This is a genomic window from Arthrobacter sp. C152, from assembly GCF_054890965.1.
The window spans coordinates 1-56,939 of sequence record NZ_JBTZSU010000025.1 but is presented as its reverse complement, the minus strand read 5'-3'; the positions used below and the strand labels follow the sequence as shown (position 1 = coordinate 56,939).

48 protein-coding genes and 1 pseudogene (1 of these 49 running past the window's edge) are annotated in these 56,939 nt (G+C 65.2%); 26 read left to right on the top strand and 23 right to left on the bottom strand.

The window, feature by feature from the left end:
- The 8 genes from ACYSM9_RS15765 to ACYSM9_RS15730 all read left to right on the top strand — a co-directional run.
- On the top strand, window positions 1–314 hold the 3' portion of the coding sequence (locus ACYSM9_RS15765) for a PadR family transcriptional regulator (protein WP_461857900.1). Its footprint begins 301 nt before the window's first position; 314 of the gene's 615 nt are visible here — the last part of the coding sequence; its start codon lies beyond the left edge, outside the window; it ends in the stop codon at window positions 312–314.
- Between the two features lie 108 nt (window positions 315–422).
- Window positions 423–2,192 (top strand): sulfatase, encoded by a 1,770-nt coding sequence (locus ACYSM9_RS15760; RefSeq protein WP_461857899.1) that lies wholly within the window; start codon window positions 423–425, stop codon window positions 2,190–2,192.
- Between the two features lie 49 nt (window positions 2,193–2,241).
- Complete coding sequence (locus ACYSM9_RS15755) at window positions 2,242–3,615, top strand: MFS transporter (protein ID WP_461857898.1); 1,374 nt, start codon at window positions 2,242–2,244, stop codon at window positions 3,613–3,615.
- 49 nt (window positions 3,616–3,664) lie between these two features.
- Window positions 3,665–6,148, top strand: coding sequence for a beta-glucosidase family protein (locus ACYSM9_RS15750; protein ID WP_461857897.1), 2,484 nt, complete (start codon window positions 3,665–3,667; stop codon window positions 6,146–6,148).
- 1,078 nt (window positions 6,149–7,226) lie between these two features.
- On the top strand, window positions 7,227–7,682 hold the full coding sequence (locus ACYSM9_RS15745; RefSeq protein ID WP_461857896.1) for a prevent-host-death protein: 456 nt from the start codon (window positions 7,227–7,229) through the stop codon (window positions 7,680–7,682).
- A 3-nt stretch (window positions 7,683–7,685) separates the two neighbouring features.
- The gene (locus ACYSM9_RS15740) at window positions 7,686–8,030 is read left to right on the top strand and encodes a hypothetical protein (RefSeq protein ID WP_461857895.1); all 345 of its coding nucleotides are present in this window, start codon (window positions 7,686–7,688) and stop codon (window positions 8,028–8,030) included.
- 286 nt (window positions 8,031–8,316) lie between these two features.
- Window positions 8,317–10,590, top strand: coding sequence for a TOTE conflict system archaeo-eukaryotic primase domain-containing protein (locus tag ACYSM9_RS15735; RefSeq protein ID WP_461857894.1), 2,274 nt, complete (start codon window positions 8,317–8,319; stop codon window positions 10,588–10,590).
- A gap of 2,190 nt (window positions 10,591–12,780) precedes the next feature.
- Window positions 12,781–14,151 (top strand): MFS transporter, encoded by a 1,371-nt coding sequence (locus tag ACYSM9_RS15730; RefSeq protein ID WP_461857893.1) that lies wholly within the window; start codon window positions 12,781–12,783, stop codon window positions 14,149–14,151.
- A 26-nt stretch (window positions 14,152–14,177) separates the two neighbouring features.
- Here ACYSM9_RS15730 and ACYSM9_RS15725 read toward each other — a convergent pair whose 3' ends face one another.
- Window positions 14,178–14,810 carry a TetR/AcrR family transcriptional regulator gene (locus ACYSM9_RS15725; protein ID WP_461857892.1) on the bottom strand — a complete coding sequence of 211 codons (633 nt, stop codon included), beginning with the start codon at window positions 14,808–14,810 and terminating at the stop codon, window positions 14,178–14,180.
- 92 nt (window positions 14,811–14,902) lie between these two features.
- Between ACYSM9_RS15725 and ACYSM9_RS15720 the strand changes: the two genes are divergently transcribed.
- Complete coding sequence (locus ACYSM9_RS15720; RefSeq protein WP_461857891.1) at window positions 14,903–15,736, top strand: oxidoreductase; 834 nt, start codon at window positions 14,903–14,905, stop codon at window positions 15,734–15,736.
- A 45-nt stretch (window positions 15,737–15,781) separates the two neighbouring features.
- Here ACYSM9_RS15720 and ACYSM9_RS15715 read toward each other — a convergent pair whose 3' ends face one another.
- From ACYSM9_RS15715 to ACYSM9_RS15705, 3 genes and pseudogenes are all read right to left on the bottom strand, one after another.
- Complete coding sequence (locus ACYSM9_RS15715) at window positions 15,782–16,078, bottom strand: helix-turn-helix domain-containing protein (protein WP_461857890.1); 297 nt, start codon at window positions 16,076–16,078, stop codon at window positions 15,782–15,784.
- A pseudogene (locus tag ACYSM9_RS15710) lies at window positions 15,973–17,502 on the bottom strand (GAF domain-containing protein); the annotation flags it as partial. The gene ACYSM9_RS15715 and the pseudogene ACYSM9_RS15710, both read right to left, overlap by 106 nt.
- Before the next feature lie 178 nt (window positions 17,503–17,680).
- Window positions 17,681–18,739: an alcohol dehydrogenase gene (locus ACYSM9_RS15705; protein WP_461857889.1), complete on the bottom strand. Its 1,059-nt coding sequence runs from the start codon at window positions 18,737–18,739 to the stop codon at window positions 17,681–17,683.
- 242 nt (window positions 18,740–18,981) lie between these two features.
- Here ACYSM9_RS15705 and ACYSM9_RS15700 point away from each other — a divergent pair, with 242 nt between their 5' ends.
- The 3 genes from ACYSM9_RS15700 to ACYSM9_RS15690 are packed head-to-tail and all read left to right on the top strand — an operon-like array spanning window position 18,982 to window position 23,052.
- Entirely contained in the window at window positions 18,982–19,914 is a 933-nt protein-coding gene (locus ACYSM9_RS15700) for an alpha/beta hydrolase (protein ID WP_461857888.1), read from the top strand.
- 52 nt (window positions 19,915–19,966) lie between these two features.
- Window positions 19,967–21,628 (top strand): flavin-containing monooxygenase, encoded by a 1,662-nt coding sequence (locus tag ACYSM9_RS15695; RefSeq protein ID WP_461857887.1) that lies wholly within the window; start codon window positions 19,967–19,969, stop codon window positions 21,626–21,628.
- A 44-nt stretch (window positions 21,629–21,672) separates the two neighbouring features.
- Window positions 21,673–23,052, top strand: coding sequence for an NAD-dependent succinate-semialdehyde dehydrogenase (locus tag ACYSM9_RS15690; protein WP_461857886.1), 1,380 nt, complete (start codon window positions 21,673–21,675; stop codon window positions 23,050–23,052).
- 79 nt (window positions 23,053–23,131) lie between these two features.
- Here ACYSM9_RS15690 and ACYSM9_RS15685 read toward each other — a convergent pair whose 3' ends face one another.
- A complete protein-coding gene (locus ACYSM9_RS15685) occupies window positions 23,132–23,764 on the bottom strand; it encodes a TetR/AcrR family transcriptional regulator (protein ID WP_461857885.1) in 633 nt (210 codons plus the stop codon).
- A gap of 112 nt (window positions 23,765–23,876) precedes the next feature.
- Between ACYSM9_RS15685 and ACYSM9_RS15680 the strand changes: the two genes are divergently transcribed.
- A complete protein-coding gene (locus tag ACYSM9_RS15680; RefSeq protein ID WP_461857884.1) occupies window positions 23,877–24,290 on the top strand; it encodes a carboxymuconolactone decarboxylase family protein in 414 nt (137 codons plus the stop codon).
- An 18-nt stretch (window positions 24,291–24,308) separates the two neighbouring features.
- Window positions 24,309–25,139, top strand: a complete 831-nt coding sequence (locus ACYSM9_RS15675) for an NAD(P)-dependent oxidoreductase (protein WP_461857883.1) — start codon at window positions 24,309–24,311, stop codon at window positions 25,137–25,139.
- Between the two features lie 78 nt (window positions 25,140–25,217).
- On the opposite strand, the gene ACYSM9_RS15670 is transcribed toward ACYSM9_RS15675, so the two are convergent.
- From ACYSM9_RS15670 to ACYSM9_RS15650, 5 genes are read right to left on the bottom strand one after another with little or no spacing between them, the layout of a single operon-like run.
- A complete protein-coding gene (locus ACYSM9_RS15670) occupies window positions 25,218–26,120 on the bottom strand; it encodes a 3-hydroxyacyl-CoA dehydrogenase family protein (protein ID WP_461857882.1) in 903 nt (300 codons plus the stop codon).
- Window positions 26,121–26,927: an enoyl-CoA hydratase/isomerase family protein gene (locus tag ACYSM9_RS15665; RefSeq protein WP_461857881.1), complete on the bottom strand. Its 807-nt coding sequence runs from the start codon at window positions 26,925–26,927 to the stop codon at window positions 26,121–26,123.
- Window positions 26,927–28,153 (bottom strand): acetyl-CoA C-acyltransferase, encoded by a 1,227-nt coding sequence (locus tag ACYSM9_RS15660; RefSeq protein ID WP_461857880.1) that lies wholly within the window; start codon window positions 28,151–28,153, stop codon window positions 26,927–26,929. The genes ACYSM9_RS15665 and ACYSM9_RS15660 overlap by 1 nt, the downstream gene beginning before the upstream one ends.
- A gap of 54 nt (window positions 28,154–28,207) precedes the next feature.
- Window positions 28,208–29,413, bottom strand: a complete 1,206-nt coding sequence (locus ACYSM9_RS15655) for an acyl-CoA dehydrogenase family protein (protein ID WP_461857879.1) — start codon at window positions 29,411–29,413, stop codon at window positions 28,208–28,210.
- Between the two features lie 24 nt (window positions 29,414–29,437).
- Window positions 29,438–30,694, bottom strand: a complete 1,257-nt coding sequence (locus tag ACYSM9_RS15650; RefSeq protein ID WP_461857878.1) for a CaiB/BaiF CoA transferase family protein — start codon at window positions 30,692–30,694, stop codon at window positions 29,438–29,440.
- Window positions 30,695–30,800: 106 nt separating this feature from the next.
- On the opposite strand from ACYSM9_RS15650, the gene ACYSM9_RS15645 reads away from it, so the two are divergent.
- On the top strand, window positions 30,801–31,700 hold the full coding sequence (locus ACYSM9_RS15645; RefSeq protein WP_461857877.1) for a LysR substrate-binding domain-containing protein: 900 nt from the start codon (window positions 30,801–30,803) through the stop codon (window positions 31,698–31,700).
- Between the two features lie 133 nt (window positions 31,701–31,833).
- Here the strand turns inward: ACYSM9_RS15645 and ACYSM9_RS15640 are convergent, their stop codons facing one another.
- The 4 genes from ACYSM9_RS15640 to ACYSM9_RS15625 all read right to left on the bottom strand — a co-directional run bounded on the left by ACYSM9_RS15640 (window position 31,834) and on the right by ACYSM9_RS15625 (window position 36,545).
- Window positions 31,834–32,460 (bottom strand): DedA family protein, encoded by a 627-nt coding sequence (locus ACYSM9_RS15640; protein WP_461857876.1) that lies wholly within the window; start codon window positions 32,458–32,460, stop codon window positions 31,834–31,836.
- 169 nt (window positions 32,461–32,629) lie between these two features.
- Window positions 32,630–33,970 (bottom strand): polysaccharide deacetylase family protein, encoded by a 1,341-nt coding sequence (locus tag ACYSM9_RS15635; protein ID WP_461857875.1) that lies wholly within the window; start codon window positions 33,968–33,970, stop codon window positions 32,630–32,632.
- A 560-nt stretch (window positions 33,971–34,530) separates the two neighbouring features.
- Complete coding sequence (locus ACYSM9_RS15630; protein ID WP_461857874.1) at window positions 34,531–35,097, bottom strand: MBL fold metallo-hydrolase; 567 nt, start codon at window positions 35,095–35,097, stop codon at window positions 34,531–34,533.
- Window positions 35,098–35,603: 506 nt separating this feature from the next.
- Complete coding sequence (locus ACYSM9_RS15625) at window positions 35,604–36,545, bottom strand: 2-hydroxyacid dehydrogenase (protein WP_461857873.1); 942 nt, start codon at window positions 36,543–36,545, stop codon at window positions 35,604–35,606.
- A 157-nt stretch (window positions 36,546–36,702) separates the two neighbouring features.
- Here ACYSM9_RS15625 and ACYSM9_RS15620 point away from each other — a divergent pair, with 157 nt between their 5' ends.
- The gene (locus tag ACYSM9_RS15620) at window positions 36,703–37,251 is read left to right on the top strand and encodes a gluconokinase (protein WP_461857872.1); all 549 of its coding nucleotides are present in this window, start codon (window positions 36,703–36,705) and stop codon (window positions 37,249–37,251) included.
- An 89-nt stretch (window positions 37,252–37,340) separates the two neighbouring features.
- Here the strand turns inward: ACYSM9_RS15620 and ACYSM9_RS15615 are convergent, their stop codons facing one another.
- Genes ACYSM9_RS15615 through ACYSM9_RS15600 form a run of 4 tightly spaced genes read right to left on the bottom strand, consistent with a single transcriptional unit; the run spans window position 37,341 to window position 42,568 of the window.
- Window positions 37,341–38,162 (bottom strand): ABC transporter ATP-binding protein, encoded by an 822-nt coding sequence (locus tag ACYSM9_RS15615; RefSeq protein ID WP_461857871.1) that lies wholly within the window; start codon window positions 38,160–38,162, stop codon window positions 37,341–37,343.
- Between the two features lie 5 nt (window positions 38,163–38,167).
- On the bottom strand, window positions 38,168–39,928 hold the full coding sequence (locus tag ACYSM9_RS15610; RefSeq protein WP_461857870.1) for a dipeptide/oligopeptide/nickel ABC transporter permease/ATP-binding protein: 1,761 nt from the start codon (window positions 39,926–39,928) through the stop codon (window positions 38,168–38,170).
- Window positions 39,921–40,973: an ABC transporter permease gene (locus ACYSM9_RS15605; RefSeq protein WP_461857869.1), complete on the bottom strand. Its 1,053-nt coding sequence runs from the start codon at window positions 40,971–40,973 to the stop codon at window positions 39,921–39,923. The genes ACYSM9_RS15610 and ACYSM9_RS15605 overlap by 8 nt, the downstream gene beginning before the upstream one ends.
- A 17-nt stretch (window positions 40,974–40,990) precedes the next feature.
- Window positions 40,991–42,568 carry an ABC transporter substrate-binding protein gene (locus ACYSM9_RS15600; RefSeq protein ID WP_461857868.1) on the bottom strand — a complete coding sequence of 526 codons (1,578 nt, stop codon included), beginning with the start codon at window positions 42,566–42,568 and terminating at the stop codon, window positions 40,991–40,993.
- A 293-nt stretch (window positions 42,569–42,861) separates the two neighbouring features.
- Between ACYSM9_RS15600 and ACYSM9_RS15595 the strand changes: the two genes are divergently transcribed.
- From ACYSM9_RS15595 to ACYSM9_RS15555, 9 genes are all read left to right on the top strand, one after another.
- The gene (locus tag ACYSM9_RS15595) at window positions 42,862–43,494 is read left to right on the top strand and encodes an RraA family protein (protein ID WP_461857867.1); all 633 of its coding nucleotides are present in this window, start codon (window positions 42,862–42,864) and stop codon (window positions 43,492–43,494) included.
- Between the two features lie 48 nt (window positions 43,495–43,542).
- Window positions 43,543–44,892 carry an MFS transporter gene (locus tag ACYSM9_RS15590; RefSeq protein ID WP_461857866.1) on the top strand — a complete coding sequence of 450 codons (1,350 nt, stop codon included), beginning with the start codon at window positions 43,543–43,545 and terminating at the stop codon, window positions 44,890–44,892.
- A gap of 91 nt (window positions 44,893–44,983) precedes the next feature.
- A complete protein-coding gene (locus tag ACYSM9_RS15585) occupies window positions 44,984–45,787 on the top strand; it encodes a LamB/YcsF family protein (RefSeq protein WP_461857865.1) in 804 nt (267 codons plus the stop codon).
- Window positions 45,788–45,847: 60 nt separating this feature from the next.
- Window positions 45,848–46,627 (top strand): carboxyltransferase domain-containing protein, encoded by a 780-nt coding sequence (locus ACYSM9_RS15580; protein ID WP_461857864.1) that lies wholly within the window; start codon window positions 45,848–45,850, stop codon window positions 46,625–46,627.
- Complete coding sequence (locus tag ACYSM9_RS15575; RefSeq protein WP_461857863.1) at window positions 46,611–47,651, top strand: 5-oxoprolinase subunit C family protein; 1,041 nt, start codon at window positions 46,611–46,613, stop codon at window positions 47,649–47,651. Before ACYSM9_RS15580 ends, ACYSM9_RS15575 begins: the two co-directional genes overlap by 17 nt.
- Before the next feature lie 131 nt (window positions 47,652–47,782).
- Window positions 47,783–48,586 (top strand): SDR family oxidoreductase, encoded by an 804-nt coding sequence (locus tag ACYSM9_RS15570; protein WP_461857862.1) that lies wholly within the window; start codon window positions 47,783–47,785, stop codon window positions 48,584–48,586.
- Window positions 48,587–48,656: 70 nt separating this feature from the next.
- On the top strand, window positions 48,657–49,826 hold the full coding sequence (locus ACYSM9_RS15565; protein ID WP_461857861.1) for a pyridoxal phosphate-dependent aminotransferase: 1,170 nt from the start codon (window positions 48,657–48,659) through the stop codon (window positions 49,824–49,826).
- A gap of 7 nt (window positions 49,827–49,833) precedes the next feature.
- Complete coding sequence (locus tag ACYSM9_RS15560; RefSeq protein WP_461857860.1) at window positions 49,834–50,448, top strand: TetR/AcrR family transcriptional regulator; 615 nt, start codon at window positions 49,834–49,836, stop codon at window positions 50,446–50,448.
- Window positions 50,449–50,478: 30 nt separating this feature from the next.
- Window positions 50,479–51,078 (top strand): TetR/AcrR family transcriptional regulator, encoded by a 600-nt coding sequence (locus ACYSM9_RS15555; protein ID WP_461857859.1) that lies wholly within the window; start codon window positions 50,479–50,481, stop codon window positions 51,076–51,078.
- A 63-nt stretch (window positions 51,079–51,141) separates the two neighbouring features.
- Here the strand turns inward: ACYSM9_RS15555 and ACYSM9_RS15550 are convergent, their stop codons facing one another.
- The 5 genes from ACYSM9_RS15550 to ACYSM9_RS15530 all read right to left on the bottom strand — a co-directional run bounded on the left by ACYSM9_RS15550 (window position 51,142) and on the right by ACYSM9_RS15530 (window position 56,022).
- The gene (locus ACYSM9_RS15550) at window positions 51,142–51,645 is read right to left on the bottom strand and encodes a hypothetical protein (protein WP_461857858.1); all 504 of its coding nucleotides are present in this window, start codon (window positions 51,643–51,645) and stop codon (window positions 51,142–51,144) included.
- 1 nt (window position 51,646) lies between these two features.
- Window positions 51,647–51,856, bottom strand: coding sequence for a hypothetical protein (locus ACYSM9_RS15545; protein WP_461857857.1), 210 nt, complete (start codon window positions 51,854–51,856; stop codon window positions 51,647–51,649).
- 19 nt (window positions 51,857–51,875) lie between these two features.
- Window positions 51,876–52,934, bottom strand: coding sequence for an L-idonate 5-dehydrogenase (locus ACYSM9_RS15540; protein ID WP_461857856.1), 1,059 nt, complete (start codon window positions 52,932–52,934; stop codon window positions 51,876–51,878).
- Window position 52,935: 1 nt separating this feature from the next.
- Window positions 52,936–53,712 carry an SDR family oxidoreductase gene (locus ACYSM9_RS15535; RefSeq protein ID WP_461857855.1) on the bottom strand — a complete coding sequence of 259 codons (777 nt, stop codon included), beginning with the start codon at window positions 53,710–53,712 and terminating at the stop codon, window positions 52,936–52,938.
- A gap of 123 nt (window positions 53,713–53,835) precedes the next feature.
- Window positions 53,836–56,022 carry an amylo-alpha-1,6-glucosidase gene (locus tag ACYSM9_RS15530; protein ID WP_461857854.1) on the bottom strand — a complete coding sequence of 729 codons (2,187 nt, stop codon included), beginning with the start codon at window positions 56,020–56,022 and terminating at the stop codon, window positions 53,836–53,838.
- Between the two features lie 504 nt (window positions 56,023–56,526).
- Between ACYSM9_RS15530 and ACYSM9_RS15525 the strand changes: the two genes are divergently transcribed.
- A complete protein-coding gene (locus tag ACYSM9_RS15525) occupies window positions 56,527–56,856 on the top strand; it encodes a YegP family protein (protein WP_461857853.1) in 330 nt (109 codons plus the stop codon).
- The last annotated feature ends 83 nt before the right edge of the window (window positions 56,857–56,939 follow it).

Sequence of the window (56,939 nt, the reverse complement as noted above, 5' to 3'; positions counted from 1 at the left end):
TACGTTTGACGTTCTCGGGGTTCATGAGTGCCGAACAGCTGCTCCGCATCCTTGATACGGAAATCGAAACCCGTCAGTCCGAGATCGCCCGGTACCGCAACCGCGACCGGAGGCAGATCTGGGCGCCAACTATCCCGTTTGACGCCGAACTTGCCGATTCCGTGGGGGAGCGCATGCACCTGATGGGTGCTGCGGCCATCGACGCGCACGTCGCCGCCATGATCGAGCTGCGCCGCGATCTGCTTGACGGAAAGCTGTCTTCCCGATCCCTGACAGCACTGCCTGGGGATGAACTCCCAGCAGAACCCCACTGACACCACGCGCGGGTCTTTCCACAGCACCCGGTTCCCTCAACCTAACCGCGGCTTGTTCGCCCGCCTCCTTCACACACGCCTGACTTTTTGTCTTTGAAAGGATTCCCCATGCGGGCCATCATCCTGATGTTCGACAGCCTCAACCGGCACATGCTTTCCCCCTACGCAGCCGACACCATCGTGCAGGCACCCAACTTCGCCCGGCTCGCGGCCAAGGCGACGACCTTCGACAACTTCTACGCCGGGTCCATGCCGTGCATGCCCGCTCGACGGGAAATGCACACGGGCCGGTACAACTTCCTGCACCGCTCCTGGGGACCGCTCGAGCCTTTTGACGACTCCATGCCCGAGCTTCTGAAGCAGGCCGGCGTCCACACCCACCTGGTGTCCGACCATCCGCACTACTGGGAGGACGGCGGCGCCACCTACCACCCCCGCTACAGCACGTGGGAATTCTTCCGCGGCCAGGAAGGCGATCCCTGGAAGGGCGTCGTTGAGCCGGCAATCGAGGGCGGGGACTGGCGGTCGCAGATGAAGCGGCAGGACCTGATCAACCGTTCCTACATGGCAATGGAAGAGGAACACTCACAGACCAGGACCGTTGACGCCGGGCTTCACTTTCTCGACGTGAACAAGGACGCGGATAAGTGGATGCTCCAGATTGAGCTGTTCGACCCCCATGAGCCGTTCTTCACCCACGAGGCCTACAAGGCGATGTACCCGCACCAGTACGACGGACCGGAGTTCGACTGGCCCGGCTACCAGAAGGTCAGCGAATCACAGGACCAGGTGGAGCACGCCCGCTACGAGTACGCGGCGCTGGTGTCCATGTGCGACAAGTCCCTCGGCCGGGTCCTCGACGCCATGGACAAGCACAACCTCTGGGAGGATACCCTCCTGCTCGTCAACACCGACCACGGTTTCCTGCTGGGTGAACACGGCTGGTGGGCCAAATCCGTCCAGCCCTGGTTCAACGAACTGGTGCACCTGCCGATGTTCCTTTGGGACCCCCGCACCGGCGGCCGCGACACCCGCAGGGCGGCCCTGGCGCAGACGATTGACATCGCACCCACCATGCTCCGCTACTTCGGCCTCGAACCCACCCCGGACATGCAGGGCCAGGACCTAGCCCTGGTTATGGAAGACGATTCCGCTGAAGTCCGCGACGCTGCGCTGTTCGGGATCCATGGTGGCCACGTCAACGTCACCGACGGCCGGTACGTCTACATGCGCGCTGCAGCCGACCCCGGCAACGCCCCGCTGGAGGACTACACCCTGATGCCCACCCACATGCGCAGCCGCTTCGCCGTCCCGGAACTGACCGATTGGCAACCCGCCAAACCGTTCGGTTTCACCAAGGGCTTGAGGACCATGTGCGTGCAGGCCCGGTCCTTCATGAACCCATGGACCCACGGAACGCTGCTGTTTGATCTCGAAAACGATCCCCAGCAGAAGAACCCGCTCACAGACGATGAGACCGAACTGCGCATGCTGCGGCTGCTCGTGGAACTCATGCACGCCAACGACGCTCCTGCAAGCCAGTTCGAACGCCTCGGACTGCCCGCCGTCGGCGAACCCGCAGGGGAGCACCTGCTGGTCCGGAAGCAGGCCGATCGCGCACGCCTGGCCCTGGAACCGCTGCCCGCGCTGGAATCCCTTCCCGGCGGCGGAGCGGCACTGACAGTCCCGGTCCTGGAACTCCTCCAGGATCCCAAGGGGCGTGAGGTGCTGCAAACGCACCTGCCGGACCTCGTCAGCACCGAGCTGGTCAACCTTCCGGCACAGCTCACCCTCCACCAGCTCGCAGCAGTCGCCGCTGTCCCGGCAGCCGTCCTCGGTCCCATTGCCGAAGCACTCACCGCCGTACCCACGGCCTGACACCACTCAAACCAGTCCATCACCTGGCAACGAAGACAGGATCCCTTCAATGAGCACCCACCACAGCCCCACAACCCCCGTCCAAAACACGAGCTCAGCCACCCCGGTGGAAGGCTCAGCCCAGGCCCGCCACGTCCCGCACCGGTGGCGCAACCTTGCCGTCCTGACCGGTGTCACCGTCGTCGACAACACCGAAGCAGGCCTGAGCACCACCCTGTTCCCGACCATCGCAGCGGCGCTTAAGCTGCAAAGCAGCCACCTCGGGCTGCTGGCAGCCCTGGGCAAACTCGTCGCTGTCCCCGCCGGTCCCGCCTGGGCCTGGCTGGCAGGAAGAATCGGACGCCGCAAAGCCCTGGTCGCCACAACCTTTGTCGGCGGCGCCTTCGGAATCGCCGCCGGCTTCTCCCAGGACTTCGTCCAGCTGCTGGTCTTCAACACCCTGATGTCCGCAGCCATCATCGGCGGCAGCCCGATCGCGAACGCCATCATCGCCGACTCCTTTGATGACAGCCAGCGCGGCAAGGCCGCAGGCTACTTCTACGGCTTCATCAGCCTCATCAGCTCATTCATCGGCCCCCTCATCGCGCTCTTCACCGGACTGACCGATGGCTGGCGGTACGGCATGTGGGCCATCGGCGCCATCTGCATCGCGGCCGGCCTGCTCGTCATGTTCTTCCTCAAGGACCCCGGAGTTGGCGCCTCCGAACAGCAACTCGCCGACCTGACAGGACGCGAAACGCTGGCCCCGAAAGTCACCCTCGGCACCGTGCTCTCCCTGTTCCGCATCCCCACCTTCTCCGTCATGATGCTCTCCCGGCTGCTGTCCGGCCACCTGCTGATCGTGATCTTCGGCATCCAGTTCCTCGTCGCCGAACGCCACTTCACCAACGCCGTTGCCGCCATCGTGCTCCTGCCCTTCGGGCTGGGCTACTTCGCCGGCACCGCAGGCGGCGGCTGGCTCATGGCACTACTCGACCGCGTCCTGCCGGACCGCGGCCGCGTCGCCTACCTGCAAGGTGCGCAGGTCCTCTTCGCCGTCGTCGCGTTCTTCGCCACCCAGTTCAACTACGACAACATCGGCATCTACGGCATCTTCTGGGCACTGATGGGCTTCGCCCAGGGCGCCAACCCGCCCGCGAACCGCCCCATCGTCGCCGCCGTCGTCCTGCCCGAACTCCGCAACCAGGCGTTCGCGATCTTCCTGACCGTCTTCGAAACCATCGGATGGGCTGTCTTCTCCCTTGGCGCCGGCGCACTCGCAGCGTCACTTGGCATCCAGGCCGTGTTCCTCTGGACCCTCGTCATCCTGATGCTCGTCAATGCAGTGGTCCTCACCGCCCTCTACGGCTGCTACCCGCGGGACGTCGCCAAGGTCCGTGACATCCTCGAAACCCGCCGCCAGGAAGCACTCCTGCACGGCTGACCGCCCCCGCACCCACCCTTTCCAACCCACGCATAGGAACCACCAGCCCATGGAAACCCTCAGCGCACAGAAGACCTCCAACAAAGCCACCGACGACCGCCTCCAAGCCCTCCTGCCCCAACTGACGCTTGAGGAAAAGGTCCAGCTGCTGACCGGCCGCGACTTCTGGACCACCTGGCCGATGGAAAAGATTGGGCTGCGCCGCATCCTGGTCTCCGACGGCCCCACCGGGGTCCGCGGCGAAGTCTGGGATGAACGCCAGCCCTCCATGAACTTCCCCTCCGCCACGGCCATCAGCTCCAGCTGGGACCCCGCCATCGCCGACCGTCTCGGCGCAGCATCCGCCGTCGAGGCCCGGCGCAAGGGCGTCGACGTCGTCCTCGGCCCCACCATTAACCTGCACCGGTCACCCCTGGGCGGCCGGCACTTCGAAGCCTTCAGCGAAGACCCCGTCCTCACCGCCGAACTGGCAGCAGCCTACGTGGCAGGTGTCCAGCGCAACGGTGTCGGGGCGACGCCGAAACACTACGTCGCCAACGATTCCGAGACCGACCGCTTCACCGTTGATGCCATCGTGGATGAGCGCCCTTTGCGGGAACTGTACCTGCTGGCGTTCGAAAAGGCCGTCGTTGAATCCCGCGCCTGGCTGGTCATGAGCGCTTACAACTCGATCAACGGCACCACCGCCACCGAGAACGACCTGCTCGAAACCCCTTTGAACAGTGAATGGGGTTTCGACGGCGTCGTGATCAGCGACTGGACCGCCGTGCGCAGCGTCGACTCCGCCAACGCATCCCAGGACCTCGTCATGCCCGGCCCCGACGGTCCATGGGGCGACGCCCTCGTCGCAGCGGTGCGCTCCGGAGAGGTAGCAGAAGCCAGCATCGACCGGAAGGTCCTTCGGATCCTGCAGCTCGCCGCCCGGATCGGCGCCCTTGAAGGCTTCGAACCCGTCAGCGCCGAACCCGTGGACCGGGAGGACCTGGTGGCCTTTACCCGGGAAGCTTCCGCTGCGGGGACGGTGATGGTGAAGAACGACGGCGTGCTGCCGCTGGACCCAGCCGCCGCGGGCACGATCGCGGTCACCGGACATAATGCCAAGTACGCGCGTACCCAAGGTGGCGGGTCAGCGACCGTGCTGCCGGAAAAGGTCGTCACCCCGCTCGATGGGATTCGCGCCGCTTTCGGTGCAGAGAACGTCACTTTCAGCACCGGCGCCATCGTCCAGGAAGGCGTGGCCGAACTGCCCCTGGCGCAGATGACCAACCCCGCCACCGGCACACCCGGTCTGCGGGTTGCGTTCCTCGACGCTGACGGCAAGGAGCTGTTCACGGAGGACCGCCGGTCCACGGCTCTTGTATGGTTCGGCGGAGACGCCCCCATCCGGGAATCCGCCGCTGTCCGGTTGCACACGATCTACACCCCAGAGGAATCAGGCTCAATTCGCCTGGGCGCGGCTACTGTTGGCAGGGCACGGATCCACGTCGATGGAGCTCTTGTCCACGAAGCCAACATCGAGGTGCACGGCAAGGACATCGCGGAATCCTTCCTCGCGCCGCCGTCATCAACCGTGGAAATCGCGGTCACCGCAGGGGTTGCTTTGGACGTCCTGGTGGAACTGGACACGTCGGGGCGGATGGGCCCGCTGGATAACGCCCTGAGCGTCACGATCGGCACCGAACCGACCGATATCGACCCCGAAGTGCTGATCATCGAAGCTGCGAAGGCCGCGCGGGAAGCGGACGTCGCCGTCGTCGTCGTGGGCACAAACTCCCGGGTCGAGTCCGAAGGCTACGACCGTGGCACCTTGAACCTTCCCGGTTACCAGGACCGGCTCGTTCACGCCGTCGCCGCGGCGAACCCCCGCACTGTCGTGGTCGTCAACGCCGGCTCGCCCGTCATCATGCCGTGGCGCCACGAGGTCGCCGGGATCTTGATCGGCTACTTCGGAGGCCAGGAATTCGGCAACGCCTTAGCCGACATCCTCGCCGGCGCCACGGAGCCCGGCGGCCGCCTGCCCACTACGTGGCCGGCAACGCAGGGCAGCGTCCCGGTCATCAACACGACCCCGGATTCGGACGGCAAGCTCCGCTATGACGAGGGCATCCATATCGGATACCGCGCCTGGCTCAAAACCGGCGCCACCCCCGCCTACGACTTTGGCTACGGCCTCGGCTACACCACCTGGTCCCTCGACAGTGTCGAAGGCCCTGCCGGCCTCGTTGCCGCCGGCGACAGCGTGCCTCTGGTGGTCTCTCTGACCAACACCGGCGAACGAGCCGGCAAGCAGGTCGTCCAGGTTTACGCGGAAAAGAAGGACTCAGCTGTGGAGCGGCCTGTCCGTTGGCTGGTTGGCTCGGCACCCGTGTGGGCAAAGCCAGGCGAAAGCGTCTCAATGACCCTGCAGATCCCCACCCGCCTCCTTGCTTACTGGAACAACGGGTGGAACTACGAACCCGGAAACTACCAGATCCGGGTTGGCTTCTCCGTCACGGACCTGCCGTCCGCGACGACCATCGCACTGAAGCCATGACAACGGCGGTAAGGCGGGAGACCTCTCCCGGCATGGTCGAGGTCAACGTAAACGACAGCTCCGAAGTCGACCCCGCTTTGAGCGAGGCTATAGAGGCGATCAAGGACGCAGCCACCCGTCACCAAACCGGGATCATGGTCACGAGGGTGGCGACGGGCCGGTACATTGTCCGGGCCCACCCAGCCGTTCCCTTCGGCCTGACCCGTCAACAACACGAATAGAAAAACTTCTTCACTCTTGGTGTCGGGGGCAACAGGATGTCGACACCAAGAGCGCAGGTCTACTGCATGAACTGGTGTCATGCTGACTCCCCGTCAGCTGCTCAGGCAGAGGTTGGACACGAGCAACGAGCGGCACGTAACGCGTCGAAGGAAGCTCAAAAGAGGGTGTGGGCAACTGTCCACACCCTCGGCTTTGGATTGGCTGTTACAGCGCCCGGATTGTCCCGGATTCCGCATGTTTCCGGGGAGTCCAGTGTTTGCAGGGGTTGGAATGCAGTTCGAGTCACACATCGGGCACGACGTTTTGCCTCGTCAGGGGCGATTTTGCTTTGACGTGTGGACAAAGCTTGCGCTGGGGCGCTTCTGACGCTGGGGGTGCGGGCGTTGGCCTGGCTGCCGCGGAGCCTATGCAGGTGTGTGGGGTGGCGGGGTCAGTGTCCTGGCTCGTGGGCGCCCCGCCCGCTGAGCTGGTCTTATGTGATTCCGCGTTCCGGTTGTGTGGGGTGGGCTCGGGGTGGCCTATACCTATTCATGTGCCGGTTGAGCGGGAACGACATGACTGTGGCGATGTCTGCGCACGGGAGCCAAGCAGATGTATCGGGGCGCCGACCTTTGGAGCCCGGCGCCAGTGTTCGTCCTGCCAAAGGCGGTGTGTACTGTGTCCACACTTAGTGCGTTTTTTGCGTGCCTCACGACTAGGCTCATCCTGGCAAGCAGGCAAGGGCAAAAGCTGTTGACCGCGCAACGGAACGCTACCGGCCGCCATCAGGCCCGTTCGTGCAAGAGATGCCTTCTTCGGCGCGCCATCCGAGCGCTACGCCTGTACTTCAGAATACGATCTGAAGTAGTGTAGGTGCATGAGCGCATTAGCCACTTCCCGAACGACGTTTCAGTCTTCTGAACTAAGCCGCGCCTCCGCTGAGGCCTTTGCCGCTGCAGTGGATCACCCGATTCAAATTACTCGGCGCGACGGCGAGTCTCTGGTGCTCATGTCAGAGAGCGCAGATCGGGCACGGGCGTCGCTGCTGGAACTGGCCGCGCAGCTAATCGCGGTCACAACGAGTACTGAGGGGACGCTTGCGGACCGCATGAGTGATCGATTTCCCTGGATGCTTGCCCTGAGCCAAAGCGATCGAGAAGCATGCGCCTCGGAGATCGTGGCGGCAGCGCGAGCTTCTTTCGCCACCAACCAGCCCCATCTGGCCATTGCGGAGCTCAATGCTTGGCGAGAGACTGCAACTGCCATCGCCGCCGGCCTCGGCAAGGAAGCCCTCGAATGGCTTGATGACGCCGAAACCGTCGAGCGTCCCTAAGGTATGGCGAAGAGCGAAAAGGTCGAGCGGCCGACCAAGAAGAGTGAATACGAGCTGCGTTTTGCATCGGTGCAGGCTAAGCGCGGTTGGACGGACCTCAAAGCCACGATCAGAAACTCACTGGTGGATTCGTGGGACTTTCTCACCCGAACTCCGCAGGTGACGACACCTACGAACTACAGGCTGCGTGGTGATCTGGGCAGCGTGTCGCGAGGCGGTGTTACCCACGACAGATGGCAGCACAAGCCCACCTTGAAAGGTGATGCGCGCATCTGGTTTTACGTCGTGGACCAGGTTGTCTTTTTAGAGCAAGTTCATACAAGTCATCCAAACGAAACAAAGCCATAGCAGAATACGGACAGTTCACGACCTTCAGCGTGGAGACGCAGCAAACGCGAATAACAAGGATTCCACCGCTTTGTAAGACTGGCAGTCCTCAATCTGCAGGGCCTTGTTGAATGCTCTGGTGCGGGGATCGGCGCAAAGGAACGTAGACGACGTCTGGACTTTTCGTCCCGGACTGTCCCGCGATTCCCTGAATTTCCCGGATTGCACATGCTCCGCGCGGGCCCTTGCCCGCTGTACGACAAATTTTGATTTCGGCATGTTGGCCTCAGCCGAGCAAAATGGAACCGTGATTGAACACGCTCCTGAACCGGGTGGCCAAACTGCATTACCGGGCCTTTCCGATCTAGCAAGCCAGGCCCTCAGACGCGAGCTCGAGGAGTTGCGGCTGGACAATGCCAGACTGAGGAAGCTCTTGGAACTCACGGAAGCGGAGTCAAAGGCAGCCCACCTGGCTCAGGCTGTAATTCCTTCAGTGGTGCACCATGGTCCGGTCACCATGGATTCGTCTCCGGAAGCCAAAGTCCGGCTGTTCCAAGATCTGTTCAGGGCGCGCAATGATGTGTATGCAGTGCGGTGGGAAAACTCGCGGGACGGGCGCTCCGGCTGGATTCCTGCCGTCGCCGGTGGCTGGCGTAAAGGCGCGAACATCGCAGGCGCCAGGTTCCTGCCGCTTACTCCAGTGGTTGTTGCCGATCATTTGCGCGGAGAGCAGCACATTGGCCTCTATCCCTTGACAGAACAGGGCACCTGCTGGTGGGTCGCAGCGGACTTTGACGGGGGCGCCGCAATGCTGGATGCATTGGCGTACGTGAAGGCTGCCCGCTTTCGAGGTATACCCGGCGCCCTGGAGGTATCCCAATCCGGTCGTGGTGCCCATGTGTGGATCTTCTTCAGCGCGGCAGTCCCGGCGCCTGCAGCACGCCAGCTTGGCACTGGCCTCATTCATGAGGCGATGGCGCTGCGAGGCAGCATGAACCTGGCCAGCTACGACAGGCTTTTTCCCGCCCAAGACGTTCATACAGGCACAGGTATGGGAAACCTGATAGCCGCACCGCTGAACGGCAAACGCCGCCAGCACGGCACCACCTTGTTCCTCGACACCACGACCCTCGAACCATATGGGGACCAGTGGGCGTATCTTTCCAGTCTGGATCGGCTTTCGGAGCGTGAAGTTCGCGCCCATATCCGCAAACTTCCGGCAGTCAGGCTGGGAACGGAAGTTCGCCGGCTGGAATTGCCCCAATCGTCCAAAATTATTCCGCGCCCCGCGCTGATTGTCCGCGCAGGTTTCGCGTCCCGTCTGACAATCAAAGCCGCAGACCTCGGACCAGCAATGATCTCAGCCGTCAAGCATGCCGCGTCCATGCCGAATCCTGAGTTCTATGAACGCCAACGCCAGAGGCGGTCCACCTGGAACATTCCCAGATACCTGCGCAACTACGACGAAACGCTTGAAGGCGACCTAATCCTGCCGCGTGGGTTGTTGTCCCTCTTGGAGCAACTGGTCGAATCGACTGGCAGCTCGCTGCGCATTGATGATCAACGGGTGGAAGGCGCGGCCCATAGCTTCGAGTGCTCGGCCCGCCTGCGTGGGGAACAGCAAGATGCCGTGGACGCCGCCACTGCCGCCGAGCACGGAGTTCTGGTGGCCCCGCCCGGTACCGGAAAGACTGTTATGGCGTGTGCTGCGATGGCACTTCGTGGCGTGTCAACGCTCATTCTGGTTGATCGTAAAGCCTTGGCGGAACAATGGCGCAGCCGCATCCGTGAGTTCCTGGACGAGAAGTGCGGCCAAATCGGAGGCGGCCGTGCCAAGACGACGGGTCGGGTTGATGTTTCGCTCTTGCCTACGCTGGCCCGGCGGCAAAATGTTGCCGAGCTGACAGCAGGCTACGGTTTCGTCATCGTGGACGAATGTCACCACGTCCCGGCGGCAGCGTTCACCCACATCATGAACCAGATCCAGGCCCGGTACTGGCTGGGGCTGACGGCAACACCGTACAGGCGGGACAAATTGGACTCGTTGATCTACCACCAGCTCGGCCAAATCTCACACACGATTTCCCCGTCTGTGCCTCAGCAGCTGCCAACGCACGCACACAAGATTGCCGAACCGGCGCTGACTTTGGAACTGCACCGGACCTCTTATGCGTATGACGGCGCCGCAAGCCCCAGCGAACCGGGTGGGATCTCTGCCATCTACAAGGACTTGATAACCAACGAGGAACGCCAGCAGCAAATTTACGATGACGTCATTGAAGCCTACGAACGGAACTCCCGAATCCTTGTACTGACGACGTGGAAGGCCCATCTTGAGTCCCTGAGGTCACGGTTCGAGGCGGCTGGCTTGGAGCCGGTGGTTTTCACTGGAGCGATGAAGGCCAAGGAACGACAGACCGCCGTAGACATCCTTACCAGCACGGACGATTCGCAGCCTTTGCTGGTCTTAGGCACCGGCTCCTACATTGGAGAAGGCTTTGACTGCCCCAAACTGGATACCCTGTTCCTTGCAGCGCCTGTGTCGTTCAGGGCAGATTGGTCCAGTACGTCGGCCGGGTAATCCGGCCGTACCCGGGGAAGACTGTGGCGACAGTTCATGACTACTATGACGAATCAACACCCGTACTGGCCGCGTCCCTGAACAAGCGGGCTCCGGGGTATGTCTCGCTCGGGTTCCCTGATCCGCGCAAGCTCATGAGCAAATGACATCGTACTCAGAACCGTACGCTGTTGCGTCTGCCTTGCCACAGCCGCTCTGAACTGTTTGAAGAGAGGGCACCTTCGGGTGGCCGAATATGTCTCACGCCAATGAACTATCTGAGACCGCTAAGTATCATCGAACTATGGACACGCACCTCCATGTTTCGGTAGACGGTGACTCGCGTCCGGGTGTGCCTTCTGCCAAGGCGACAACACCCGAGTTCGAACTTTATGGCCAAGTTCCCGGTTCGGACGTCCAAGGTCACCGGCGCGGGCAGGAGATCAGCTCGGGTCTGGAGTTCGTGATGAGTCATCACACCGACCTGCTCAAGCGGCTTGAGGATGTCTGAGGACTCCTCCTGAGTGCACCATGGATGGCAGTTTCCGGCAACTGACACAGTAGGTTTAGAGACATGACAACCTCTGATCCGTTGCCTGGTTCCCGACTCAACTCGGCTAGGAATCAGCCGCGAGGAAACTATGAGGAGCGATTTGGCATCCTTGCCAAGTACTCCGGTGCCTGCGGTGTTTGCGGAGCTTCCTGGACCCCCGGGGACAAAATCTTCAAGTTGCCAAAGTCCCGCCGTTCCACTCAAAACCCGTGGGTCTGCCGAGGCTGTCGCTACCCGGAGAATCGTTCCGAGCCAACACTCGAGGATGTATTCGATAAACTGAACCACCGCAACCACACGGGCCGTACACCGGGGCTCAACCGGCACGACGTCCAGCACTTGCTCGCTCTGCACGGATCTCTAGACGGAGAAGCCGCGCTTTCCTTGGATGATCTGCCGGCGATGCACAAGCTTCGGAGAGCGCACGACGAACGAGTTTCCGCGAATCTCAATCGCGCTGAACTCATGGATCTTCTGGAAGGCTTTGTCCGTAAAGGCCTGATTAAGCGCGTCGGGCGGAGTCGCTACGACTGCATTCCGTCGAGAGGCAGGTTGACATTGGCGGGCAGCTAGGCTTTCGCAGTCCTTTCCCGCTTCCTGCCGTTTCAATCATCCGCCAGCGCTTTCGAAACGGGGCGGTCCTGCGCCGTATTGAGCCTGTGGACATTGTCCACAGTTTTTGCTTCGGACCGGCTCCTACAGGGTCCGGACTGGCCCGGATTCCTTATGTTTCAGTGGCGTCCCAGTGTTTTCAAGGGCTGGAATGTCGTTCGAGTCCCTCCTCCCGCACGACGTATCCCCTCGTCAGGGGGCAATTTTGCTTTGACGTGCGTACAAAACAGGGTTCGCGTCGTTCTGACGGCGGGGTCAGTGTGCTGGAAAGGTGGGCGCTCCGCCCGCTGAGCTGGGGGTTATATGTTCTTCGTTCCGGGTGTGTTGGGTGGGCCCTGGAGGCCTGCACCTAATCATGTGCCTTGGGAGCCGGAACGGCATGAATTCGAGCGATTGCTGTGCAGTAGATCCGAGAGGCTGGATTAGCGCCCGCGCGTGAGAGGCCGGCGCCGGTCTTTGTCCTGCCAAAGAGGGTGTTGACACTGTCGACACTTATCCTGCTTCAATCCGTCCGTGCCGGGTTGGGGCAGGGTGCTCCGCGTCCCGTGATTCTCCAGCGCTCACAGAATCTCAGGCTAGGGACGGCGTGCGGCAGGCTGCAACGCCGGGGCCCGCCATGACAGCCTGGCGCTTGGTGCAAGTCAGCACCGGAATGATTCGAAGTCTTAGTCTCGGAGTCGCTGCCAAGCAGAACGTACCTGAGCCGAGCCTGACGCTCTTATACCCGGCCTGGATTCGCGGTGGGGCGTGCTCAAGCGAGTCTCTGGTTGGCTATCACGCGCGTCGCCGTTGGCCTTCAACGTCTTGGACTTGACTGATGCGCTACCGCTCATGTCCCGGCCCTGGAATTGACGCTCAAGCCGTCCGGAGACCACTCCTGTTTCACATTGGAACACTGCTCGGTTTGAGCCACCTCTAGCTTTAATCCAGATGCCGTGATGGCCATCACAGGCGTGGAACTGCGGCACTGTTCGGGGTTCCGGAGCAGGTGGCGGAGGCATTTCATAGCAAACCCGCTGAACATTGCTGTTTCGAAGGAGAAACATATGACAATGAGTAAGACATCGCCGCCGGCGATGACACCCCGCCGTGCGGCCACCGCCGCGCTCCTCGGCAGCGCCCTGGAGTACTACGACTTCTTCGTGTACGGCGCGGCAGCCGCCCTTGTCTTCAACGTCCTGTTCTTCCCGTCGGGGGACCCCGCGGTGGCACTGATCGGCTCCTTCGCAACTTTCGCCGTCGGCTACGTTGCCCGGCCCGTGGGCGCCGTGGTCATGGGCCACTTCGGTGACCGCCTGGGCCGCAAGCGGGTCATGCTCGCCACCGTCGTCCTCATGGGCGTTGCGTCCTTCGCCATCGGCTGCCTCCCCACCTATGACCAGGTGGGCCTCCTCGCCCCCGCATTGCTGGTGGTGCTCCGCGTGGCCCAGGGCTTCTCCGCAGGCGCCGAATCCGCCGGTGCATCAACCCTGACCGTGGAGCACTCGCCGGCCGGACGCCGCGGCTTCTTCACCAGCTTCGTCATGGTGGGCTACGCGGTCGGCTGCTCCCTGGCCACTATCGTGTTCCTCCCGGTGGCGCTGCTGCCCGCCGAGCACCTCTACGGCTGGGGCTGGCGCGTGCCCTTCTGGCTGAGCGCCGTGGTCGTCGTCATTGCCTACTATGTCCGCAGCCACCTGGACGAGACCCCGGTCTTCGCCGAGGCGAAGGAAGACAGTGCGGTGCGGAAACTGCCGCTGGGCGACGTGTTCAAGTACCACTGGCGCAGCGTGATCTGCGTGGCCGGAGCTTCACTGATGGCCGCGATGCAGACGCTCTTCGCCGTATTCAGCCTGTCCTACGCAACCTCTGCAGGCGTGGACCGCAGCGTCATGCTCGGCATCATCTCCGGCGCCATCGCCCTGTCCATCGTCACGCTCCCGGCCGCCGGCTACCTCTCCGATGCCATTGGCAGGAAGCGCACCATGTTGATCTCCTCAATCGGCTGCGCCCTGACTCTCTTCGGCTACCTCTGGGCCATTTCGACGACGGATATCCTCCTGATCGCGGTCTTCGCCTTCGCCAACATGACCCTGTTCTTCAGCTGCTACAACGGTGTGTGGACGTCCTTCTTCGCCGAGCAGTTCCCGGCGCCCGTGCGCTTCACCGGCATGGCCGTCAGCAACCAGCTGGGCAACCTGCTGGCCGGCTTCGCCCCCATGGTGGCGGCAATGCTCCTGGTCAAGAGTCCGTCCGGCTGGGTGCCCGTGGCAGTCTTCGGCGCCCTTGCCGCAGCTATCGCCGCCGTTGCCGTGCTGGGAATGCGCGAAACCTCCAAGACCCCCACTGAGCTGCTGGGCGCGCCCCGGGGGACTGCCGGACAGGCCGCGCGGGAAGAGGACGAGCCTGTCCGCGACGCCGGGGCGCTGGTGGACTGAATCCCCTCGCGGGAGATGCGGAGGCCTCAATCCTTCCCGCGGGAGTGCCCCGTCCCCCTGCGGGGCGGGGCACCTGCGGCGGCCGCCGAGAAGTGCCGCTCGGCATCGGCGGTAAGGCAGGGCAGGACCAGGGCGGCCCACCGGTCACGAACCGGCGCGGGCTGATCCAGCGGCGCTGCTGAAATAATCAGGTAGATATCCGCAACGGTGAGGTCCTCCCGGACCTGCCCGGCCGCGATCCCCATCCCGATAAGGTCGGACAGTGCCGCGGCCGCCCGCGATTCATCGGTGCCCGCGGCAGCGCCCAGCCCCGGGGCCGCCGACTTGGCGGCGGCATTGAGCGCGGAGATCCGGACAACCTCACGCAGGAACGAGACGATGACCGCCAGCGGCGTCTCTTCGCCGGTCCGGGCGTAGGCGAGGGCTGACTCGGCCTCGGCGGTGATCTGCTCGACGTATTCGGACAGCACGGCCGCCACCAGATCCGTCTTCGTTGGAAAATGCCGATACAGGGTGCCCACGGCCACCCCTGCAGTCGCGGCAATGACCTCCATCCCCACTTCGGCGCCGTGTTCGGCGATCTCCGCGCGGGCGGCGTCGAGGATCCGGGCGCGGTTGCGGACCGCGTCGGCGCGAAGGGGGCGTGAGGGGGAAGTCACGGAATTCTTCTCCTACGATGGCTTGTAAAAAAGTGAATGTAGGTTCATGATTTAAGTGAACCACTATTCATATTATCGCCGGGAGCCTGCACATGCCCACCAAAACTGCCCTTGTCACGGGAGCGTCGTCCGGAATCGGCGAGGCCACGGCCAGGAAGCTCCAATCCCTTGGCTTTACTGTCTACGGTGCCGCGCGGCGGACCGACCGGCTCGAGGATCTTGCGGCCCACGGCGTCCGTGCCCTCGCCATGGATGTCACCAACGATGCCTCCATGCAGTCAGGTATTGACCGGATCATCGCCGAGGCCGGGCAGATCGATGTCCTGGTCAACAACGCCGGCTACGGGTCGTACGGGGCGCTTGAAGACGTTGACATCGACGAAGGCCGCCGCCAGTTTGACGTCAACGTCTTCGGGGCGATCCGGCTGGCCCAGCTGGTGCTGCCGCACATGCGGTCCCGCCGTTCGGGAACCATCGTCAACATCAGTTCCATGGGCGGGAAGATCCACACCCCGCTGGGCGGCTGGTACCACGGCACAAAATTCGCCCTCGAGGCGCTCAGCGACTGCCTGCGGCTCGAGGTCAAGCCGTTCGGAGTCGACGTGGTGGTCATTGAACCCGGCGGAATTGCCACCGAGTGGGGCGGGATCGCGGCCGACCTCCTCCTGAAGACCTCCGGACAAGGGCCCTACGCGGCGCAGGCTCAGGCCATGGCCAAGTCGCTGAAAGCTGAAACGAGCGCCAGCCGGAACTCTTCGCCGTCGGTCATTGCTGACGCCATTGCCAAGGCCGTCACCGCATCCAAGCCGAAGACCCGCTACGTCGTGGGGTTCGGCGCGCGCCCGCTGATTTCTGCCCGGAGGCTGCTGGGCGACCGCCAGTTCGATGCCCTGATCAGCCGCGCCGTCGGCATGCCCCGGCGCTGAACACAGAGCTGAACCCGGGGCTGGAGGTGCGCGCCCCGGTCCCCGTCACCCGGAGGAGGTCATCCGTTCGCCGGCGTCGATCTTCAGGGACCGCATCTTGCGGTACATCGTGGTGCGGCCAATGCCCAGGATTTCGGCAGCGCGGGATTTGTTGCCGTCGGCCTCCGCGAGCGCGGCGACGATGACATCACGCTCGGACCGCTCGTAGCGGCTGAGGGACGACAGGGACGGCTGCGCATCCCGTCCGGCAGGTCCCTGGTCTGGATCAGGCCGGCGCCGGCCGCGCGGCGGAGGCCGGACAAAAGCCGGACCAGTTCCCCGACGTTCCCGGGCCAGTGCCATGCGAGCACGGCCTGGAGAGCTGCGGGGGAGAACCGCGGCGCCGGAGCGCCCGGGAACAGTTCTGCGGAAACTTCGCGAACGATGTCCGGCAGTTCCCCGCGCACGTCGGCGAGCGCGGGGACCTGCACTGGTTGCGGCATTCCCGGCACGTGGTCGTGGGGTCCGCGTCCGACGGCGGCCCGTTCAGTCAGGACGATGCGGGCACCGGGGTGCACGCCGGGGCGGTGAGTCCCGGCAAAGTCAGCAAGCCGCACCAGCAGCCCGTCCGCTGCCCCATCCCCGGTGACGATCACGCCACGCCCCTCTCGGAGCGCGGCTTCCATGCGCTGCCAGGCCGGCGATGCGCCCGTAAGTTCCTCTGCGGTGAACGCCGCGGGTTCCCGGCCGGTGTGCTGGCGCAGCCATTTTGCGGCCTGGTGGCGCTTCCCGACGCCGGGCGCTCCGGAGACGCGGATGACGCCGTCGGCCGCGGCTGCTGCGGAGAGGGTGCGCTGGATGGCGCTGTAGGACGTGGCGGTCCGTGCCTGCCGGGAGGGCAGCCCGTTGAGCACCTCCCGGAGGGCGGGGGCGCCTGCCGCTGCAAAGGTGGTGGTCATCGCCCCGGCCTTGGCGTCGGGGCCAGGGAAGCCAGCACCGTCGGTACCGGCGCTACCGGCGCCTGCCCCCTCGGCGCCTTCGCTGCCCGCCGGTTCCATGAACTCCAGCGCGAAGATGGCGTCCTGGCCTGGACGGCCCAGGCGCCGGACCACCGCTTCGGTGCCGAGCAGGGGGAGTTCCAGCTGCAGCCGGTCCTGGTCCCACTGGTGCAGGCGCAGCATTTCCCACAGGTAGGCGTGCGACTCGGCGTCGAAGTGGGCCAGCGCGGGGAGATCGGTCATGACGGTTTCGGAATTCATGACGAGCACTGGATGCCTGGACGACTGGAAGCGCCGGTAGGTGCGGGCGAGTTCCAGGTGGCGGGAGTCGGCCATCAGTTCAAGGGCTTCGGCGATCTGGTGGCCGGCCTGCCGTGCCATGGACACCATCAGCGGGCTGGCGGAGTCGATGTGGGACGCGATGGACAGCGAGCCCACGATCCGGCCCGTGATGGGGTGCTTGATGGGCGCGCCGGCGCAGGCCAGCCGGGCCAGGGCGTCGTTGAAGTGCTCGGTGCCGCGGACAAACACCACCCCGCGGCCTTCGATGGGGGTGCCCAGGCCGTTGGTTCCCAGGGCCTTCTCGGAAAAGACGAAGCCTTCGGCGGCGGAGGCGTTGTCCAGGGTCCTGGTGTCCTGGGCGTCGATGATGCGGCGGGAGACGATCCGCCCGTCCTCATCCGCCAGGAACAGGGCCAGGCGGGTGTCGGTGAGGTTGTCCTGCCACTGGTCCAGGACCCTGCCTGCGGCACGCAGGATGGCACTGTCCGGATCGATTTCGCCGAGCACGTGCGGGCCGCTGGCGGGGTTCACGTGGTGGGAGACCGAGCGCCGCCAGCTTTGCTCGATTTCCTCGGGCACCAGCTGCGCCGGAACGGACGCCCGGACGAGGCCTTCTGTGATCAGCCGCTCCCGGGCGTTCCGGACCGCGTCTTCGCGGCGTGATTTCTCGATCACTTTCCCATTCTCAGGCAGTCAGGACAATGCGTCCAGCAATCCCGCCGGAGGTCAGGTCGTCCAGAGCGCGGGATACCTCAGCAGCGGACAGCTTCCTTTCGGCAACGGGAATGCTGGGAAGTTTGTCCGTCTTGGCGATGTCGACCAGGTCACGCAGCTGCGCCAGCGTCCCCACGAAGCTGCCCTCGATCCGGATCATGCGCAGCGCCAGCATTGCGGTGGGAAGCGTGACCTCCCCGCCGAACAAGCCCACCTGGATCATGGTTCCGGCCTTGGCCAGGACGTCGAAGGCGGCGGTGGCCGTGGCACCGTTGTTGACGAAGTCGATGACGGCGCTGGCCGGACCGCCGGCGGCGCGGCCGATGTCGCCGGGGTCCCGGCCGGGCCCGGACAGGGCGGTGCTGCTGGCTCCCATGTCGCGGGCCAGGGAGAGGTTCCGTTCGGATACGTCCACGGCACAGATGTTCCGGTGGCCGCGGGCCCGCAGGATGGCGATGGCCGTCAGTCCCAAACCTCCGGCGCCGAAAATAACCACCGGTTCGTCCGGCTCCAGGGGAAGGACCTTGTCCACGGCACTGTGCGCAGTGAGGCCGGAACAGGCCAGCGTCGCGGCCCAGCTGGGGTCGAGGCCGTCGATATCAACGAGGTACTTCTCGTCCGGGACCATGATGTACTCGGCGTACCCGCCGTGCCGGGCAACGCCAAGGTTCTGCCCGGCGGCGCAGCGGTTGTCGTGGCCGCCCCGGCACTGGCGGCAAGTACCGCACCCGATCCACGGGTAGACCAGCCGGACGTCGCCCGCGCGGACCGACGTGGCATCGTCACCCGCCCGCTCCACAACGCCCACTACCTCGTGGCCCAGGACCATGGGGTACTGGATGCCGCGGTCCTTCAGGCTCATCTGCCCGCGGCTGCCCAGGTCGTAGCCGCCGTCGCGCAGGTGGGTATCCGTGTGGCATACCCCGGCGCGCATCACTTTCAGGAGGACCTGCCGTCCCTCGGGCCGTGGCGTAGGCAATTCCAGGTCATGGATGGTGGCATCGTCCGGCTGGACGGCGAATGCGTGCATGGCGGAGCACCTCTTCATTGGGGGCAATGGGTTCCATCAATCATCGCCAACTATTGCTGCGGGTTCCAATACCTATTCCGGGGGCGATTGGGCCGATTCGCAGTATCAATCCACTGCGCCGGAGGGTGTTTCACATTGGAACACCTGTGGCATGAAACACACCCCTACCTTTGAACCAACGCCGGGGCGGACGCTGCAGCAGCGGACCGCCGGCACCCACACCACAGTCAAAGGAGACAGCCATGACCGCAAACGTCGTTGACCAGCCCGCCGCATCGGCAGGCGCCGAATCCCAGGACGTCCTGCGTGCCCTTTACGCCGACTGGGCGCAGATCATGGAGACGACGCCGGACCTCACCATGCGCCTGTTCCGTTCCATTTTCGATGAGTGGCACCAGCCAACCGTCGAACCCGAGGGGGTCACGTACCGCGAGGACACCGTGGGCGGCGTTCCCGGCATCTGGTGCCTCCCGCAGGGCGCGGACAGCACCAAAGTCCTCCTGTACACCCACGGCGGCGGGTTCGCCGTCGGCTCCGCCTCCAGCCATCGGAAGCTGGCGGCCCACGTCGCCAAGGCGCTGGGGTCCGTAAGTTTCGTCCTGGATTACCGCCGTGCACCTGAGTTCCAGCACCCGGCGCAGGTGGACGACGGCGTCGCCGCCTTCGACGCGCTCGTCGCCTCGGGTATCGCGCCGGAGAACATCACCACCATCGGCGACTCGGCCGGCGGCAACCTCGCCATCGCCACCGCTCTGGCCCTCAAGGAACAGGGCAAGGCAACACCGGGCCGGGTCATTGCCTTCTCCCCGTGGCTGGACATGGAGAACAAGGGTGAGACCCTCGTGACCAACAACGACACCGACGCCCTGATCACGCCCGCGCTGCTGGAAGGCATGATCGCCGGCGTCCTCGGCGGAACCGTGGACCCGCGGACTCCGCTGGCCAACCCCCTGCATGCGGACTTCACCGGCTTCCCGCCCCTCTACGTCACCGCCGGCAGCGTGGAATCGCTTCTGGACAACGCCACCCGGCTCGAAGAACGTGCCACGGCAGCCGGCGTGGATGTCACCCTGTCCATCGGCGAAGGCCAGCAGCACGTGTACCCGTTCCTGGCCGGACGCTCCGCCCTGGTGGACCGGGAGTTCGAGCAGCTCGCCGCCTGGTACGCGAAATAACGCGGATCCACACCATTCACCCCCTGCATCGGAACGATCAAAGGAGTTCGCCATGACTGCACAAAGCATTAACCAAACTGCCCGCACCAACCACTCCGCCGGGACCATCCAGACCGTTGACGCCGTGGTCATCGGTGCCGGCTTCGGCGGCATCTACGCCGTCCATAAGCTCGCCAACGAACAAGGCCTCACCGTGGTCGGTTTCGACAAAGCCGACGGCCCCGGCGGCACCTGGTACTGGAACCGCTACCCGGGCGCGCTCTCGGACACCGAAAGCCACGTTTACCGCTTCTCGTTCGACAAGGACCTGCTGCAGGACGGCACCTGGAAGCACAGCTACGTCACCCAGCCGGAGATCCTGGAATACCTCGAAGGCGTGGTGGACCGTTTCGACCTCCGCCGCCACTTCCGCTTCGGCACCGAGGTGAAGTCCGCCGTCTACCGTGAAGACGATGGGCTGTGGGAGGTCACCACCGGCGGCGGCGCCATCTACCGCGCCACCTACGTGGTCAACGCCGTGGGACTGCTCTCGGCCATCAACTTCCCCAACCTCCCCGGCATCGACACGTTCGAGGGCGAAACCATCCACACGGCAGCCTGGCCGGAGGGCAAATCGCTGGCCGGCCGCCGGGTGGGCGTGATCGGCACCGGCTCCACCGGGCAGCAGGTCATCACCGCATTGGCTCCCGAGGTGGACCACCTAACGGTCTTCGTCCGCACCCCGCAGTACTCCGTGCCGGTGGGTAAGCGCCCCGTAACCGCGGAACAGATCGCCGAGATCAAGTCCGATTACGACAACATCTGGGCGCAGGTGAAGCGGTCCGGTGTGGCCTTCGGCTTCGAGGAAAGCACCGTCCCGGCGCTGAGCGTCTCCGAGGAAGAGCGCCGCCGGGTCTACGAGAAGGCCTGGGAGTACGGCGGCGGCTTCCGCTTCATGTTCGAAACCTTCAGCGACATCGCCACGGACGAGGAAGCCAACGAAACTGCCGCCTCCTTCATCCGGAACAAGATCGCCGAAACCATCAAGGATCCTGAAACTGCCCGCAAGCTGACGCCCACCGGCCTGTTCGCCCGGCGCCCGCTCTGCGACGACGGCTACTTCCAGGTGTTCAACCGGCCCAACGTCGAGGCCGTGGCCATCAAGGAAAACCCCATCCGCGAAGTGACTGCCAACGGCGTGGTGACCGAGGACGGCGTGCTGCACGAACTGGACGTCATCGTCTTCGCCACCGGATTCGACGCCGTGGACGGCAACTACCGCCGCATGGACATCGTGGGCCGCGGCGGACTGAACATCAACGACCACTGGGACGGCCAGCCCACCAGCTACCTGGGCATTTCAACAGCCAACTTCCCCAACTGGTTCATGGTGCTGGGACCCAACGGCCCGTTCACCAACCTGCCGCCCAGCATCGAGACCCAGGTGGAATGGATCAGCGAGACCATCGAATACGCCGAGCGCACCGGCATCCAGGCCATCGAACCGACGCCGGAAGCAGAGGCCGAATGGACCGATCTGTGCACCACCATCGCCAACATGACCGTGTTCACCAAGGTTGAGTCCTGGATCTTCGGCGCGAACGTCCCGGGCAAGAAGCCCAGCGTGCTGTTCTACCTCGGCGGCCTGGGCAACTACCGCGGCGTCCTTGAGGACGTGGCCGCCAACGGCTACCGCGGTTTCGCGCTGAAGCCGGCCGCCGCCGTCGCCGCCTGAAAACGGCACGTTCCACCAGCTTCTACCACGAAGGAGAACACACCATGGGCGTGTACACCACCACAGATCCGGCCACCGGGGACGCTACCGCAGAATACCCGGAGATCTCCGACGCCGATCTGGACACCCTGATCGGGCAGAGCGCCGCGGCCTACCGGTCCTGGCGCACCACCACCCTGGGGCAGCGCCGGTCCGTCCTCACCCGGGCCGCGGAAATCCACCTCGAGCAGGCCGAGGAACTGGCCAAGCTGCTCACCCTGGAAATGGGCAAGCCGATCGCCCAGGCCAGGGGAGAAGTGGAACTGGTGGCCTCCATCTACCAGCACTATGCGGACCACCTGGAGGAGTACCTCGCGGATGAGGAGCTGACCATCAAGGGCCCGGGAACCGCGGTGGTGCGCACCGAACCCATCGGTCCCCTGGTGGGCGTCATGCCGTGGAACTACCCCTACTACCAGGTGGCACGGTTCGCCGCCCCAAACATCGCGCTCGGAAACACGATCATCCTCAAGCACGCCCGCAACTGCCCGCAGTCAGCCCTCGCCATTGAGCGGGTCCTGGGCGAGGCCGGACTGCCGGATGGCGTCTACGTGAACGCGTTCATTTCCTCGGCCCAGGTGGCCGCAGCCGTAGCTGACCGGCGCGTGCAGGGTGTGTCCCTGACGGGTTCCGAGAAGGCAGGAGCGGCTGTTGGCGAGGTGGCGGGCCGGCACCTGAAGAAGTGCGTCCTGGAACTGGGCGGTTCGGATCCGTTCATCGTGCTCGACGACGCCGATGTGGATGCGGCGGCCGGCGCGGCAGCAGTGGGCCGGCTCAGCAACGGCGGCCAGGCCTGCACGGCATCGAAGCGGTTCATCGTGGCGGACAGCGTGTACGACGAGTTCCTGCCGAAGTTCGTTGACGCGATGGCGGGGTGGCAATTGGGGGACCCCACCAACCCGGCAACCAAGCTCGGACCGCTGTCCTCGGACGCCGGCGTGGAAGAACTCGACGAGCTGGTCCAGGACGCCGTGGCCAAGGGGGCATCCGTCCTGCTCGGCGGGCAGCGCCCGGATGGGCCCGGGGCCTACTACCCGGCCACGGTCCTCGCAGGCGTTACCCCGGACATGCGCGCGTTCAGCGAGGAACTGTTCGGGCCGGCCGCCGTCGCCTACCGCGTCGGCTCCGAGGAAGAGGCCATCGAACTGGCCAACAATTCGCCGTTCGGCCTGTCTTCAAGCATCTTCACCTCCGATCCCGCCAAGGCGGAGCGGCTGGCGGAGGGGCTTGAGGTGGGGATGGTGTGGATCAACAGCACCAGCAAGAGCTCCCCGGATCTGCCGTTCGGCGGCGTGAAGGGCTCCGGATTCGGGCGGGAGCTTGCCCGGTTCGGCTTCAACGAGTTCGCCAACAAGAAGCTGGTCCGCAGCCCGGGAGCCAAATAATCCCGGAGGCAGCCGGATGGACAGCAGCGCCGGGTTGCGGGCCGATTGCCCGCAACCCGGTGCTGCCAGTTAATCGCTTCTAGCCTTGCGTGTCCTTGGCGAAGGCCGGGTAAACGGCCGCGACCAGCTGCTCGGAGAACTCCTCGTCCAGGCGCTCACCGCTGAGGAACAGCCGGTAGTAGATGGGCCCCAGCAGGAGGTCTGTGACAAGCTCCGGATCCAGTCCTTCACGCAGTTCGCCGCGTTCGACGCCGCGTTCCACCAGCTCGGTGACTTCCCGCACGCGCTTGGCCACCACCGTTTCCCGGTAGGTTTTGGCCAGCTCGACGTCGGCGGCCACTTCCGAGACCAGGCCCTGCATGATCCGTCCCAAAAGGGAGTTCGACATAAGCTCCACGGTCCGGTTGACCAGGCGGGTCAGTTCAGCGCGGGTGTCCTTGGCGTAGGGCAGCGTGCTGACATCACCCAGCATGTCCAGGAGGACGGCGAGGGCCAGGTCGTTACGGGACCGGTACCGCCGGTAAATGGTGGATTTCGCGACGCCGGACCGTTCGGCGACGCGTTCGATCGTGAGGCTGCCGAAACCGGATCCGGCCAGCAGTTCGCGCGTGGTGTCCAGGACCAGGCGTTCCGTACGCGCGCGGCGCTTCTGGTGACCCGAGGCTGCGCCCCCGGCCGGGCCGCCGTCGGCCGTGTCTTCGACGTTCTTCAAGAAATGGACCCTTCCGTCCCCACAGGGTGACTGCTAATATTGAAACGCAACGTAGCGTTTTGTAAACGCTACCCAACCACTATTCCACACCACAGCCTAGAAGGGCAGCACCATGAGCACTGACCGTTACCAGCGCGGACTCGACCGGATGATGGAACTCGTCTCCAGCGAACACACCAACACGTTCGACCACGCCAAGCTGGTGGAGTCCTATGCGGCCCTCGATGCCGATCTCTCGGACTACATCGTGTCCTTCGCGTTCGGCGACATCTACTCGCGGGACAGCCTCACCCAGCAGGAACAGACCATGGTGACCATCTCCACGCTGGCCGCACTGGGCACCGAGGTCCAGCTGAAGCTGCACATCAACGTGGGCTTCAACGTGGGACTGACCAAGGAAAAGATTGTGGGCGCATTGATCCAGTGCATCCCCTACATCGGCTTCCCTCGCGTCCTCAACGGCCTGACCCTGGTCAAGGAGGTCATGGCCGAGCGCGGCATGACCACCGCAACCGCAGCCAAGTAACCGCGAAGGGAACTCATCATGAGCAAGAAAATCGGATTCGTGGGACTCGGAACCATGGGCCTTCCCATGGCGGTCAACCTGAACAAAGCCGGCTTCGAAGTGATCGGCTACGACGCGTTCGAGGGTTCCCGGCAGAAGGCCGCGGCCGCGGGAATCACCGTTGCCGGGTCCCTGAAGGAAGTGGCCGAAAAGGCCGACGACACGATCGTGTCCATGGTCCGCGACTACGCCCAGAACGTTGACGTCATCCTCGGTGAGGGCGGGCTGCTGTCCGCCGGACCCAAGAACGTCACCATCATTGTTATGAGCACGCTGGACCCGGACACCATGAATGACCTGGGCCGGCAGGTGGAGGAAAACGGCTACGCGAAGCTCATCGCCGCCGCCGTCAGCGGAGGTGCCACTGGCGCCGAGGCCGGCACTCTCTCGATCATGGCCTCCGGTCCCGAAGAACAGGTGAGTGCCGCGCGTCCCTACTTCGACGCCGTCGGCTCCCACGTTTTCTACTACGGCAGCGATCCGGGCAACAGCCAGGCAGCGAAGCTGGTCAACAACCTCATCCTCGGAATCACCATGAACGCCGTGGCCGAGGGGCTCAAGTTCGGCGCACAGTACAACCTGCCGGAGGACGAACTGCTGAACCTGTTCCAGGCCAGCACCGGAGACAGTTGGGTGGCCAGGAACTGGGATTCCGTCTCGGAATGGACCGCGGACACTGCGCTCGCCGTCCTTCTGAAGGACCTCAAGGCCGCCCACCTCAAGGGCCTTGAGCACAATGTGGCCATGCCCTTCAACGCACTGTCCTCCACCCAGCTGTTCGATTCCATGGGCAAGAAACCGCAGACCTAACAAAGTGCAACGCCGAACAGCCGACCGGGACACACCCCGGCCGGCTTTTCAGTTTCGTTCTCATTAAGGCCCAGCCGCTCAGCTCCAGTCGAAGAAGCCCCTGCCGGTTTTGCGGCCGAGTTCGCCACGGGACACCTTGTCGCGGAGGGTCTGGGGCGGGGCGAACCGGTCGCCGAGGGTGGACTGCAGGTATTCCGCGATGCCCAGCCGCACGTCCAGCCCCACGATGTCGGTAGTGCGAAGGGGTCCGGTGGGGTGTTTGTAGCCCAGGACCATGGCGTTATCGATGTCCTCTGCCGACGCCACGCCTTCCTCGACCATGCGCATCGCCTCCAGGGCGATTGCCACGCCCAGCCGGGACGAGGCGAAGCCCGGTGCATCGTTGACGACGACGGCGGTCTTCCCGAGTGCCGCCACCCACCTTTTGGCCGCGTCGGCGAGTCCGGGTGCGGTGTGTTCGCCGAGGACCACTTCGATCAGGGTGGATGCGGGGACGGGGTTGAAGAAGTGCAGCCCCAGGAAGTTGCCCGGCCGCTGCAGCTCGCGCGCCAGCCCGTTCACCGACAGCGACGACGTGTTCGACGCCAGGAAAGCGTCCTGTGCCAGCCGCTCCTCGATCCCGCGCAGCGAAGCCACCTTCAAACCCCAGTCCTCGGGTACGGCTTCGACCACCAGCTGCCGGTCCTTGAACGCGTCGTAATCCACGCCGACGGTCAGCCGGGACGCCATCTCATCGAGGTTCGCGTCCACCACGCCACGCTCGATGCTCGTGGCCGCGGCGGACTCCACCCGCTCCCTTGCGGCCTCGGTCGACTGCTCGTCACGCTCCACCACCAGCACCTCGGCGCCCTTGACCAGGAACGCGTGCGCGATGCCGGCCCCCATCCGGCCACCGCCGAGGACGCCTACAAACTGCGGGAGGCCTGACGGAACACCCGAGGGCTGTGCGCCGGGTGCGGAATCTATCAAAGGGCTGGTCATTTACTTCTTCTTCCTATCGAGGAATGCCTGCATGCGGTCGAACTTGGCCTGGGACTCGAAGAGGATGCCCTGGGCCAGGGTGTCGATGACGGGGTGGGCTTCCCGGGGTGTGCGGAACACGGTTTTGGTGATCCGGACGGCCAGGGGGTCCTGCGCCGCGATCCGGTCCGCGAGGGCTTGGGCTGCTGCGTGGAGCCGGTCCGGCTCGGCGAGCTCGGTGATCAGTCCCGCCTCCAGGCACGCCTGCCCGGTGAGCACGCGCCCTGCCAGCAGGATGTCCTTGGCCAGGGGCTCCCCGACGAGTTCCTTGAGCCGCCAGGTGGCGCCTGCCGCGGCCAGGATCCCGAGCCCGGTTTCGGGGTTGCCCATCCGCAGGTCCGGGGTGCCGATGCGGAAGTCGGCGGCGTAGGCCAGCTCGGCGCCGCCGCCGAGGGCGAATCCGTCCAGGGCTGCGATGACGGGCATGGGAAGTTTGGCGATCCGGTCGAAGATTCCGGAGTTGATCCCTGCCAGGGCATCGTCGCGGCGCCGTTCGCGGAGCTGGCCGATGTCGGCGCCGGAGGCGAACACGGCCTTCGCACCGGTTTCGGGGTTGGCCGGGGTGCCGGAGAGGATGAGGATTTTCGGGGCCTGTTCGAGGTGGGCGCAGACCTGGTGGAGTTCGTCCACCATGGCCTGGTCGATGGCGTTCCGTGTCTCGGGCCGGTGGAGCTGGACCCTGAGCCGGTCGGCGCTTTCCTCAACCAGGAGCGTGGCGAACGCCGAGGCGTCAAGGTGCGTGCCGGCGTCGTACATCAACTCCGTCATCAGATGCCTTCCAGGAGCAGTGCGGTGCCCTGGCCAACGCCGACGCACATGGTGGCGAGCCCGAGTTTCCGCGCGCCGGGGGCGGTTTCACGCTCGAGCCGGCCCAGCAGGGTGATCACCAGCCGTGAGCCCGAGGAGCCCAGCGGGTGGCCGAGCGCGATCGCGCCGCCGGAGTTGTTCACGACGTCGGGTTCGAGCTTCAGCTCGCGCATGCACGCCAGGGCCTGCGAGGCGAAGGCTTCGTTAAGTTCGACGGCGGCCAGGTCACCGACGGCGAGGCCCGTCCGCTCAAGGACTTTGCGGGTGGCCGGGACGGGGCCGATGCCCATGATTTCCTGGGCGACGCCGGTGGAGGCGCCGTCGAGGATGCGGGCGCGCGGGGTGAGTCCGTGCTTTTCCACCGCTGCCGCTGACGCGACGATGATCGCGGAGGCGCCGTCGTTGAGCGTGGAGGCGTTGCCGGCGGTGACCACGCTGCCGCCCTTCACCACGGGGCGCAGCCCGGCGAGGACCTCGCGCGTGGTGCCCGGGCGGGGGCCTTCGTCGGTGTCCACGATGGTTTCGGTGCCTTTGCGGCCCCTGACGGTCACGGGGACGATCTCGTGGTCGAAATGCCCCAAGGCAATGGCGGCGAGGGCGCGCTCGTGCGAGCGGACCGCGAACGCATCCGCGTCGTCCCGGGAGATGCCGTACACATGGGCCACTTCCTCGGCTGTTTCCGGCATCGAGAAGGTGGCCTTGCCGTCCCGCGACAGCTCGCCGGACTCGAAGGCCGGGTTGGGGAAGCGCCAGCCGATGGAGGTGTCCACCACCGCTCCCGGCTTGGCGAACGCCGTCGCCGGTTTTTCCATCACCCACGGTGCGCGGGACATGGACTCCACGCCGCCGGCCACCACGATGTCCGCGGCGCCGGCCTTGACCATGTGGCTGGCCATGATGATGGCGGACAGGCCCGAGGCGCAGAGGCGGTTGACCGTGACGCCGGGGACGGTATCCGGGAAGCCGGCCAGCAGCCACGCCATCCGGGCCACGTTGCGGTTCTCCTCGCCCGCGCCGTTGGCGTTGCCCAGGATCACCTCGTCCACGGCGGCGGGGTCGATGCCGGCGCGTTCGACGGCGGCACGCACCGTGAGTGCGGCGAGGTCGTCCGGGCGGACGGAGGACAGGGCGCCGCCGTAGCGGCCGACGGGCGTGCGGGCACCGCCGATCAGGAAAGCGTCGGTCATGGGAAAGCTCCTTGGGTTTGGGGAAGGCCTGCTGATTAGCCGAAAGCCGGATGTTTAGCGGAAGGCCGAGATGCCGGTGATGTCGCGGCCCACCAGGAGGGCCTGGATGGAGTCGGTGCCCTCGTAGGTGGACACCACTTCCATGTCCGTCAGGTGCCGGGCCACGTGGTTTTCGAGCAGCAGGCCGTTGCCGGCCAGGAGTTCACGGGCCTCGTTGCAGATCCACTTGCCCTTCTGGGAGGTGGACATCTTCACCATGGAGGCCATGGCGTTGGTCAGCTTGCCTTGGTCTGCCAGTTCGGCCATCCGGCTGCACATCAGCTGCATGGTGGTGAGCTCGCTGAGCATGTTGGCAAGGCGGTGCTGGACCAGCTGGTACCCGGCGATCGGGTTGCCGAACTGTTCACGCGTCGCGGCGTAGTCGGCGGCGATCTCGAAGCAGGCCATGGCGTGGCCCACTGCCTCCCAGGCCGCGCCGCCGCGGGTAGCCTGCAGCACCCGGGAGACGTCGGCGAAGGACCGGCAGTTCTCCAGCCGGTTGGCCTCCGGGATCCGCATGCCCTCGATCACGATGTCCGCCTGGAGGATGGCGCGCTTGCCGATCTTGCCGGTGATGACCGTGGGATTGTAGCCGGCCGGATGGTTGCCGTTTGCGTCTTTTTCCACCACGAATGCGTTGACCTTGCCGTCCCCGGTGTTGCGGGCGAAGAGCACGATCACGTCCGCGGCGTGGCCGTTGCCGATCCAGCGCTTGTGCCCGTTGATCACCCAGGTGTCGCCGTCGCGCGTTGCCTTGGTTTCCAAGGCGACTGAGTCGGAGCCGTGGTTCGGTTCGGTGAGGGCGAAGGCGCCGGTCTTGGTGAGCTTGGCCATGTCCGGGAGCCAGCGCTGCTTCTGTTCGTCGCTGCCCAGCATGTTCAGGGCGCCCATGCAGAGGTTGGAGTGCACCCCCAGGAACGTGTTGATGCTGCCGTCTGCCCGGGCCATTTCGCGGGCCACCATGCCCGCGGCCTTCCGGCTCATGCCGGGGCAGCCGTAGCCTTGGATGAAGGTGCCGATGATGCCCAGTTCGGCCAGGCCGGGGATCAGCTCCTCCGGGAACTCCGCCCGCTCCCAGTACCCATTGATGACGGGAAGAACCTTGTTTTCGGCGAAGTCGCGGACTTTGTCCCGGATGGAGATTTCCTCCGCGGCCAGGCCGTCGTCGAGCAGGAAGTAGTCGGAAAGGGCGGCGGCCCGGGTTTCGGTGGTGGCGGTCATGGCTGGTCCTTCTGTAGCTGGGGGTCAGGAATGTGGTCCGTCAGTGCGGAGCCACTGGAGGATGTCGTCGCGGTCGGCGTCGATGCCCGGGGGCACGAGGTCGTAGCTGGCGGGCGTCGCTGAGAAGGTGATGGGGTTGCGGACGCCGGGGATTGACTGTTCGCCGTGGCCCACGTCCACCACCGGTTCCAGCCCAAGGCGCCGGGCGAAGTCGATGCCGCCGCGGACATCGTTGATCGGGGCGCAGGGGAGCCGGGCTTCGGTGAAGATGTCGAACCATTCCCTAGCGGGTTTGGCGGCCAGCAGCTCCTGCAGGATGGGTCGCAGCTCGGTGCGGTTGTGGCTGCGGTCCGGCGGGGTGGCGAAGCGGGGGTCTGTGGCCAGCGCGGGTGCGCCGAGAACGCTGCAGAGGGTGTGGAACTGCCGGTCGTTGCCGATGGCCAGCACGATGTCCCCATCGGCGGTGGGAAGCGGCTCGTAGGGGTAGATGCTGGGGTGCTCGTTACCCATGCGGGTGGGTACGTTGCCGCTGAGCAGGAACCCGCCGGTCTGGTTGACCATGCCGGAGAGGGCGGAGGTCATGAGGTTCACCTCGATGCGCTGTCCGCGTCCGCTCTGGCTGCGTTCGTGCAGGGCCGAGAGGACGCCGACGGCGGCGTGCAGTCCGGTGATGACGTCGAAGACTGCCACGCCGGACCGGTAGGCGCAGGTCTGCGGGTCGCCGGTGAGGCTCATCAGCCCGGACATGGCCTGGACCAGCAGGTCGTAGCCTGGCAGGGTGGCCCCGCCTGCGGTGCCGAAGCCCGTGATGGACGCGTACACCACTGCGGGATTGTCTTCGGAGATGGTGGCGTAGTCCAGGCCGAAGCGGTCCAGGCTGCCGGGCTTGAAATTCTCCAGCACCACGTCGGCGCCCGCAGCAATCCTGCGGGCTGTAGCGACGTCGTCGGGATCTCCGAAGTCCAGGGCGATGGACCGCTTGTTGCGGTTGATCGAGAGGTAGTAGGTGGGCTGGCCGTCGTAGACCGGGGGCTTCCAGGCGCGGGTTTCGTCGCCGGCCGGGCTCTCCACTTTGATGACGGTGGCGCCCATGTCTGCTAAGAGCATGGTGCAGTAGGGGCCGGCCAGGACGCGGCTGAAGTCCGCCACCACGATCCCGGCCAGCGGTCCGCTGGCCTGGCGGCCGAACGCATCCCGGCGTGCGTCCGCCGGTGCGGCGTCGTGATGTTGGTGGCGTGCGGCCCCCGGAGCAAGGGGAGCGGCGCTGCTCTGAAGTGTCATGGGTCCTCTTCCGAAGGGGGTTCCTTTTGACTATCCCACCGGGCATTACAACGCGTCCAATACTTATTCATGGCCCGATTATTGCTGTCTCTGCAATAATGGTTGGATGGAGATTCAGCAGCTGAAGGTGTTCCTGGCCGTGGCCGAGGAGCTGCATTTTGGCCGCGCCGCCCAGCGGTTGCACATGGCCCAGCCGCCGGTCAGCCGGATGATCAGGCAGCTGGAAAGCGATGTGGGGACCGACCTGTTTGTGCGGAGCACCCGGAGCGTGCAGCTGACCGCGGCCGGAACGGCCCTGGTGGGCTCGGCACGGGAAATCCTCGCGGCTGCGGACCGTGCCAAGGCCACGGCCCTGGCCGCAGGACGCGGTGAGGTGGGCGTGGTGAAGATCGCTTACGCCGGCGCTTCCACCCATGTGTTGGTGGGCGTCCTGGCCCGGGAGGTCCGCAAGGCTCATCCGGGCATCGAAATGCGCCTGAACAGCCCGGACTTCGCGCTGCCTGCCCTTGCGCGCGTGCTCCGGGGAGATGTGGATGTCAGCCTGGGCCGCTGGGATTTCGTCCCGGCCGGAGTGGAGTCCCGCATCATCGTGGAGGAGGAGCATCTGGTGCTGGCCGTCCCGGCCGCCCACCCGCTGGCGGACCACGGCGAGGTCCGGATGGGAGACCTGGCGGGGGAGCCCTTCGTCGCACTGCCCCCACATGAGGGGTCCGTCCTGAGCGACCGGCTGCGGCGGCTAAGCATGGGCGGCGGTTTCGACCCCGACATCGTCCAGCGGGCACCCGATTCGTGGACCGCTATGGCGCTAGTGGGGGCCGAGGTCGGTTGTTCACTGACGGTGTCCTCGGTCGCTGAGAATGTCTCGGACCCGCACGTGAAGTTCCTGAAAGTGCTGGACGAGACGCTGCCCATCTACCTCCGGATGGCGTGGCGCGGCGACTCGGACAACCCTGCGCTCCCGCCGGTCCTCTCACTTGCCGAAGAGGTCTGGCCCGGCCGCGAATAGCAACGGCGGCAGGTAACCCAAATCCATACCGGAAGCCCTCGCCCTGTACATCACGCCACACTGTTCACAAACTCCTCGGGAATTACACCTAGGGCGCTCGATTATTCATGACAGAGCCGGTCTTCCCCCCTCGTCAGTCTGTCCCGCTCGCTGCATTGGAACCGTCCCGTCGGGCACGGCCGCGGCGGCGCAGTGCTTCGATGCCGACGGGGATCACCGAGACGAGCACCAAGAGGGTGGCAAGAACGTCGATGTTTTTGGCGATGAATTCGATGTGGCCAAGCCAGATACCAACGAGGGCGAACGATACGGTCCATAGGGCGGCGCCTACCACATTCCAGGTAAGGAACCAGCGCCGGCTGTACCGGGCAGCGCCGGCGACGAGCGGTGTGTAGGTCCGGGCTACCGGGACGAAACGGGCGAGGGCAAGGGCACGGCCCCCGTAGCGCTCGAAGAACGCCTCTGCGCTTTGCAGGTGCTTGAGCTTGAGTAGCCTGGCATCCTCGCGAAACCAGCGCCTCCCCACGACCCTGCCGAGCAGGTAACCGACCTGGTTGCCGGCGATCGCCCCGCCAGCTGCTACCGCAATGAGCAGCGGCAATGGAACGGGAAGGTCGGCGCCCAGGACGCCGAGCGAGAACAGCAGCGTGTCCCCGGGCAGGAAGGGAAACAGCACGCCGGACTCGATAAACATGATGACCGCCACGATGACAATCAGCCACGGCCCCGACCCGGACAGCAACGAGGTGAGATCCGGCATGGTTGTTCCTCTCATTCCGCAGGTTCGTTCCGTACCCGTCATTGGCGGGTTCATGCAGAAGGACTCCATCAGCCACGTTACTCGGTCCGCTTCGACGCCCGCCCTTCGGCGCCGGCAGAACCCACCGGGTCAAACCCGGCGTGAACGAGGAGGGCACATCAGGGCTCGGCTACTTCCGGTCCGGACGTGACCGGTAAACATGACCGGTAAGCAAGGGTGTCCCTTCGAAGAGCTGAGGCACAGTAACGAGCTGGTAGCCCTGCGCCTGCAGGTTGGTGATCAGTTCCTGCTGTCCGGCGATCGTGGTCGCGTCCACATCGTGCATGAGCACTATGGCGCCGGGCGTGACTTCCTTGAGCACCTTGGGCACGAACGCGGCCGGGTTCCGGCTTTGCCAGTCCAGCGAATCGACGGCCCAGAGGATCAACGGCTTGCCAACGGTGGCCTGTACCGCGGCGTCAGCTGCCCCATAGGGCGGCCGCATAAACGTCGGCGACGAGCCGGTAGCGGCGCGGATGGCGGCATCGGTCCGGTCCATTTCGCTCCTGATTGCCGCCGCAGTCAGTTTGGTCAGGTAGGGGTGGCTAAAGGTGTGGTTGCCGATGGCATGCCCGGCGTCGGCGACCTGCTTTGCTGTCCCGGGGGTGGTGGTGGCGTTGGACCCGGTCATGAAGAATGTCGCCTGGGCGTTCTTCTCCTGCAGAATCGACAACAACTGGGGTGTTGTCCTGGGGTCCGGGCCGTCGTCATAGGTCAGTGCTGTGCAGGGGACAAGGTCGCAGTTGACGTGCCTGAGCGACGGCGGCGCAGCCGGCGGGGGCGCCGGGGCGGCGCGCAGCTGTCCCAGTATTTTGCGGCCAACATCGCTCAGCAGGGGCTCGGCGTCGCTGGCAGCGATGGTTGTTTCCGATGGCTGTGCGTGGCCGCGCGCTGGCGGGTCCGCGGTGACGTGCAGTTCCCCGGATGCGTCCAACACCAAATCGGACGGGGCAGGGAGCTGGGCAGATGCCGCGGCAATAGCTGATGGGACTCCGGCGGCGCGGGACCGGACTGCTTCCGAGGCCTCGGGCCGCAAAAGGTCGGCAGCACGGTGCACATCTCCTGAAACCGTGTCGGCGTAGAAGGTAGCGGAAGCCGCAGTGCGCGTACCGTCAGAACCGGTATCGCTGACCACCTCACGGACCACGATCTCTGTGCCGGCGGCCTGGACCGGCTGGGCTGACAGTGTGAGGCCGGCGGGTGGGGGTCCGGCCGCCTTCAATGCCATGGCCGGGCGGTATCGACCGCCGGCAGGGGCCGCTGCGGCGTCCAGTACGCCCAGCAGCCAGGCATCCAGTTGCGAGTTCAACCCCGGCAAGCCGTCCACGTACGTCCAGGACGCGTTCACCAGGCGTCCTCCGACGACGGCGGTCAGGGACATTGGGTAGCTGCCCGGCACAATGACCGGACGGCCCAACACCGCCGACAGTGCCAGGGGCCATGGCGAGGTCCGCGGCGCGCTGGCCGTCAATGTTGCCTGAGAGCCACGCCAGGAAAGGGGTGCCCGAACGATGCCATCGCCGGCGCAGAGGAGGACAGCGGTGCAGAAGGCAGCGACCAGTGCGATCCGGGCCCGTGCAGCCGTCCCGAACTGGTAAGGCCATGCTCCTTTCCCGGTCAACAAAATACTCCCCATAGTGACCCGTCAGGACGGTCTTGGTTGCAGTTGCAGTTCAGGTCCCGACGTTGACCAATGAACCGGTTCCCACTCAGCAGCCGGTCGAGGACATCTTCGAAGTCTGCGGAAACCATGGGAAATATTTTGCCCCACCGGCAGGAACCGGCAGCAGCCGACACAGCGAAACCGGCGAACAATTACCCCGCCCAGTGCTGGAGAAGCGGCCGAGCGCTCCGCGTCACGGCGGGAATCCCGCCGTCGTCCGTTGCGCTGGTTTCACGCTCGACAGGCCCCCGGTATGTCCTGTTGAACTCGGCGAAGGTGTACACGACATCGTCGTGGAATCCTTCGGATTCGCCGTAGCGACGAAGCACACGGGTCAGCGTTGGCCTCGCCTGTTGTGGTGCGGGTGGTCAGCCAAGGTCCTTCGGGGGTGTCCATGGTTTGTGTGCGTGCGAGAGCCAGACCTTCCCTGGGTGCAGGGAGCGGATCAGGTTCTGGCCGTCCGTCTTCGGGTTGTCCAGATCGCCAAACCAGACGGCGGTGTCTCCGGCGATGATTGTTGGGCCGGAGGAGTTACCCCCGCCGATGACAACGATTTGTGAGCCGCGTGTGTGGCCTGGTGCCGGAAGGAGCCGCACCCCGGTGAGCAGGTCGAGTTCACCGTCGACCGGTACGTAGTGGATCCCGGCCGCGTCCACCCATTCAGGGATGGTGTAGTCCGGCTTCTTCCGGGCGTCGTCGAGCTCTTGGCGCTGGACGTAGATGGGTTTGCCTGCGAAGAGGTGGTTGCCTCCGCAGTGATCGAAGTGAAGGTGGGTGTTAACGATAAGGTCGACGCTGTGGATGTCGAAGTCCTGGTCCTTCAGCGGGTAAAGGCGCGGGTCCATGTCGGCGATGGCCGGGTGAAGCCGCGTGAGTCCGGTGTCAACGAGGATACGCGCGTCGGGGTGGTCAATGAGGTGCACGTAGACCGGCATAGGCTGGCCTTCCGGGACAAGTTCAGCGACCCGAACGGGCGTGACTGTCACAGTCTGGTCGGCTTTCACTTCCACCTCAATCCCGATGATGGCCTGACTTGTTGCGGACGCTCGAAGCACGTTGCCGCTTCAGCTGCCTTGACTCAGGATTCCATGTACAGGTGCGCAGGTCGAGCATGGTGAGGACGCGGTTTCCGGCCTTCATCCTGGCTTCCACCAGCGCTTGTCATCCTGTTTCGGAGGCCCCCATCGCAGCAGCCTCCGTGCTGCCCCTGCCATGACGTCCTGAATGCGTGCTGTCTATCCCACCGGTGGGCGTACTGCGTGCCATGGCGGGTGTCTGAGCGCCTTGGGCCGTCAACCGGCCTTGACTCTGGACAATGCGAAGGCGGTCTTCGTATTTCCGATGGATGAGGGTTCTGCTTTTCATTGCTACTTTGCTCCTGACCGGATTCTGGGAGGCAGGGACGCCGGCGCCCGGCCGGAGGACGGGCGCCGGCGAAGGGTTAGAAGGGGCCGTCCTGGACAAGGTTCGCGGGGCGGTCACCGTTGGCCAGGGCAGAGAGTTGCGCTGCGAGGAACTTGACGATCCGTGGTTCAAACGCCGACGCGTTCCCGCCGATGTGGGGTGTGATGAGCGCATTCGGGGAGGCCCACAGGGGATGGTTCGAAGGAAGCGGCTCCGGATCGATGACATCCAGGGCGCAGTGAAGGCGGCCTGACAGGACTTCGGCAGTCAGGGCCCCGGTGTCCACGACGGGACCGCGTCCCACATTGACCACCAGGGCTCCGTCCGGCAAGGCGGCCAGCACCGCGGCGTCCACGAGCTGGTGGGTGTGTTCGTTCAGGGGGGTGACGGCAACGAGGACGTCGTGGGTTTCTGCCAGTGCGGCCAGCTCGGAGGAAGCATGGATGCGGCCGGCACTGTCGTCCCGGGCAGAGCTTCCCACGCGGGTGATCTCGACCTCAAACGGAGCCAGTCGTTTGGCGATCTCCGTGCCGATGCCACCGACGCCCACCAGGAGGATCCGCCTGTCGGCAAGGGAGGAACGGCGCTGCGGGAGCCAGCTTCCGGTCTGCTGGTTCCGTACTGCTTCGTCGATGCCGCGGAGCTTGGCGATGATGAGGCCAATGGCCAGTTCGGCCGTTGCGGCGGCATGGACGCCCGCGGCGCTGGCCACGGCGGCAGAAGGCCCTGCCGCCTCCCGGACGCCGTCGAAGCCAGTGGACTGGGTCTGGACGAACTTCAGGTTGGGCGCCTTTGAAAGCGATCCAAGGACGGCCGATGCATCAATGTAAGGCAGGACCACGCCGTCGACGTCAGCGAGGTCAATGCCCTCCGGATCGGACTTGAGATCCCAGATTGAGGCCTCGATGCCTGCTGGCAGCGGCTGGACCCCGGCCAGCAGGTCCCGGTCCGGGAAAGTGACTGTTCGAACTTTTTGCATCGTCTGCGCCTCATCGGTAGTAGCTGCCCCAGATCAGGCCGCACCGTCGCTGCAAACCATTGACGCAGGCATTCCCCAATCTGAGAAACTTTTCTCATGTGTGACAATCATCGCACTTCAGGCAGTGTCAGGCAAGAGCTTTCCGGAGGAAAATCACATGGAAAACAATGGCTTTCCGCCCGTGGTCATCATGGGTGTGTCGGGATCGGGCAAATCGACCGTGGGGGCATTACTGGGACGGCGGATGGGTAGCCGGTTCGTCGACGGCGATGATCTGCACCCGGCGCAAAACAAGGAAAAGATGGGGGCGGGCATCCCGTTGGACGACGACGACCGCTGGCCCTGGCTTGGAGCCATCGGGCGGACGCTGGCGTCCTCCCAGAAGGCGGGAAGCGGCGTTATCGTTGCCTGCTCGGCCCTGAAGCGCCGCTACCGGGACCTGCTCCGGGAGCACGCACCCGAGGTGCTGTTCCTACACCTGGAAGGTTCGGCGGAAACGCTCGCGGCGAGGATGGCAGGCCGCAACCATGAGTTCATGCCAGTGACTCTGCTGGCGTCCCAGCTGGAAGCCCTGGAGCCGCTGGAGGCAGATGAGGCCCACGTGCTCCTGGATGTGCGCAAGTCACCGGCCGAACTGGTGGAGGATGCCGTCGCCGCCATGCATGGCAGGACCGCAACAGCAATAGCGACCCGGGCGGGGAACTAGCCCGGGGCGGAGCCTTCGCGGTAAACGCGGGAAAGCCGGCCCGGGCACATTGAAGGTGCCCGGGCCGGCTTTCGTGTCTTCGCCTGAGGCTAGGCCACGGCCTTCCGACGCTCGCCGATGTCAAAGCCCGGGCCGCCCGGGACGGAATCGATGAGCTTGCGCGTGTACGGGTGCTTCGGATTGCCATAGACACTGTCCACGTCGCCGATTTCCACTACTTCGCCATGGAAGAGAACCATGATTTCGTCGCTGACGTGGTGGACTACATCCAGGTCATGGGAGATGAAGGCCATGGTCAGGTCCAGTTCCGCGCGGAGCCGGCTGATCAGGTTCAGGATCTCCGCCTGGACGGACAGGTCCAGGGCGGATGTGATTTCGTCGGCGATGATCAGCTTGGGTTCCACGGCCAGGGCACGGGCGATGGCAATGCGCTGGCGCTGGCCGCCGGAGAACTCGTGCGGGTACCGTTCGGCCACGTCCGGGTCGAGCCGGATCGTGGACAGCCAATGGGAGATCTTCTCCCGGTGGAGCTTTGGATTGGAGCGGACAGGATCAATCGCCTCGGCAAGCGTTTGTCCGATGGTGCGGCGTGGATTCAGGGACGAGTACGGATCCTGCGGGATCATCTGGACTTCACGGTACATGGACCGGCGCTGTGCACGGCTCATACTTGCCACGTCCTGCCCGTTGATCGCGATGCTGCCTGCGCTGACCGGATTGAGGCCAACGACCGCTTTGGCCAGGGTTGACTTGCCCGAACCCGATTCGCCGACGATCCCCAACGTCTTGCCACGTTGGATGGAGGTCGAAACCCCCTTGAGGACCTTGGCTGCCGAGTGGCCCGAGCCGAAGGTGACCTCGAGATCGCGGACGTGCAGGACAGGTACTGCGGCGGTTGGATTGGTTGCCATGGCCCTTACCTCCTTTCCTTCGTTTGGGTGTATCCGGACGGTTCGTCGGGGACCTCGTCATAGGTGAAGTCTTCGGCGCGGACGGAGACGAGTTCGGCCTTGCGTTCGGCGATGCTTGGGGTCGCCGCGAGCAATGCCTTCGTATAGGGATGCCTGACGTTGCCGGCCGCGAGCTCCTCGCCGGTGAGCCGTTCGAGGATCTTCCCGCCGTTCATCACGATGACTTTGTCGCAGAGCGCCTGCACCACGCCGATGTCATGCGAGATGAACAGCATGGCGGTGCCCATTTCCCTGTTGATCGTGCGGAACTGCCGCAGCACGTCTGCCTGGACGGTGACATCCAGGGCGGTGGTGGGTTCGTCGGCGATGATCAGTCGAGGGTCTGTGACCAGGGTTGAGGCGATCATGGCCCTCTGCAGCATGCCGCCGGACAGTTCGTGCGGGTGCTGGTTCATCCGCTTTTCCGGTTCGGTGATGCGGATGTCCGCCAGTGCTTTGACCATCCGGGCGTAGGCCGTCTTCCGGGCCTGGCGGAGGTGGACCCTGCTGACCTCTGTAAGTTGGGAGCCGATCCGCAGGGCAGGATTGAAGCTGGTGCCTGGGTCCTGGTACACCAACCCGATTGAGGTGGCCAGCGTCCGTGGGTCGTTCTTCCTGAGCAGGTTCAGTTCGCCGAGCCGCATGGAACGAGCACTGACGACCAGTTCTTCGGGAAGGAGCCCGGCGATGGACATGGCCGTGAGCGACTTGCCGGAGCCGGATTCGCCTACGAGCCCGACCACCTCGCCTGCATGGATGCTGAGGGAGACGCCCTTGACCAGTGGCACGCCGTGCGGGGTGCTGACGGTGAGGTTGTCGACCTCCACCAGGGCTTCGTTGTCCGCCCGAAGTGAGGCCGGCACCTCGGATGCCGCTTTGACGCTGCCGAACTTCCGTCCGCCGCGCGGGTCGGTCGCTGCAGCGAGCCCGTCGCCGATGAGCATGGCGCTCAGGCCTGCCACCGTGATCATGATCGACGGCATCACCGCCTGGAGGGGCTGGGAGTAGATGTTGACCAGGGCCTCATTGAGCAGACGCCCGAAGTCGTAATCCGGGTTCTGCACGCCGAGGCCGATGAAGGACAGACTGGAAAGCTCAATGAGGGTGGTTGCAAAGACGGTTGCGGTCAGCACGAGCAAGGGCTCGGCCATGTTGGGCAGCAGGTGGCGGGTGATAATCCGCGGACCCGGCACGCCCAGCAGCCGGGCCGTGGACACGTAGTTCCGCTGGGAGATGGAGGCCGCCATGTTCGCGGTGAGCCGTGCGAACGCAGGAATGCTCGCGATGGCAATCGCCAGCACGGCAGACCAGGCGCCCTGCCCGAGGATGGCTGCGATCAGCAGTGCGAAGATGAGGCTGGGGTAGGCGACTGCGGCGTCGATGACGCGGAGGACGCCGTTGCGGATTCCGGGTGGCGCGAGCCAGATGAAGGTGCCGATCAGGACACCGCCGACGACGGCGATCACCGTGGTGGCGGCGGTCATGAGCAGGGTCAGCCGGCTGGCCACGAGCGAGCGGGCCAGGACGTCCCGCCCGAAGTCGTCCGTTCCGAGCAGGTGCGCGGGACCGGGCCCTTGGGACGCATCAGGCGTGAGCTTTTCGGCTGCCTCGGTAAGGAACATCGGCGCCAGGACGGCCACCAGGACCATAACACTCATGAGGACGATGCCAAGGATGAGTCCGGTGCTCCAGCGGAAGCGGCGTTTCACGCGGCGGTTTTCAGCCATGGGACTTTCCCCCTCCGAGGGTGCGCGGATCGATGATGCCGAGGATGACGTCGACCAGCAGGTTGAGAATGATGGCGAGGAAGCCCAGGACCAGGATGATGCCTTGGATGACCGGGTAGTCTTTGTTGATGATGGCCGTGACGATTTCCTTGCCGAGTCCTGGCCAGTTGAAGACGTTTTCGATGATGATCGCGCCACCGAGCATGCCGGCCAGGATCAGGCCGGCAAGGGTGAGCGTGGTGGTCATCAGGTTGGGCAGGGCATGGCGTGCATAGAGCCGGAGCGACGGCAGGCGCCATCCGCGGGCTGTCCGCAGGTAGTCCTGTTCCAGGACTGTCGCCGTCTCGCGGCGGACCACGCGCGAGATGGAACAGATCGGAGCGATGGAGAGGCCGACGACGGGGAGGATCAGGGAGCTCAGCGTTGCCGCGCCGGCGGCCGGAAGGACCTTGAGGACGATCGCGAAGACCACCACCAGCATCGTGGCGATAACGTACTGCGGCACAGCCTGGAAGAAGCCCGTCAGCATCCCAAAAGATACGTCCAGCCACTTTCGCCGTCCACCCCGGGTCAGGATGCCCACCCCCATCCCTGCCGGAACGGAAACCAGTAAGGTGACCAGGATGCCGAGGATGGCGATCTCGGCCGTAAAAGGCAGCTTGGTGGCAATGATCGAGGACACCGAGGTGCTGTAGGCGAAGGACTCGCCAAGGTTGCCGGTGAGCAGGTGTCCGACGTACTGGATGAACTGCAGGGGCAGTGGCTGGTTCAGGCCCAGGCTTTCCCTGATCGCTTCGATCTGCTCGGTGGTGGCGTCTGCGCCCGCGACGGCCACGGCCGGGTCGCCGGGGAGCAACGGCACCATGAAGAAGGTCACGACGACGAGAAGCGCCACGGACAGCAGGACGCCACCTGCGCGGCGAAGGGCATAGGCGGCCCAGGGGGAGAGGCCCCGGGTGCCGCCCCGGGGGCCCTTGGTGGCCCCCGGGGTTTGGCTCTCTTCAAGGATGACCGCTTCCTTGGAGAGCATCGTGGGTTCTGTCATCTTCTATGAACCTTTACTTACTTGGTGATCCGCAGGGTGCCGTAGTCGACGATGCCCGAGGGGGCCTGGATGGAGAATCCGGGGCGCTGGGCGACGATCTGGGGCTCACCGACAAACGGGTAGATGTCGTTGTCCTCCAGGGCACTTATCTGTGCCTTCGTGTAGGCGTCGCAGCGCTGGTTATCGTCGGTGGCTGCCTGGGCCGTGGAGATGTCGGCGAGGATATCGGCGTTTTCGCCGCCACCGATGTTGCGTCCGCCCTTGTCGGTGGGGACGCCGGCGATACGGGTCAGGGAGGCAGCGACGGTTCCGACGAAGTTGGCGTCACCCTGGACGGTCATGTCCCAGGTTTCCGGCTTGGTCTGGGTCATGGTGGCCCAGGTTCCGTTGTCCACGAGGTTCAGGTCCACGGTTGCTCCTGCGGCCCGAAGAGCCTCCTGCACATAGGTGCTGCCGGCACCGTTGGGTCCAATACTGGTGGTGCCCACCATTTTGAAGGTCTTTCCCGCAAGGACAGCTTTGGCAGCCGCGGCGTCCTCCTTGGTGATGTGGGAGTTGTCCTGGAGGGCGCACGCCACGGTGGGGGCCACGATGGAGTTGTAAGTGATCCCCTTGTTGGCGTAGGCCGCGGCGTTGAAGGCCTGCTGGTTCATCAGCTGGGCCACGGCCTTGCGCAGGGCCGGGTCGGTGAAGGGGCTTCCCGGGCGCTGGTTGAAGAGCAGGAAGATGCCGGCGAAGGGAACCGTGGTGATGGTGTAGTCCTTGTTGCCGTCAAACCGGCCCGTGTCGGCAGGGGCGATGTCGGAGACGTCCATTTCACCGGTAAGGAGCTGGTTGGCCACAGTGGTCTTGTTGACGCCCGGGAAGAACCGCACGGTCTTGGCCGGCGTACCTGCCGGTTCCTTTGACCACTTGGGCCAGGCTTTGTAGTCGGAGCGCAGGGTCATGTCGTAGCTGACGCCGTGGCTGGCCTTGGTCAGCGTGTAGGGGCCGGAGAAGGCGCCCTGGACGGATCCCTTTGCGAGGCCGTCCAGGTCAGCGAGACCTGCGGGGCAGATGATTCCGGTTTGTGCGAGGGTCAGGCCGCCGATCAGCTCAGACCAGGGCTGGGCAAGCTTGATGGCCACCGTACCCGCGGCATCATCAGCGGTGATGGTGGGCTGTCCCGGACCGAACACGAGCTTGGAGAAGTTGTTCTTGGTGGCAGGATCGGCGAAGTAGCTGAGGGACTTGGCGACGATGGTGGGTGTAATGGCAGTGCCGTCGGCGCAGGTTGCGTCCTTGCGGATGGTCAGGGAGGCATCTGTCGCCGTCGACGTCCAGTCGGTGGCAAGGCCACCGATGAACTTCCCGTTGTCATCGCGGCGGACCACGGTGTCGAAGAGGAATCGGGCCACCTCGTAGTCGTCCTTGGCGTTGGCCTTGGCGGCGTTGAACGTGGTGGGGTCGGCGTTGAGCGCGGTCCTGATGGTGTCCGTCGACGGGCCGGCGCTGCCACCGTTTCCGCCGGTACCGGTGGTGCCCGTGGTGCAACCGGTCAGCAGCAACGCTGCCGCCGCTCCGGCTGCGGCCAGGGAGGTAATTCGTCCGTGCATGGTATCTCCTCGATACAAGGGAAATCTGCGAGTAAGTTCGCGAATGAGAAGAGTTTCTCTTATCGATCCAGGCAAGTCAACGGATATTTGTGAGCTGACACACGCCCGTTACATGGACCCCGGGAATTTACCTGCCGGCAACAAAGAGCCGACTTATTTACGTCGCCCGCCTGTTGCCCCCTTGACGGATCGGCAAACAAACGCGAAACTTTTCTCATATGTGATTGCTGCCTCATTTGATCAATGTGATCCCGAGGCCGGCGTCGTCCGCAGAACCAACAAAGGTGACAACAATGGCAACAACACTCGAACTCACTGTCCGCAAGGCCACCTGGACGCGCCCGCCGAGGGAGCTGGTCAAGGCCTTCGAAGCGTTCCCGGTGGCCAACATCGGCGACGCAATGGAACGCCTTGGTATCGTCGATGGCGGAATCAGCGCCATCTGGTCCGGCGCCCACTGCGTCGGCTCCGCTCTTCCGGTCCTCGGTGCCGCTGGCGACAACGCGGCGGTCATCGAGGCCCTGAACTACATCGAACCCGGCGACGTGGTGGTCATCAACGGCTTCGGCCATGAGCACCGTGCGCTCGTGGGCGAGCAGCTGTCCCAGCGTTTCGAGGCCGCCGGCGCTACCGGTGCCGTCATTGATGGCTACATCCGGGACCGGCACACGATCACCGAGATCAAGTTCCCGGTGTTTGCCCGCGGGGTCACCCCCGCCGGTCCCTTCAAGAACGGCCCCGGCGTCATCGGCGAACCCGTGGCCATTGGCGGCATTGTCTGCGCCGCTGGTGACATCGTCGCCGCAGATGATGACGGCGTCGTGATCATCCCGCAGGCCCGCGCGGCCGAAATCCTGGAACGTGTCATCGCCGTAGCGGCCCATGAGGCCGAAATGACGGCCGAGATCAGCCGTGAATACAGCTGACCGCACCTATCCGGCGCCCTGAACCAGCCCTAGACTGAAAGACATCCAATGACTACTGCATCGACGGACTCAGTGGAACTGAACACCGCACAAATCAAGGTCGTCACTGCTGACGGCAAAGTGGTGCGAAAGGCAACCATTGCCGGCACCATGGGCTCCTTCGTGGAGTGGTACGACTACGGGATCTACGGGTTGCTGACCACGTACCTGGCCATCAACATCATGGGCTCCAAGGACCTCGGATCCCTGCTCCTGACCAACGTCGGCTTCCTGGTCAGCTTCCTCGCCCGGCCTTTTGGCAGCGTGATCTGCGGCGTCCTTGGCGACAAGCTGGGCCGCAAGAACCTCCTGGCCGTCCTGCTGCTGCTCATCTCCGGGGCCACAGCCTGTATCGGCCTCATTCCCTCCTCGTCCGTGATCGGCTGGGCAGCCCCGGCGCTGTTGATCCTCTTCCGCATCCTGCAGGGTTTTTCCGCCGGCGGGGAAGTGGCGGGTGCCATGGCTTTCGTGGGCGAATACGCCCACAACCGGCACCGGAACTTCGCCATGAGCTTCATTGCCGTGGGATCCTTCTGCGCCCTGCTCTTCGGCAGCGCATTCTCAGCGGTTTTGATCACCACCCTGGGTGATTCCACGATGGAGTCCTGGGCATGGCGCATCCCGTTCCTGTTTGCCCTCCCGCTGGGCTACGTGGGCTACTACATCCGCTCCAGGATGGAGGACACCCCGCACTTCGCCGCGCTGCGTGAGCGCAACGTAGTCGAACGGAACCCGCTGCGCACCGTCTTTACCTCCAAGCGCCACCTGAAGGCCATCGCGCTGACCATCTTCCTGCCCGCCCTGAACGGCCCCGGCTACTACTTGCTCTTCGCCTACATGCCCACGTACCTCAAGACCCAGCTCGGCTCCGGCAACAACTTCTCCATGGTCCAGGCCTTGACCGTGACCGCCTTCAGCCTCGTGGCCATCATCATCTCCATCCCGCTGATGGCGCTCCTCTCGGACCGCATCGGCCGCAAGCCGGTCATGGTACTTTCCGCCGTCCTGATGGCAGTGGTTTCCTACCCGATGTTCGCCATGATCACCACCGGCAACATGCTGATGGCCTGCGTGGCAACCGTGGTGATGGCCATCGCCTTCTCCGGCCACGCCGCCGTAGTGCACACCGTATTGACCGAAATGTTCCCCACCACCGTCCGTTACAGCGCATACAGCATCGGCTTCAGCATCAGCACCATCATCTTCGGCGGCAGCGCGCCGCTGGTGATGACGGAGATCATCAAGGCCACCGGCAACAGCATGGTTCCGGCCTACGCTTCCGTGGGCACCGCCATCATCACACTGGTTTCCGTCTTCTTCCTGAAGGAAACCAAGGGCCAGCCGCTCGCCACCCACTAGGAAGATACGCACGACGGCGGCCTGCCGCCTTTGCCGCCGGGCCGCCGTCGTTGGACCATAAGCACCACAACCAGAACTGTTGGGAGTCACCTTGGGCATCAATTCAGTCGCCGTCGTTGCAGACCTCGGCGAGAGCTACGGAAATTACAGCATCGGCGATGACGAGGCCCTGCTGGGCCTGGTCACGGCCTCCAATATTGCCTGCGGCTTCCACGCGGGGGACCCGCGCGTCATGGACGCTACTGTGAAGTCCTGCGTGGAGCGCGGCATCGAGCTGGGCGCGCACCCCGGATACCCGGACCTGGTGGGCTTCGGCCGCCGCCTCATCGAAGCCAGCGAAGAGGAGATTCGCACCGACGTCCTCTATCAGATCGGCGCACTGGACGCGTTCGCGCGGATCCACGGCGGAAAGATCAGCCACGTGGCACCGCACGGCCGGATGGGCAGCATCGCCCAAACGGACGCCAAGCACGCCCGGGCCATCACCGACGCGATCAAAGCGTATAACCCTTCCTACATCGTGATCTGCCAGAACGGCCTGCTGGCCGACGAATCCCGAAAGCGGGGCCTCGAAGTGGGCTACGTCTTCCTGGCCGACCGCGGTTACGGCGAGGACGGCATGCCGGTTTCCCGCAACACCGAGGGCGCCCTGCTGCACGATCCCGAAGAGATCGGCCGCCGCGTGGTCCAGGTGGTTACGGAAGGAACCGTCCGCGCGGTCACGGGCAAGGTGGTTCCCCTGGGCCACGACGCGGATGTGGTCCTCCTGCACGGTGACCATCCACAGGTCCTCGAGAACGGCACGGCCCTCCGCGCCGCCCTGGAGAAGGCAGGCATCACGGCCACCGGGCTCCAGGAAGTCCTTGCCCGGAAGGCTAAAGCGGCCGCGGCCTGAACCGCGCCCCAACCCTTGGGCCCAACCAATGACCGCCACCACCACCGCCGAGCAGGACAGATGACTACGCCACCACCACCAGCAGCCAACCTGGGCCGTCCGCCAGAGCTGGAAGCCGAACCTTTCGGGGATTCGGCCCTCATGCTCAGGGTTTCCGACGGCGACGCCGAGGTGCGCCGGGCCGGCGCCCGGAGGCTGAGGGACATCCTTCTGGACGTGCGTCCCTTTGGCGTGCTGAACCTGGTGGCCGGAGCCGAATCGCTTCTGGTGGAGTTTGACTGCCTGGCTGTCAGCCACGGCCAGCTGGCCCAAACGGTCCGGCTGGCCGTGGCTGGAATGGGTCTCCAGGACGGGGGGCCCGCGGCCGGGGCCAGGGACTTCGTCATTCCCATGGTGGCCAGCGCGGAGTTCTCCCCGGACCTTCCGGATGTTGCCGCGGAGCTCGGGCTCAGCGAGGATGCAACGCTCACGGCGCTGACGTCATCGGTGCTCACCATCAACCTCCTGGCGGCCGCCATGGCCCCCATGATGGCAGGAGTAAAATTCCCGGGCCAGGTCAGCCGGTGCGCGGAGCCCCGAACGGACGTTCCACCGGGATCGGTCATGGTGGCGGGGACCAGCGCCATCATCCAGCCGTTCCCCGGACCCAGCGGCTGGAAGGTCATCGGCCGTACACCCGTGACCATCTGCGATATCCGGGAAAACCCTGCCACGTCCTACCGGCCTGGGGACCGCGTGCGGTTCGAAGTCATCCCGGAAAGCCGCTGGGCAGAACTGGCGGGCCGGTTCCTCCAACCCGCGCACCAAGAGGAAGGCGGCCGGCATGGAACCGACGCGTGAGCAGGACGTCACACTCACCATAAACGAGGCCGGCTGGTTGTCCACCTTCCAGGACCTGGGACGCGAGGCCTCGGAGTACCTTGGCGTCCCGTGCGGCGGCGCCGCCGACCAGCTCTCCGCAGCCACCGCCAACATCCTGGTGGGCAACAGGCGGCAGGCTGCGCTCATGGAGATTATGGGTGGCAGGTTCGTCGTTACGCCCTCCCGCGACGTCTTCATCTCGGTGACCGGCGCAACAGCCGATCTCGCGGTTGGTGGAGTTCCGGTCCCTATGTGGCAGCCAATCTGTGTCCCGGCCGGAACCCGGGTAGTGATCTCCAATGCCAGGGATGGTATGCGAAACTACCTGGCCTTCAGTGGAGACCTGGAGACCCCGCGGTTCATGGGCAGTGCAGCGCCGGAATCACGGATGGGCTTTCCCCAGCAGCTGTCAGTCGGGCAGAAAGTGGGACTTGCAAGCCGCTACCGCGGTTTCAGCCAGCCCTACCTGGGGCAGCCGCTGTTCCGGTTGCCGGTCCCGGTGCCGGACTTCAGTGCCAAGGTGTGGACAGTTGATGTGGTGGACGGGCCGGAAACGGAAAAGACACCGGGTATCCGGGAACTTCTCAGCAGCAGCGTCTACACGGTGGGGGGCAAGTCCAACCACGTGGGCCTCCGCCTGGACGGCCCGGTCATCCACCCGGAGGGGCTTGGTGAAATCGTCTCGCACGGCGTGCCCATTGGCGCCTTTGAGATCCCGCATGGTGACGAACTGATCATTCTGGGCCGGTCCCGGACCCTGACCGCGGGCTACCCGATTGTGGCGGTTGCAGCCAAGGCGTCGCTGCCCCTCTTGGGCCAGGCAAGCCCCGGGCAGAAGATGACGTTCCGCTGGGTCAGCCAGGATTTCGCCGTCGAGCGCTGGCGGGAACAGCAGCGCCTGCTCTGCGCACTGGAGGACCGGGTGCAGAACCTGTTCGGCGCCGTCGGGCTTCCCCTTGCCCAAGGCCCGGCGGCTGCGCTCTCCGGAGCCCGCGCCGCCTGAAACTGTTGACGCCGCGAGTTTCAAATGAGAAACTCTTCTCAAATCTAATTTTGTTCTTGTTTTAGCCGGTTTTATCCGGCCACGCCTGCCGCGCTGCCTGCGCAGTGCGCCGGAAGGAAAGAGACAGCACCATGGAGCTTCTGCACGGCAAAGTCGCCATCATCACGGGCGCGGGCACTGGCATGGGCCGCGAAACCGCCAAGGTCCTGGCGGCAGAAGGCGCCGCGGTGGTCCTCGTGGGGCGCCGCCAGGACGTACTGGAGGAACTCGCCACGGAGATCGCCGCCGCCGGCGGCCGCTCCTTCGTGCGCACGGCGGACATCGCCAGCAAGGATGAGGTGGAGGCGCTCGTGGCCTGGACCCGCGACACCTTGGGCCCGGTGGACATCCTCGTCAACAACGCGGGCAGCGCCAGTAAGGTCCTCAACGTGCGGTGGATCGCCGAGGAGGAATGGAACCAGGTCCTGGACGTGAACCTCAACGCTGTCTTCCTCCTTACCCAGGCTGTCCTGCCGGACATGCTGGGCCGCAAAACCGGAACCATCATCACCGTCTCCTCCCTGGCCGCGGTCAACCCTAACCTGCTGGGCGGGGCGGCATACGGTGCGGCCAAGGCCGCGGTCCGGAATTTCATGACCTACCTGCACACCACCTTCCGCAACGAGGGACTGCGCGCCGTCACCATCCTCCCCGGCGAGACTGCCACACCCATCCTGGATAACCGGGCCCGGCCGCCGCACCAGGAGGAACGCGAGGCGATGGTCCAGCCCGAAGATGTTGCACGCGCCATCCACCTGGTGGCGACGCTGCCGCAGCGCACCGTTGTCCAGGAACTCGTCATTGCCCCCACCGTGCAGCGCGACACGTCCGGAGACATTGAAATCAGCCGCTGGACCGGCGCCCCCGAAGAAGACCTTCCCAAAACGACCGCGTAGACGCGGCCACAGCATCCGGGCGGGCCCACTGGCCTGAACCCTCGAACCTTCCTGTCTGAAAGGACATCCCGTGACCTCACCTGCAGCACCCAGCATGCTTAGCTTCCCGCCGTCAGAAGCCGTCCAGCGCGTCCTGCGCACTTCCCTGCGCGTCCAGCAGCCCCAGTCCAGCGGCGACCTGGTGTCCCTGGCCATGGGGGAGCCGGACTTTGACACACCCCAGCAGGTCCGGGACGCCGCAGCACGGGCGCTCCAGGACGGCCACACCCACTACTCGCCGCTGCTGGGCGAGCCGGCGCTGCGGGACGCCCTCGCCGCCAGGATCGGCGGCCTGCTGGGCTCCGGCGTGAGCACCAGCGACATCCTGGTCACCCAGGGTGGAACCGCCGGACTGGCAGCGGCCATCCTCGGCACCGTTAATCCGGGGGACAAGGTGGTCATCCCGGACCCCACCTACTCGCTCTACGCGGACCTGGTGAGCATGGCCGGCGGCACCATCGTTCCGGTGCCCCTCGCCGAGGACCTGCACTGGGACCTGGAGGCGCTGGCAGGTGCCCTCAAGGGCGCGAAGATGTTCGTCTTCTGCAACCCGTCCAACCCCACGGGCATCGTGCACTCACGGGCGGAACTGGAGGCCCTGGCTGAACTGGTGGCCGGTACCAACATCCTGGTGCTTTCCGACGAGGCCTACAGCGACCTGGTCTACACTCCCGAACCGTTCACGTCCGCCCTCGAAATCGAAGGGCTCGCCGGCCGGACGATATACTGCCAGACCTTCTCCAAGAGCTACGCCATGACCGGCTGGCGCGTGGGCTACCTCTGGGGGCCGGCGGACGTCATTGCCGCCGCCGCACGGGTGCACAACACCTTTAACGGCTCCATGAACACGGCCGTCCAGCTGGCAGCCCTGACCGCCTTGCAGACCTGCGGCCCGGACATCGAGCGGATGCACGCCTCGTACGCGGCCCGCCGCGAACTGATGTACAACGGGCTGAAGGACATCCCGGGGCTGGCAGTCAGCTCACCCGAGGGTGCGTTCTACCTCTTCCCCAAGTACGACGCCGATCTGCCGGCAGCGGAAATGGTGGCGCATCTTCGCAGCCACGGCGTGGCAGTCCGTCCCGGCAGCGAGTTCGGCCGCAACGGCGAGCACCACCTGCGGCTTTCCTACGCCGCCAGCGCCGACGCCATCACCAAGGGTGTGGAACGGCTCGCAGCCGGCCTCGCTGCACTGAAGTAAGCCGCTCATGGCCACCACCAGCACCGCTCCCGCTTTGCGCAGCGATACGCTGCGCAACCGGAAGCACATCGTCAGGTCGGCCGGCAGGCTCTTCGCCGAGGGCCGCCAGGCCACCATGGCGGACATCGCCCGGGCTGCCGAGGTCTCCACGGCCACCGCCTACCGCCATTTCGCGTCGGTGGACGAGGTCCTTGCCCGGTTCCGGTTTGACGTGGGCAGCGAACTCCTGGACTTCAGCCGGCAGCAGCAGGCCAGTGGCCTGGAGCTGCTGCGGCTGGTGAGCGCCAAATGGGTCGAACTGGTCGTCACGCACGGCCGTGCCATGGTTCATACCAGGTCCGGGGAAGGCTACCTGGCCCGCTTGCGCACCGGTGCCACGCACCTGACCGTCCAGGCCGACGCCCTCAGCCCTGCATTGCGGGACACCTGCCTGGAGCTCGGCGTGGAGGACCTGGGCGACGAAGCCATGTTCCTCTGGAATATCCTGTTCGATCCCCGCGAAATCTTCGACCTGATCGAAACGCTGGAGTTGTCACCCGAGGGTACCGCCAACCGCCTCGTCGCCACGCTGGTGGGCGCACTGAAGGGCTGGTGCGGCCTGGAGGCCAGGCGCAGGCCATAAGCTTGGTATGCAACAGAAAGGGGCTGGGAAGTGCGAAGCGACACTCAACGCAACCGCAGGGAACTCGTCAACGCGGCCGGTGCCCTGTTCGCCGCGCGCCGCGGGCCTATCAACATGACGGACATCGCCAAGCACGCCGAGATTTCCACGGCCACCGCCTACCGGCATTTCGCCTCAGTGGAGGACGTCCTGGCCGAATACCGCTTCAACGTAGGGCAGAAGCTGCGGGACTACAGCCTCAAGCAGACCACCACAGGGCTCGAACTGCTCGAAGCGGTCAGCCGCAAGTGGGTGGACCTGGTGGTCAAGCACGGCGGTGCCATGCTCTATACGCGGTCGGGCGAGGGCTACCTCGCCCGCCTGCGGACGGGCGCCTTCTATCTCACCGTCCAGGCTGAGGCATTACAGCGGCCGCTGGAGGAAGCCTGCGCTGAGCTGGGGCTCAGCCCGCTGGGCGATGAGGCCATGTTCCTCTGGAACATCCTCTTTGACCCCCGCGAAATCCTGGATCTTATCAATACCGTAGGGCTGACCAAACAGCAGGCCAGCGAACGCCTGGTAGCTACGCTGTGCGGGGCGCTCAGGGGCTGGGATGGGGACAAGGCCGGCGGGAGCAAAGCCGCCCGCTGAACTCAGCTGCAGGGCGAACCCTGGCTGCCGGCCGCCCCGCGGCCGGGCCCTCTGCGGGGCCACTCAGGCGAGCTCAGCCATCCGCACGCTGCGCAACGTGATCCCGCGCATTTCACTGCGGATCAGTTCCGCGGGCACTGCGGCCAGGGATGCGACTTCGAAAAGATCCAGCTGCCCCGTCTTCAAAGCCATAACCGTCAGTGACCGGCGGCGTGCCTCCAGCTCGGACTTCCGGCCCATGGCGGCATCCAACGCCTGGGTGGCCGCCCGGATTGCCGTGAGGTGTGAAGCCGCCGGCCACCCTGCCGGCTGAAGCTCCAGGTATCCCAGGCCGAGCCGGCGTCGGACTTCCACCTTCTTGACGCCGGCTGCTGCGGCAATGGCAGCGAGTGGAACACGGTCTGCCAGTGCCTGCGCAACGCTTTCGTTCCGGCGGCTAATGGCGGTGCGGATGCTGCTGTCCGCCTGGGCGAGGTGTTGCCGGTTCAGCGACAATTGGCTTCGAAGCGCCTCCTGGTCGATGGGTTCGAAGCGCCGCCGGCCGCCGCGCACCGGGTGGCCGGCCACGCTAGCGCCTGTCCGAGTCCGGATCGAGCGCCCAGACGACCGGCTTGCCCTTGAAGGTGGGCATGAGGCTGCCCTCAAAGAACTGCTGGCCATTCCGCGGATCGCCGTCGGGGCTCCACCAGCCGCTGGCCGGGCAGTGTGTGCCGGTGCCCGCCAGCATGGGCCGCGAAGAGCGGCAGCGGAGAGTGGATGTTCTGAGGCTGGAAATCATCGTGGGGCTCCTGGGGGCGTTATGCGTTGCGGAAGGAGATGAGCACCTTGCCGGACTGCGTGGGGTCCTTGGCGAGGTCGAAGGCTTCGAGGGCCTGGCTGGACGGGAATTCGTGGGTGACTACGGGTTCGATGACGAGGGACCCGTCGGCCAAGGCGGCCAGGACTTCGTCGATTTCGTCGTTGAAACGGAAGGAACCCACCAGTTCCAGTTCCCGGGTGATGGCCAGGGAGATGGGGACAGGCTGGTCTCCGGTGGGCAGCAGGCCCACCATGACGACGCGGCCCCCGCGCATGGCGCCGCGCAATGCCGATGCCAGGCCGCGGTGGTTGCCCGAGGATTCCAGGACGACATCGGCCTCTACGGCGGCGATGGCCTCGGTGTCCGTGGCGAGGATGGTGTGAGTGGCGCCCACCGCCGTCGCGATCTTCAGCGGAGCTTCGTGCATGTCGACGGCGGTGATTTCCGCGGCGCCTGCCCGCTTGGCTACGGCCACGATGAGGCTGCCGATGGGGCCGCTGCCGATGACGAGGACGCGCTTGCCCGCCAGGTCGCCGGCCTGGGCGACGGCGTGCCAGGCGACGCTGGCAGGCTCGGCGAGGGCGGCGGCGCGCAACTCCAGGCCCTCGGGGAGCGGACGGAGCATCCTGGCGGGCAGGACGGAGTAGCGGCTGAACGCGCCCTGGGTGTGCGGGAAACGGGCGGCACTGCCCAGATACGTGCATCCGGGGGAGAGGTTGGGCCGGTCCTCCGGGTAACGGGCGCCGTTTCCGCCTGGGGTGGCGGGGTGGACGGCGACGTTGGTGCCCACTGCCGGGCCGGAACCGTCCGCCGCAGCCTGCACCACTGTGCCCACTACTTCGTGGCCAAGCACCAGGGGTGCACGCAGGATGGATTCGCCGGCGGCGCCATGCAGCCAGTAGTGCAGGTCGGAGCCGCAGATGCCGCCATAGGCGATGTCCACTACGGCTTCGTGGGGCTGGGGCGCCGGCTGCTCGATGGCCTCGATCCGGAGGTCGCCCACGCCATGGACCACGATGGCCTGCCCGGATAGTGCGTTGGTTGTTGCTGTTGCCATGTCAGACCACCGTTGTCATTCCGCCGTCGATAAAAATTGTTTGGCCATTGACGTAGTTGGAGGCGTCCGAGGCCAGCCACGTCACCGGCCCTGCCAGGTCCTCCACCGTTCCCCACCGGCCTGCAGGGGTCCTGCCAAGGATCCATGAGTTGAAGGCTTTGTCGTCGACGAGGACCTGGGTCATTTCCGTGTGGATGTAGCCGGGGGCGATGCCGTTGATCTGCAATCCCTCTCCGGCCCATTCAGCGGTCATGGCGCGGGTGAGGTTGCGCAGCCCGCCCTTGGCGGCAGTGTAGGCGCCGATAGTGGGGCGGGCGAGGTCGGACTGGACCGAACCGATGTTGATGATCTTCCCGCGCTTACGCTCCAGCATCCGGCGGGCCGCCTCGCGGCCCACGAGGAAGGCGCTGGTGAGGTCGGTGGCCAGGACGCGGTTCCAGTCGGCGATATCCAGGTCCAGCAGCGGGACGCGGTGCTGGATGCCCGCGTTGTTCACGAGGATGTCAAGGGGGCCGTGCAGGGCTTCGGCCTCGGCTACGCCCGCGGCAACTTCGGTTTCCGAGGTGATGTCGAAGGAGACTGCGCCTACCTTGTCATCACCGAAGGCGGCCGCCAATTCCTTCCGGCTGGCTTCCAGCCGTGCCGGGTCCAGGCCGTGGAGGACGACGGCGGCACCCGCCCTGGCCAGGCCGGTTGCCAAGGCTTTCCCGATCCCCCTGCTTGATCCCGTTATCAGGGCTCTCCGCCCGGTCAGGTCGAAGGGTGATGGGTGGTCCATGGAAGTGCCTCTTCTCGACGTTCGCTGCTGGGCTCCGGGCGTGCCTTACGCCACGTTTACGAGCCTATTGGCCACACGATGAAGAGTCAAGCACAATTTCTCATTTGCGAGAAATTTATAGTTTTATGCTCGGAAGTCAGGGCCCGGCTTCTGCCCGTCTGCGCGGCGCCGTATTGCCTCGGCCACCAGTTCGGACATCCACGGGCGGGTTCCTCGGTGGAAGGCCATCCCGGGCGGCAGGCCTTTGATGGAGGGGGTGGAGCCGGTGATGTTGATGGTGATGCGGCCGTCGCTTAGCGGGGCATTGCTGATGTGCAGGTCGCCGAAGGATTCGGGAAGGACGGGATCGAGCCAGACGCCGCCTGCGGACACGACCGGGTCGTACCGCATCAGGCTCGAGACGAGCTGGATGGGCGCGGTGGCTGCCCATGCCTGGGGCGAGCAGGCGGTGGGGTAGGGGACGGGGGCGGCCAGGTGTTCGCGGCTGAAGCCGCAGAAGAGCTCCGGGAGGCGGCCGCCGGAGAACTCTGCTGCCTCCATCATTCCGGTGGCGATTCGTTGGGCTTCGGCCACGAAGCCGTAGCGGAGGAGCCCGGCGGCGACGATCGCATTGTCGTGGGGCCACACGGACCCGTTGTGGTAGCTGGCAGGGTTGTAGGCGCCCATATTGCTGGCCAGCGTGCGTACGCCCCAGCCGCTGAACATCTCCGGTGACATCAGGTGCGCCGCCACCTGGGGGGCTTTGTCCTCGTCGATCAGGCCCTGGAGCAGGCAGTGCCCCATGTTTGAGGCGCAGGCATCGACCTGCCGTTTCCTGCCGTCGAGCGCGATCGCATAGTACCCGCGCTCGGGGATCCAGAACTGCTCGTTGAACTGCTTCTTCAGCCGCGCCGCGCGATTGGTGAGGTCGTTGCCCAAAGCGATGTCGCCGTCGTCGTACGCCAACCATGCGCGGGACAGGTAGGCGACGTAGACGTAGGCCTGCACCTCGCACAGTGCGATGGGCGGTTCCGCCAGGGTGCCGTCGGCGAAGTTGATGCCGTCCCAAGAGTCTTTCCAGCCTTGGTTGATCAATCCCTGGTCGTTCAGCCGCTGGTACTCAACGAAGCCGTCGCCGTCCTTGTCGCCATATGTCGTGATCCAGTCCAGTGCGCGGTCGGCGTGGGGCAGCAGGGCCTTGATGGTGTCCGCGGCGAATCCCCACCGGCTGACCGCTCCGAGCACCATCAGGAACAGGGGAGTGGCGTCCACGCTGCCGTAGTAGTTCGACTTGCCCCCCAGGGAGAGGCCGCTGGAGACATCAAGCCGGACCTCGTGAAGGATCTTGCCGGGTTCTTCTTCGGTCATGGGGTCCACCACGGTGCCCTGCCGGTCGGCCAGTGTCTGGAGCGTGCCCAGTGCGAGGGACGGGTCCACCGGCATGGCCATGACCGAGGCCCACAGTGAGTCCCGGCCGAACAGGGTCATGAACCAGGGTGCGCCCGCGGCGACAACGACCCGTTCCGGATGGTCGGGGTCTTCGATCCGGAGGGCGCCCAGATCGTCATAACTGCGGCGCAGAGTCCGCTCAACCGATCGATTGCCAACCTGCAGTACCGGGATCTTAGCCACCCACTCCTGCCGGCGCCGGTCCCGGGGAGACAATGAGTCGCCCTCAGAGCGACCAAAAGCCGGTGCCACCTGGGCTCCGTCGTCAACCGGCAGCACGGTGAGAACACTGCTCCACTGCCCGTGCGCGGGCACCGACACCCGGTAGACCAGGCTCTCCTTCGAAATGTCGGCGCCCGGTGCCTGGACAACCATGCCCTTGCGGACGTCCTGCCACCTGCCGCCAATGGTGAGCGCGCCGACGTCGGAATATCTGGTTTCCTCCCATCTCCGCCGGATCCGTGCCTCCTTGACCTCGAAGAGGTCAGCGAAATCCGCCTCGACTTCCATCGCGATGAGACACGCCGCCGGCTCCGGCGAGTAGTTGTAGACGGTGAGCTGCTCCTGGAGGCCGGCCCCCACCTCCCGCAGCCGTTCTACGATCAGCGGGCTGTCTGCGTAGCCGTCGGACCTGGGAACCCGGCCTACAAAAACGGCGCGGAATGGCTCCCTCGTCTCCGCCGTGAGCGGCTCGAGTGGCTGGCCATCAATGGTCAGGCGCCAGCCCGAGAGAATCCTGACGTCGGCCACGAAAAGACCCTGCGGACGGTCTGCGTGGATGTCCCCGTTGGATGCCGAGATGCAGAAGGATGACCCCTCGACCAGGGTGACCGCGCCAGCCCCCAGCGGGCCGGCGGCCGTATCGGAATTCCACCCAGCCATTGCGGCCTCCTCCATGAAACCCACGCCGTACGTGCGCGGTACCCTTCCCCGAACGACGCTACGCCTCCCCGCCCGTCACGGCCAGATGGGAAGCATGAAGGCCAGGTAAGCGGAGCGAGCCAGCAGCGGTCGCGGAGAGCGCAGATGGGGGTTGCTTCAGCGGCAGCGTCATTCCACTGGTCTTGTCCAGCAAGGTTTTTAGCCGTCACCAGAGTGGAACATCCGGCGGTGTGGGGGTTTCCCGGGCATGACCCATATGGCCGGGTTGCGATAACCCGGCCGTCGGCACCCGTAATGCGGGTCCAGCTGCTGCCACGCGTAAAGGTGGGGCGCCTGTCAAGGTCTTGTGCGGGCACGTGTCCTGGGCGAGACTCAGGAGACGCACGCTGAATTGATGAAAGATTTGGATGGCGGGAACCAGCAGACCGTAAGGGCAACGATGCCCCCTGTCTGCAAGGCAGCAATGTCGCAGCTTCAGGGATCCTGCAGACCGAAAGGATCGCAATGGCCGGAATGTTCGAACTATTCATGGACGCGGATGCACATTACAGGTTCCGCTTGACTGCGCCGGATGGAACCATCATGGCGGTTTCCAAACCCTTCGACACCAAGAGCGCAGCTGTTTCCGGCATCGCGGCGGTCCGCGAGTACGCCGGCATGGGACTAATTACCGACCAGTGCACAACAAACACCCACGAGACACCGCCACGATATCCTGAGGTATCCGCGACGCACGCCGGAGACTATCCCCGGGCACCGAAGAGCGACTTCCACGCACGCTCCAGAGCCCTTCGCCGGCTTCCAGCATCTTCCCGCTGGGCCAGAGCGTTATAAATGCCGCCTTGGATCGGGGGCTGGCTGCGGGTGGGAAGGGGGTTTAGTCTTCGGCGCGGCGGTCGAAGGTCAGGCCGCCGGGG

Bases quoted from the DNA above. Each gene is read 5' to 3' on its own strand.
- ACYSM9_RS15615 (WP_461857871.1), bottom strand. From the start codon at position 38,162: ATGGCAACCAATCCAACCGCCGCAGTACCTGTCCTGCACGTCCGCGAT.
- ACYSM9_RS15655 (WP_461857879.1), bottom strand. From the start codon at position 29,413: ATGACCGCCACCACCGAAACCCGGGCCGCCGCCCTTTCCGACTACTTC.
- ACYSM9_RS15545 (WP_461857857.1), bottom strand. From the start codon at position 51,856: ATGATTTCCAGCCTCAGAACATCCACTCTCCGCTGCCGCTCTTCGCGG.
- ACYSM9_RS15690 (WP_461857886.1), top strand. From the start codon at position 21,673: ATGGGCGTGTACACCACCACAGATCCGGCCACCGGGGACGCTACCGCA.
- ACYSM9_RS15540 (WP_461857856.1), bottom strand. From the start codon at position 52,934: ATGGCAACAGCAACAACCAACGCACTATCCGGGCAGGCCATCGTGGTC.
- ACYSM9_RS15535 (WP_461857855.1), bottom strand. From the start codon at position 53,712: ATGGACCACCCATCACCCTTCGACCTGACCGGGCGGAGAGCCCTGATA.
- ACYSM9_RS15680 (WP_461857884.1), top strand. From the start codon at position 23,877: ATGAGCACTGACCGTTACCAGCGCGGACTCGACCGGATGATGGAACTC.
- ACYSM9_RS15675 (WP_461857883.1), top strand. From the start codon at position 24,309: ATGAGCAAGAAAATCGGATTCGTGGGACTCGGAACCATGGGCCTTCCC.
- ACYSM9_RS15660 (WP_461857880.1), bottom strand. From the start codon at position 28,153: ATGACCGACGCTTTCCTGATCGGCGGTGCCCGCACGCCCGTCGGCCGC.
- ACYSM9_RS15755 (WP_461857898.1), top strand. From the start codon at position 2,242: ATGAGCACCCACCACAGCCCCACAACCCCCGTCCAAAACACGAGCTCA.
- ACYSM9_RS15665 (WP_461857881.1), bottom strand. From the start codon at position 26,927: ATGACGGAGTTGATGTACGACGCCGGCACGCACCTTGACGCCTCGGCG.
- ACYSM9_RS15530 (WP_461857854.1), bottom strand. From the start codon at position 56,022: ATGGCTGGGTGGAATTCCGATACGGCCGCCGGCCCGCTGGGGGCTGGC.
- ACYSM9_RS15625 (WP_461857873.1), bottom strand. From the start codon at position 36,545: ATGCAAAAAGTTCGAACAGTCACTTTCCCGGACCGGGACCTGCTGGCC.
- ACYSM9_RS15630 (WP_461857874.1), bottom strand. From the start codon at position 35,097: ATGCCGGTCTACGTGCACCTCATTGACCACCCCGACGCGCGTATCCTC.
- ACYSM9_RS15645 (WP_461857877.1), top strand. From the start codon at position 30,801: ATGGAGATTCAGCAGCTGAAGGTGTTCCTGGCCGTGGCCGAGGAGCTG.
- ACYSM9_RS15560 (WP_461857860.1), top strand. From the start codon at position 49,834: ATGGCCACCACCAGCACCGCTCCCGCTTTGCGCAGCGATACGCTGCGC.
- ACYSM9_RS15700 (WP_461857888.1), top strand. From the start codon at position 18,982: ATGACCGCAAACGTCGTTGACCAGCCCGCCGCATCGGCAGGCGCCGAA.
- ACYSM9_RS15650 (WP_461857878.1), bottom strand. From the start codon at position 30,694: ATGACACTTCAGAGCAGCGCCGCTCCCCTTGCTCCGGGGGCCGCACGC.
- ACYSM9_RS15580 (WP_461857864.1), top strand. From the start codon at position 45,848: ATGACTACGCCACCACCACCAGCAGCCAACCTGGGCCGTCCGCCAGAG.
- ACYSM9_RS15525 (WP_461857853.1), top strand. From the start codon at position 56,527: ATGGCCGGAATGTTCGAACTATTCATGGACGCGGATGCACATTACAGG.
- ACYSM9_RS15605 (WP_461857869.1), bottom strand. From the start codon at position 40,973: ATGACAGAACCCACGATGCTCTCCAAGGAAGCGGTCATCCTTGAAGAG.
- ACYSM9_RS15720 (WP_461857891.1), top strand. From the start codon at position 14,903: ATGCCCACCAAAACTGCCCTTGTCACGGGAGCGTCGTCCGGAATCGGC.
- ACYSM9_RS15750 (WP_461857897.1), top strand. From the start codon at position 3,665: ATGGAAACCCTCAGCGCACAGAAGACCTCCAACAAAGCCACCGACGAC.
- ACYSM9_RS15640 (WP_461857876.1), bottom strand. From the start codon at position 32,460: ATGCCGGATCTCACCTCGTTGCTGTCCGGGTCGGGGCCGTGGCTGATT.
- ACYSM9_RS15705 (WP_461857889.1), bottom strand. From the start codon at position 18,739: ATGCACGCATTCGCCGTCCAGCCGGACGATGCCACCATCCATGACCTG.
- ACYSM9_RS15620 (WP_461857872.1), top strand. From the start codon at position 36,703: ATGGAAAACAATGGCTTTCCGCCCGTGGTCATCATGGGTGTGTCGGGA.
- ACYSM9_RS15610 (WP_461857870.1), bottom strand. From the start codon at position 39,928: ATGGCTGAAAACCGCCGCGTGAAACGCCGCTTCCGCTGGAGCACCGGA.
- ACYSM9_RS15600 (WP_461857868.1), bottom strand. From the start codon at position 42,568: ATGCACGGACGAATTACCTCCCTGGCCGCAGCCGGAGCGGCGGCAGCG.
- ACYSM9_RS15670 (WP_461857882.1), bottom strand. From the start codon at position 26,120: ATGACCAGCCCTTTGATAGATTCCGCACCCGGCGCACAGCCCTCGGGT.
- ACYSM9_RS15715 (WP_461857890.1), bottom strand. From the start codon at position 16,078: ATGGCACTGGCCCGGGAACGTCGGGGAACTGGTCCGGCTTTTGTCCGG.
- ACYSM9_RS15740 (WP_461857895.1), top strand. From the start codon at position 7,686: ATGGCGAAGAGCGAAAAGGTCGAGCGGCCGACCAAGAAGAGTGAATAC.
- ACYSM9_RS15695 (WP_461857887.1), top strand. From the start codon at position 19,967: ATGACTGCACAAAGCATTAACCAAACTGCCCGCACCAACCACTCCGCC.
- ACYSM9_RS15575 (WP_461857863.1), top strand. From the start codon at position 46,611: ATGGAACCGACGCGTGAGCAGGACGTCACACTCACCATAAACGAGGCC.
- ACYSM9_RS15570 (WP_461857862.1), top strand. From the start codon at position 47,783: ATGGAGCTTCTGCACGGCAAAGTCGCCATCATCACGGGCGCGGGCACT.
- ACYSM9_RS15745 (WP_461857896.1), top strand. From the start codon at position 7,227: ATGAGCGCATTAGCCACTTCCCGAACGACGTTTCAGTCTTCTGAACTA.
- ACYSM9_RS15595 (WP_461857867.1), top strand. From the start codon at position 42,862: ATGGCAACAACACTCGAACTCACTGTCCGCAAGGCCACCTGGACGCGC.
- ACYSM9_RS15590 (WP_461857866.1), top strand. From the start codon at position 43,543: ATGACTACTGCATCGACGGACTCAGTGGAACTGAACACCGCACAAATC.
- ACYSM9_RS15730 (WP_461857893.1), top strand. From the start codon at position 12,781: ATGACAATGAGTAAGACATCGCCGCCGGCGATGACACCCCGCCGTGCG.
- ACYSM9_RS15760 (WP_461857899.1), top strand. From the start codon at position 423: ATGCGGGCCATCATCCTGATGTTCGACAGCCTCAACCGGCACATGCTT.